The following is a 56549-nucleotide window of genomic DNA, read 5'->3' as shown; positions in this document are numbered from 1 at the left end:
CTTCCTCGCCGAATGTTCTGTCGCGAGTATAGTGGATCGTGCCCGTGCTAACAGTCAGGCATTCGGATAGCACGCGATCGCTCAAGACGATCAGCAGCCGCTGCTGACTCAAACTGTCAATCGGCCTGCAAGATTTGCGCGCCAGTTCACAGTGATCGATCGTGTGGGCGCGATCCGCACATCCATCGCGCTCCCGTTGCTGCTTAAGCGGTGAATCTGGATGGTTCGCTCCGAGGAGGGCTCCTTCCGCTGCCTGCTAGAATATGCGCTTCACGAACGATATTGCAGACGGCTTCCGCCTTCGAGGGAACACCGATCAAGTAGCCCTGAGCCTGGACGCAGCCTTCTCGTCGCAGAAATTCAAGTTGCCCGGTGGTCTCGACCCCTTCGGCGGTGACGGTAATGCCAAGCTGGGTGCCGAGTCTAATGATCGTGCTCACGATTGCCGCGGTATCATGATTATCGATGTCACTGATAAAAGACCGGTCGATCTTGATCTTGTCGACGGGGATGCGGCGGAGATAGCTGAGCGAAGAATAGCCGACCCCAAAATCATCCAACGCGATGCGGATGCCTAGCTGGCGCAACTGCCGGAGCGTCGTCAACACGACGTCACTCTCGTCCATCAACACCGTTTCGGTAATTTCCAGTTCAAGCCGATTGGCCGGCACTCCTGAAGATGCCAGCGCGGAGGTGACGGTGCTGATAAAGTTTCTTTCTCTCATCTGCACGGCTGATACATTGACTGCAATATAGACCCCGCTCCGCCAACTCGCGGCTACTGCGCATGCTTTCACCAGCGACCACTCTCCAAGCGGAATGATCAGCCCGGTCTCTTCGGCGACCGGAATGAAATCTTGTGGCAGCACCAAGCCGCGTACCGGTGAATGCCACCGTACTAAAGCTTCGGCTCCAACGATCTCACCGGACGCGATGTTCATGATTGGTTGGAAATTCAGTTCAAATTCCTGCCGTGTCAGCGCTGCCTGGAGGTCGGTTTCAAGCGCACGGCGGGTCCGTATTGTCACATCCATGCCTGGTTCGAAGAAGCGATAGGCGTTTCGCCCCCTGGTTTTTGCTCCGTAAAGTGCGGTGTCTGCGTTTTTCAAGAGCGTGTCTGCATCTCCACCGTTCTCCGGGAAAAGGGCGATCCCGAGGCTTATGCCCACGTGCATATCACGGCCCTTTTGGCGGAAGGGATTTCCAATGATTTCAATGATCCGAGCGGCCAGTTTTTCTACATCGTCCGTAGACGCTGGATCGAACTGCAATATAACGAACTCGTCGCCACCAAAACGAGCGACGATATCCGTTTCGGAAGGTAGGCACCCCTTCAACCGTTCAGCCACGCATTTCAGCAGCCAGTCACCGGCCGGGTGTCCCCAGGTGTCGTTGACGAATTTGAAGCGGTCAAGGTCGAGCGAGAATATCGCAAGTTGCTTTGCGTGGCCCAAGGCTTGGTCCAACCGTTCGCAGAACATTGAGCGATTGGGGAGGTCGGTCAGTGGGTCGTGATGCGCAAGATGAGCCATACGCTCCTCAACGCGCCTACGCTCGCTTACGTCGTCGAATGTCTCGACCCAGCCTCCACCATTCATCGGGCGCCGCGCGATTAGAAGAGTTCTGCCATCGGAAAGATGGCGGTGTGTCGACCGTGTTTCTCCGACCCGAGGCCCTGTCGCGGTCTTGGAAATTTCGTCATCTATGTCGATCCCCGTGTAGACCCCGAGATCCACGAGGCGCTCGACAAGTTTATGGTGGCCCATGCCCATCGGAAAGTCGGCCTGGGAGACGTCGTAGAGCTGTAGAAACCGTTCGTTGCGCACAATGAGCTTTCCGTCAGCGTCATACATGAGTAAGCCCTGCGACATGTTGGCCAAAGCTGCATCAAAGCGACGGTGCTGTTCCTTCAATTCTTGTTCAGCGCGGCGTTGCTCGGTAATGTCCTCATAGATAGATACCCAACCGCCGGAACCCAACGGTCGGTGCGAGATACAGATGGTGCGTCCGTCCGATAGTACTTCCTCGTAGGTCGAGGGCTTAGCTCGGTCGATATAAGGCTTTCGAATGGCGTAGAGTTCCTCGGCGCTCTGTGACGCGATCCCAATATCAACGCTGTGCTGCAATATGTCGAAAAAACGAATACTGGGCCGAACGATTTTTGGGTCAAGGCAGAAGATGCGGATATAGTTGAGATTGCAGATAATCATGCACTCATCCGAGTCAAACATGCACAGACCATGTGACATGTTCTCGACAGCTTCAGAAAAGCGCTCGCTTTGCTTGCGCAGTTCGTCTTCCGCCCGTCCAGTCAAAACCCCTCCCTCGACCCGCGGCTGAACGACGGACGAAGGCGGGTTGACACCAGCGACGGACATCAGGCGGTCCTCCAGACATTGATGGGGCAAGGCAGCGTGGCCCGTTATATCTTGATAACAGAGACACTGTACCTTCAACCTATTTATGCCTAATGATCCCTGTTTTCAGATAGAATGCAACACACCCTGAGCTGTCCTCGCAGAACGGCTGTGATCTCAAACCAAAATTAATCTAGGGCAAATCAATTCAAATCGGGCTGTAGATATTTGGTCATCGGCCTGTCGATGTCTAAATTGCTGAGAGATTTTGGACCATAGATGAAATGATCTGCCGTCTTAATATTGAACATTTCATAAAACTATTGGTTGAGCCGATGGACAAAAATATGCGGAACATCGTCGTCAAGCTTCTGGAGCGGGAAGCGTCCAGTCTGATCAGACCTGGACGGTCCAGTTTCTGAGGAGTCGATCAAACGGTCGAAAACACCAGCCGCCGCGCTCGCGAACAGCTGCCGAGGGAAATCTATCCCCTCTCGCTCGACGAGCAGCACCTTCGCCAATTGTGCCATCCCCGCAACTCGACGCCCCGCACATGCCTGGGCTTCAGAACACCCGCGGAAGTCTTCCGGCGCAAGCTTATGGTAATCCCTCACTTCCTTCACGCGGCGCCGCATTTCCAAGATATGCATGGCGGTTCTGGCGAGGCTCGAAAGCTTTTCACTTTCATCATTCGAAAAGTGGCGTGTCTTCGTGTCCACAGCGCAGATCGCGCCGAGAGCAGACCCATCCGAGGCGATTAAAGGAGCTCCCATGTAGCTGCGGATGCCTGGATCAGCCGTCACGAATGGGTTGGAAGCAAATCGCGCATCCTTGGACGCATCCTCAACAAGCATGGGAGAATCCGTCTCTATTGTGTGAGAACAGAAGTTCGTTTGGGCCGGTACGACCTCCACTTCCATACCCGCCAGCCCCATGTGATAGGTATTTTCGTCATCGACCAGCGAGACTGCAGACATCGGCCCACCGAATGTCAGCCGTACCAGATTGCAAAGAGCATCGAGACTGTGATCTCGGCCCATTTCAATCGTCTCATAGGCTCTCAGAGCGGCGAGGCGGCGTTCATCAAAGAGTTTCATGCTGGCCAGTATTCCCGTTCATCCGTGTATGTAAGAACGTTTTACACGCAGAAGCAAGTCGCGCATTATTATTACCGCCGGATACTTAATCTATTAGTAAGTATATAGGTTTAGATCTGCAAAATAAAACTAAAATTACGAACTTTCTGATGATTGTATTAAATTTTTCTACGTTCATTCACCGAATTATTTTAGATGTACTTGTTGATCGGCGAAAGGCCGCCGAGCATCGCAGGACCGAAACTATCAAAGCTTCTTCGATACCGGCCTCCAGTGTGGCACCCCGAGCACCAATTTCCCTAATGCACCCTCACTAAGGCGGACGAGGAAAGGAACTTCATCCTCGAGATACCCGACAAGGACCGCACACGCGGGAGCCGGCGGCGCCCGAGTCAGCGGGAGGCGATGGAAACCCTGCGTCTGCTTCTTCGATCGGAAGGAAATCAAGGAGTTCCGTCCGATCGATCTGTCCGTCGATTAAGTTGACAATGCTCACCCGGGCAATGTCACAGGAGTAAGCTTGGCCTCATAATTCTCCAAATAGAAATCTACGTCCACTTAACTGATGAATAGTTTGCCACGATGGATGAAGAATGATGGTATCCTGTATGATAATCCAACCTCTTCATCGATATCCCGTAGAGTTCTGATAGTTTGCTCTCTGTGCACATGCTTGCGACAGAGCCCTCCTCACCCATTCCTGAACCATGCAAAAGGATTGCCCTGTCGGCAACTTCGAGGGCGTGCGTCGGCTCATGCGTGGTCATTATGACTGTAAGTTGGCGCTCAGCCGCAAGACGACGCAGCGTCGAAAGAACGAGTGCCTGGTTGCGGAAATCAAGCGCCGAAGTAGGTTCATCGAGCAGCAGAATATCTGCTTCTGCAGCAAGAGCGCGGGCTATCAACACGAGCTGGCGTTCTCCGCCTGACAATGTCGTGACAGGTCGTTTGGCAAAGGAGGCCAAACCTATCAATTCGAGCGCTTCTTGGGTGCGCGCACGATCGCGGCTCGTCGGATTGGAGAAAACGCCCACATGTCGGGCGCGGCCCATGAGCACAACATCGAAAACCGAATAGGAAAAAGGCGGTGTGAACTGCTGCGGTACGTAACCCATCACGCCGTTGCACCGGACGCTGCCCGCCGTTGGCGTGATAAGTTTGGCCAAACACTTCAAAAGCGTCGTCTTTCCGCGCCCATTTCGCCCAAGCAGGACGAGCGTCTGCCCCGATGCAAGGCTGAAAGACAAGTTCTCGAACAGCCAGGGCAGGCCGGCGGCGTAACGGAATCCCAGGCCCTGTGCATCGATCCTCATTGCCATCCCTCGCGTTGAGTCCGACGCAGCAACACCAGGAATACAGGCGCGCCAACCAGCGCGGTGAGAACACCGAGCGGGATCTCCGCTGCGATGGCCGATCGGGCTAATGTATCGATAAATAGCATGAAGCTTGCGCCAAGAAGAGCCGAGGCTGGTAGCAACCGTCGGTGGTCGGGGCCAACGAGCGCCCGGGCAAAATGCGGAATGACCAAGCCCACCCATCCAACAATGCCGGAGTTCGCGACGCTGGCCGCGGTGATACCCGTCACGCAGCCCAATGTTAACCACCGGGTCGATTCAACCCTTAGCCCGAGAGCTTTTGCTTCTTCGTCCCCGAGCGAGAGAATGTTTATGCGAAAACCCATCAACAACAGCGGCAATGCAAATAATGTGATGACAGGCACCATGTAGAGCGCTCGCCCTGGGGTGGAGCCCGCAAAGGAGCCCATCAGCCAAAAAACGATCGCCGGCAAGGTGTCGTTCGGGTTTGCGAAATAAGTCACGAGCGAGATAAGCGCAGAAAACAAAGCGGATACGACGATGCCCGCCAAAACCAGCATCAGAATTGACGAACGGCCTGAATCGCGGCTCATGAGGATGACCAACAGCAGGGCATTCAGCCCGAAACAAAAGGCCATCGACCACACACCGACAGTACCCAGTCCAAGAAGTATTGCTCCGACTCCGCCGAATGCGGCGCCCGACGAGACACCTATCACCTGAGGATCAACCAATGGGTTGCGGAACACGCCCTGCAACGCCGCGCCCGAAAGTGCCAGGCCTCCTCCGACGAAGCCGCCGATGAGCATGCGCGGCACACGCACCAGCTCGACCACGCGCCATACGGGCTCCGGTACTCCATTATGGCCGGGGCCCAAGCTAAACCAGCCAAGGATTATAATTCTGAGCTCTCTGAGGCTGATGGCATAGCGGCCGCACGAAAGCGAGGCTGCGATGGCCACCACCAGCAGTATGACCAAACAAGCCATGACAATGCCTGCATTCGTCAGTCGTCCCCTGTCCTCCCTGTGAAACACACCTTCTTTGGGAGCCCGCACTTTCGAGGTCATCGCGAACCCTCTGTCGAGATAGGATCGCCGCTCCAGCGTCCTTCAGAGCGTTCGTGGGAGAAGGTCAGCGCGCTTAGGATGTCGTGAAACAAGTTAGGCTGATGGCGAGGGTCCGAGCAGAAATGGTCGATGTTGTCACCATTGTGCATGAACAGCTTTCCACCACTCGGCATTCGCCAGACCCAGTCGATTGGGTCCTCATCAATCGTGCCGTCGGGCGTGGGACCACCGATCATGCATAACCACTCCGCTCCTTCCCGGGGATCACTGTAGCCACGTGCATATTGCCCCAATATGCCTTCCTGCCGATGGAAGTTCTTAAACTCCATGCGCCCGCCAGGCCGCATCCACCACTTCCAATCTTCGGTCTCGCACGAAAACCAGGGGACGGCGACGGCTTTGAGCCATTCATCCATTCGATTTGGCTCGAACACGATCAGGAAGCCACCCTGCGCCAGATAATCACTAGTTTGTCCGGTATGTTTTCGAAGCAACTGTTGATATGAGAAATCCAGAATGACAAGGGCCTCAAAGCAGGTCAGGTCAGCACGATCAATCGTAGGCGGGTGAATCTGCTCGTCGAGATACGGCTCGAAGTCCTGATAACACTTAAGGTGAGCCCCATCGCCCGAGGTAATAAAGCCAATATCTTTCATGGCGGTATGATGGCTTTGTCAGTGAGATGTGCCGAAGGCCGACACGTATCCCGCGCTAGCACCGTTCCAGCTTATTTGCAGGAGCTGATCGACTTGTGTTGCTGTGAGGTCCTTGCCGTAAAGCTCGTGAAAACCTTTCGAAACCTCACTGCGGAAGTCGCTGACAAAAATGTCGGGATAGCCGATTTTGGCCAGCCAAAGGCAGGCAAGCTCGCCGCCCGCAGCGGTGGCTGGATCGATAGCCGGTGTCTTGTAGACGCGCCCGTTTTTTACGGCATCCAATCCAGCCAGAACGGGATGTTTGAAGATGTCTGCCGGTTGCAATGTGTCGTTGTAGTAGTTGACGAAAACAATATCAGGCTTCCAGCTGAGGAGAGCTTCAGCGCCAACTTTGATAGACCCGTCGGTATAACCTGCCTCGGTAGCGGCATTCACCAAACCTGCGGCGGTAAAATAGGACTCTTGGCGGCCAAACACGACAAACTCGTTGCCGATCATCCCATCGATAAACGCGATACGAGGCTTTGGCCTGTTCGCTGACCTGAGCGCTTTCGCGAGTTCCGTGACGGTTCTATCGTCCCAATCCAGAAGTGTTTGGGCACGGTCCTCCTTGCCAAGGATTTGACCAAGCATCGCGATATAGCCTCGCCTCGTCTCGCGAGAATCGGTGCTGACCGTCGCGACCTCGATTCCTGCGTTTTCCATCGGCGCGACCCGTTCACCTCCTTTAGCCTGCCATTGCAACACAATGTCGGGATTGGCTGTCAGGATCTCTTCGACGTTGGGAACGAAGTCCGGCGCCACCAGATCCGTGCGGATATTGGCGATCTCGGGGAATAGTTGCCCGATCACTCCCTTCATCAGCGCTGATTTCGCCCTTGGATTTATGGCCATCAAGCGCTGCGTGCCACCATCGATCGCGATCATCGCTTCGGGAATGGGCAAGGGAAAGATCGCAACATTTCGAACAGGACGTTGGATTTGAACGGTCTGGCCACGAGAATCGCTGATGGATATCGAGTCCGCCCGCGCGGGAGCCGCTGGATTGATAAGCAGCGAGAGAGCGAGGACGGCGGCAATCTGCAACCCCGAGAATGTCCACTTAGCCATTGCAATGAATCCTGGGGCTGGATTTGAAGATCTCAAACGGATAAATCCGCGGCCTTCGACCAAAGTCTTTCCAAGCGTTGACGGCGTGCGCTGCAGCAACCCGGTCTTGTTCTTGATAATGGCATCGTTGACCGGCCTGGCGACAGGATGTGAAAGAAGAACTCGCGAGCGCGTGTCGCGTCGATCCCAGCAATTCGTGAGCCGCAGTCCAGATCATTATCGGTTCCTCCTGTGCAATGCCGTCGCTTGAGGTTCCGACAGGCCGATCTCAATACCTGTAGTCTGCTCGCATTGGAGAGGGTCTGGCGGATAGTTTTGGCATAGGCAGATTGCGGCTAGGCTTTAGTCCAGAGTCATTTCTTCCCCAATCTCAATAATTTAGATAGATCCTAAGGAGCGGGAGTATACCCTTTCCTTCGCGGCAGCCGGCGCCTAGGGCACCGTCCGGTTCTGTCGCAACCGTGGAGTAGCGGCGCGAAAGGGCCAAGGAACCGATGTATATGCGGCCAGGATATTAAACTGCTCGGCCAAAGACAGTGCTGGATTGTAGGCGTACCTCGCTTGTCGTTTGCGCATCATATGGACCATCTCGATGCCGGACAGGATCGACTCTGCGCAGGCGAGTGATTTGAACCCGAGCATGGGTCGGATCCGGCGTTTGATGTGCCGATGCTCCTGCTCGATCCGGTTGCTCAGATATTGGCTCTGCCGGATGCGGATTGGTTTCAGATGGCGGTGGGATCGGTCCAGCAATCGACTCTCGCTGTCACAGGCAATGATGGCCTCCCGGTTTGTCTGGCTGCTGCGGCGCCGACAGCCGCGCCCGACGGGTCGCTGGCACCTGGACGAGATGGTCGTGAGGATCGCGGGCAAGCGGTTCCGGCTCTGGCGTGCGGTTGACGGCGAAGGCGAGGTTCTGGACTTGCTGGTGCAATCAAGAAGAAACTCGGCCGCAGCCATCCGCCTCATGCGCAAATTGCTCAGAAAACAAGGCTTCAGGCCGGAAGGGATCATCGCCGACCAGCTTCGGTCCTATGGTGCCGCCGTGCGAGAGCTTGGGCTTTCAGTCCGGCACAAGCAAGGCCAGCGCCAGAATAATCGGGCCGGGAATTCGCATCGGCCGACCCGACGACGCGAGCACAAAATGCAGCGGTTCAAATCCCCGGGATCAGCGCAACGATTTCCGTCCGCTCCTGCTGCCGTCCACAATACTTTCAACGTCGAACGGCACCTCATCTCTCAGAGATATCTGAAGCAATTACGAGCCGCAGCTCTGCAGCAGCTGCGTCGCTCGACTGCGATCTCGGCGTGAAATCGGCCGCTGGCCTGCCCGTGCCGCGGCTCCGACGAGTTGCCGTGACCATGCCCGTCAGCTTGCTCCCGCGTTCGCACGTGCGACCTCGGCGATGGCTTCAAGAAGGCCTTTGCGCGCGATCTGGCCTGCAAGTCCACTTACGGAATGCAATCCATCAAAAGCCGCGAGCAGGCGCCAAATCTCGTTGCCGACTTTGGTGCGATAGGGATCGGGAATCGGCGGAGTCTTGTGGATCTTGCCGTCGTCCAGAGACCACGTCTCACCAGTGATGGGGTTGGCATGGACGATATTCACAGTGGCCGAAGCGGTCTCGAGTGGCGGAAGCGTGATGGGCTTCACGTTTTGGGAGAAGGCGATGAGCCCGGGGATGACGTCGAGCATCGTCTGGTCCAACACAGCCGGATCGGCCGTCACCAAGAACGGATCGGTCGCAGGATTGGTCAAGCTTCCGTCAGTCGCAAAATTGAATTCGATCGTAAAGCCGAAGATCTTGCTGTGGCCGGGCTGTACGAGATGCCGGGAGTAGGCATAATCGTCGCTCGAGCCGGCCGTCGGATAGAGGCCCACCGCCTGTTTGGCTAAATAGGGGCGCCCACGTACGCCGTTCATCGCCTTGCGAATGCTGTCGGCAATCGTGCTTGCCAACCGCTGATCGCTCGGTTGGATGAATTCGGCATAGCCCGTTCCAATTTGGCCGCGCTGCCCGTCATACACGGAATTGGCAAAGTTCATGCCAGGGTCGCTGCTCTGGTTGTCGTCGTCCCCCCAATTGTAAAGGACGTCACCGGTATACGAGTGAAGGTCGAGGAACATCGTCAAATTGGCATAAGAATCTATCAGCCACTTGACGTTCTGGGTCTCCGGTTCCGAAAACGGTGCGGTGCCGTGGAAGGTCTCGGTGGAGGCATCGTCGGATGCCAAGCTGGAATCCCATGCTGATGGACTGAAGTACTTCTTGTAGTTCCATAGAAAGTCATAATTGCGATTGATGTCGACGCCTATTTTTGCCGGATCGCCGCCTGAAGAGGCAGGGTTCCGGTTCTTGCGCCAGAGCGCGACATCGTTGTGGCTGAATTCGACGCCGTCGGGATTGACGCAGGGAAAAACGACGATCGTCGACTGATCCAGAATACGCTTGATGTCCACCGCGGCAAATTTGCTACTGCCATATTCCAGTCCGCTCCCGCTGGTGTAGGCGCGCAGCAAGTCGCCGGCAAAATTGATAACGATGTCGGGGCCGCCCCATTCGCGGGCATGAACGCCGCCGATGATCAGCCCAGCCGAGCTGCTGGAAGAATTGGGTTGGCCCATATGCAAGGCGTGACAAGTACGGTTTTCAATTGTCTTGTTTGGGAGCTCGATGCGCCGGCATAGGGTAGGATATGTATTCTGATAGTAAATCAGCGCCGATTCTATTTCGGCTGTCGACATGATCTGTGCCATGGACTTGCCTCGTGTTCGCCTTCAGGTTCGATCACCTAAATCAGCTTGCCGATGCCCTCGGGCCCCTTTTGTCCGCCGTCGAAACGATCCGCTTTGGAGATAAGCGTCTGCATGCGCCGCCCCTCCTCGATCGCGTCTGCGAGAACCTCGACCCGCCGGCCCGCCGCCCGCAAGGCTGCTACCGTTTCGCCGCGCGCATAGGCGTGGAGCCTGCGCTGGCCGCCTTGCGTGTCCCGTTCCTGCGGCATGCAGCAGAAGTCCAGGCGAAACGCGCCGAGATTGCGGACCGTCTCGTGAGGGCTCATGTCCACCCTCACACGATAAATGGTCTTGTCGGCCACCGGAGCATTCTCGCCGACTGAGGTCGCTTTAAATCGGGACTTCCTGGGCATGAGTGTCCTCCTGGACTGTTCTGCCTACCTTTATCGACTAGTCGATGCTCAGAATATTCTGGGCGTACATCACTTTCGGCCCCGGCCGTCGGGAACTTCTGTAGTTGCTTCAGGAGCACGCTTATATCGAAGCCCTATGCTCGGCCCGATCGGCAATTGCCACGGCGACGAACTTTGCTCGCCGTTTTTGAGTTCGTCAGCTTACTGCTTCCGACCATCGAAAGAAGAATGGGTCAATTGACGGTTGCACAGTTGTTATGCGGTCGGTGGCGAGAAGCACATTTCTGTTCCAATCAGCGAAACGCTGATAGGTTACACCGTTCGGAAAATTTGCCATGTTAGGGGTGTTGTTGCCACAAAATACGCCGAAAAACTCTTCGCCTACACTAATCATTCTAACGTAGTCACCCAGATACGGTAGGAACGTGCTGGGAGGATTTGCAGATGAGGCAGTGTGTAAAACTAGAGGCGCTACGGGGATGGACCAGCCGTCGCTGGTAAGTTCCAGCTTCGTATCCCATGTAGTTCCGGTGAATTGTTGATAGAGTAGACCGACACGTCGATTTGACCCAATTGCAAGCGATGGATTCTTGGCATTTGTAATCGTACGCAGATCTGCTGACCAAGTCTGACCGCGATCGGTTGATCGCGAAACATGAATGGTCCAATCCGTCCCAGCGGCGCCGCCGACGCGGTCGCACCACGCTATGTAGACGGTGCCTGAGGCGGTCGGATCGACTGCGATAGTGAGATCTGCGCCGAGCCGTTCTTGGCCCATAAGCGCATTAAAACGAATGAAGCGGTTGGTTGCGACGGGTTGACCGACGACACCACCTGGATCTTTCAGGTCAGTGAACGGTGTCGCGCCACCACCCCAGTTATCGTCCCGCGTGACAATAACGTCCATGAGTTGGTTGGGAGGCACACCGCCTAGCCAACGCTGAAACGCGGCATATACGGTGCCATCGGAATGCAAGGCAATCCGGACGGGAGGACCGTCCTGGGGATTGGTCGGGCGGTGTTCAAGCTGAACAGGGCTGAATCCTGCGGGCGCTGGTGCAGTCGCCGCGTTCTGCGACACGTCGACTGTCGCGGTCTGCCCTAGAGCCTGATTGAAGTTGTTGTTGCCGACAAATACGCGGTCTTTGGAAATGCCATTCGCGATGACACTACCGGCCACTACCCAAGGCTGATCTTCGTTCGGACGGTCAATGAGAGAGGTCATTACCGCGTTAGAAGCAAAGTTAGGGGTTCGCAAGATTTGCAGGCGGCCAGTAGTGCCGTTCAGAATACCAGCATACAGCATCCCACCAGTAGTCGCGAAACCGACCGTAATATCACCAGTACCCACATTGGCGTTATTTCCGGGCACAATTGTCCGTAAGCTCCAAGTGGTGCCACCGTCGGTCGAGACAAAAATTGGCGCATTCGGGCCGCCCATTGGTGCCGGCAGGAAAGCCGTCGCTACCATATCTTGAGTATTTTGAGGGTTAACAGCAATATTTGGCTCGCTGTCCTGATGCGTCTCACCGCTCATCGACGCTGGAATAATATTGACAATGTTAAGCATTGGCTCAGCTTTCGGTGCTGCGGAGCATGTCTAGCTTCTGGGTTGGCTGAAAGTCCTTGGGATCCAGGATTTGGAATGGTGCAAGTCTTCGAAGGCCGCGACCGGTCCTGTGAAGAATCCAAAGGCCACCCTGGGATGGCTTTGGCTTAGGAGCCTTTTGCCAACGGATGTCCCGACTATTTGCAAAGAGTACCCGTACCCTTCCCCCGCTGACGTCGCCCTTCTCCACATGAAACACATTGATCGTTGCCCGCCACCAATCCGGGTCGTGTTCAGAAAAGGTTATTGGCCCGGCCTTTTCGACCGCGACAACGCGGCCAATGACGACCGCATCAGCTGCCTTGGCGTGGTCTCGAATCTTGTCGTCTGCAATTTCGTCGAGCAGAGCGTTAAAGGCACCCGCCGGTGCGCCGGCCGCAACAGCCATCGATGCGTGCGGTTCGACGTCCGCGACCGGGAGCCTCCCAATCTCGACAATTTCCAGACTTTCGCCAAATGATCGGCCGTTTCCAAAAAATGCAAACGACTGTCCCACCGAGAGCGGTTCGGCGCTGTGTGACAATTGAATAGTCAGGTTATGGTCTTCTAGATGAGTGAACGCCTCGGGGGCATGCAACACGCGGTCGACGTGGACAATTGCGGTATGGTCGTCGACTGCAATATCGCTCATTGTTGCTGCATTCAGGCCTGACACCGTTCCGACGAAACTGAAGGTTGTCTGAGCAATGAGATCTTTGAGTGTGTCAGGCATTGTCCGCCTCCTCACGAAGCCTCTGCGCTCGGCGTAATTCCGTACGCGCCAGGATCGAGCAGCCGAGCGCGATCACTCCAGTCAGGGCAGCGATAGTCCACTCAATATCGCCGCTACCTTGATCAGGATCCGCCCCAAAGACGAGTTCAATCCAGTCCGGCCAAATGACTGTCACGAAAAATACCAACGCAAACACTGCAGCAAGAGTTATCTCTACGAATAGCCTAGCCCGGTGTCGCATCCGCGCCTCCATTTTAAAATTAACGGATACAAAGTGGTCCGATATTTTAAGTCCTGAGAATAAGAGAACGTTCAGGCACTTAGTTTCTAAAATGAGTTTGCTATCTAATTGATTCGGTCGTTGACCTTTATGTTGGATAGTGATTCTGACATTATTGGACTAATTTCTGCTTATATCGTCTGGCAGATATATTTTTTCTTGCGTAAAACTAAAAGACATCGCGTGCTTAGGTAATCAGGACAACAATGGAGGCTAAAATACACTTGTGAGAAATAACTTGCGCAAATGTGGGTCGTTGACGAGATGAACGAGTGCGCCGACAAAAAAATGCTATCGGAAACGGTCAACATCGCTAAGTAATGCTTTAAAGCTCTACTTTATAATCGAAGCGAATATTGAACAAAAAAGTGCAATGCCCAGTCTGGCTAGAGCAACCGAAAGATTTCTGAACTTCGTTCACGCGAATGAAAGTACCTTACGATGATAATCGCAAGCATTATTTTGACTTGGCTCAGTTTGAGTCACGTTGGAGTCACGCACGCAACATGTCTCACTCGTAAAAGTTGTTGCAGCAGGCTGGGCGTAGCCTTGCAAGATCGAAGTTGACCATTGACCGGCGTCTTGGCGCGCTTCACGGCGTGCCTTGGGTGCCGAATTTGAACGGGATCTTTTAATTGAACAAGTGCAAGCCGGGCTCAAGCGAGCACGCACATGACCCGCTTTGTCATTCAGCGGCGATAGGAGTTCCTGTCGCTTGGCACTCAATTGCAAGAATGCGCCGACTAGGTTCGAGTTTGGCATTCAATTGGGGTCTTCGTCACTTTTGGTGCCCATTGTAATTCATGTGGGAGCATGCGCGCTTGCAAGAACTCGAGGCCAGAGCGGCCATACACGGATCGCTTGAATGTATTGAGCCCATTGATCTGGCTCCCTGCCTGGCGGTTGCTCCAAGGCCCCTTTAAGGTGTGCTTCACTGCTCGATGTCGCGGGTTTAGGTTCTTGCGAACTGCTGCATCAGCCGGTTCACGAGCGCGCCCCTTTCCTTCGGCGAACACTGCTCAAAGATTCCCGCGGAACACCATGTCAGGCACGACGATTTCAGATCCAAAGCCCATTTTACGGTGTTCGTCATTCCTCCAGATATGCCAAGCCCTCCATCCGAGTGAAGCAGGCACCAAAAGTGACGAAGGCCCTCCTGAACTGCAAATCGGCACCCTGACAGAGACACTCGACAGTTCCCTGCGCTCGACTTTCCAGCAACGGTATGCGGGTATGGCGAGTGACAATCTTGCGCAAGTCAAAACGACACGCGCCGCCTGACCGCCCCACAATTCCTCATGCCCCTTTCGTTTCGGACAAACCTCCCCCGGCAGAATTGGCAGGGGCTAGTGATCATTCGGGCTGCCCCGCAGCCATCGCAGGAAGTCACGTCAGGGTCACGGCGCAAAGGCAATCTATCCCCATGCATTGCCTGGCCTTATCTCGTCAGGAACCACCCCATTCTACGGAACTTGCAATTTATCCGCCAAACAGTCGCGGGGGCTGCCACCCCCGCGACTGTTTGGCGACTTTCAGCCGTGGAAGAAGGGGAAAAGCCCATGAATAACAGCATAGTTGCGCCAGCCGATGTACGCGCCAAGATCGAAGATGATATTCAAAAGCGCACGCTGACTCATCAGGCCAACATTGCCAGGTTGGCCGCCGCAAAAGAATTCGCCCAAACACTAGATGCGGCTTCCCGCCATCAACCCAAGGTGTTTCTAGCACAAGGGGACTCGTGGTTTGACTACCCCCTGATTGGCAATGGACCGGCGCTGGGACAGACCGACATCATTGCCCAGCTTCGGCATATGGGCGACACGCCGCCGATCATTCTCAATCTGGCCCATCATGGCGACGCGGCTACGAGCCAAATGTCGCTGCCAAAGCAAGAGCGCATGATTAATGCGTTGCGTGACCCCGCGAACTGGTTGAATGGAAAGCCTGATGCAATCCTGTTTTCTGCGGGGGGTGACGATATTGCCGGTGACCAGTTCTGCATATTTCTGGATTTCAACGCCAACAAGGCGACGGGTCTCAATGACGATCGTTTCACCAAGGCCCTGGGCATGGTCGAGGCGTGCTATCTTGAATTGTTTGCCCTGCGCGACCGCGTGGCGACCGGTGTGCCGATCATAGGGCATGGCTATGATTTCCCCATCCCAAATGGCAGGCATCCCATTTGCGCCGGTCCCTGGCTTAAGCCCTCCCTGGACTTCTGCAATTGGTCCGTCGCTCAAGGGACCGGTATAGCTCGGCAGGCTCTCACGAAGTTCCACGACATGCTGACCAAGCTAGCATCCGTGAAGAGCAACAACTTTATTCTGGTGGAAACCCAAGGGGTTTTGACGCCGGCCGAATGGGCGAACGAGCTTCATCCGACCCCGAGTGGTTTCGGTAAAATGGCCGATAAGTTCTTTGACGCGATCAGCAAGAATTTCACCGGGTAGAGGCACGACCTGTTAGTCGGGGGAGCATCCCAGCCTCCCCGGGAGCGAAGTGCTCCCTTCTAGCAGCGGCCGTTATATTTGACCGATGCTAGCCCAATGGCGCCGTCCGAGCGATGCAATGAGGTATGGGAGGTCGGTGAGCTTGTGCCAGCCCTCCCAGGCGGCATCGATGATGTCGTCATAGGTCTCGAAGACACGATTCCAGATCCAGTTGGCTCTCAGATATAGCCAGATGCTCTCGATCCCCAAGTGTGAGCTAGGCGCCATCGCTTCACGAAAGTCGGATTGAGCTCTGGGGAGTGTGAAGGCAACAGGATCAGGGTGATATTGCTGGGAGGATCTTGATCTACTCGGTGGTGTGCTATCCATCGCGGTCGAGCAGCAGGACGAAGTAGCGTAGTATTTTGGACATATGTGACAATAAAATTCTCTATATTGAGTATATCTTGAAATTTTTGTTCAAGTATATCTCGTATATTCATTCTTTTATTGTACTTTTGTTATAGATGTTGGGTCTAAAGTGAGTAAACTACGAGATAGTTTCCAGCCTCTGGGGAGATGAACATGGATTTGCAGTTCGAACACGTCGTAGTGCTGATGCTTGAAAATCGCTCTTTCGACCACCTTTTCGGGTATCTGGGAAAGGGGGAAGGCGTTCCACCACAAGGCTTCGTCAATACGTTGAGATCAGGCGGAACCGAAACGCCGTTCACGACACGGAAGGCGGGCGATTTCATCGCGGTGGGTCAAGGGCCGTCTCATAGCCTCAAACAGACAAACGAACAGCTTTTCGGCGTGACAAAACCGACGCCCGAACAGTCTGCTCAGGTGCCGCCGATGACAGGCTTTGTGCAATCCTTCTACACCTCCCTATCATATGACCTGAGACGCCATCCGACCGATCACGAACTCCAGCAGGTCATGAACTGCTTCGATCCAGTTCAAATCCCGGTACTTTCAGAACTTGCTCGCAGCTTTGTGCTTTGCGATCACTGGTTTTCGGACGTCCCTGGACCGACGATGCCCAATCGCGCCTTCGTGCATGCTGCGACCTCGCAAGGCTACACCTACAACGCTGACTGGAAACCCAAATTCACATGCAAGACAATATACGACCGGATTAACGCCGATCCGGCTCTGAGCTGGCGAGTATATTCCCATGATGAAGACGACGTTCACGAACTGTATCCCGACCTCGACAAGAATGCGGCCAACCACGTCCCCTTCGAGGTCAATTTCACGGCGGATGTCGCGGATGATCGACTAGCCACCTATTCCTTCATCACGCCGGCGTTCATCGGCTCTCCTCAGCATCCGGTCAACAGCATGCACGCGCCCGCGGATATTCGCCCTGCGGAGAAACTTGTCGCGGATATCTATCAGGCATTGAAGTCCGCACCGGAGGTTTGGAAAAAGACACTCTTCATCATTGTGTTCGATGAATGTGGCGGCTATTTCGATCATGTTCCTCCCCCGGCTTGTGTTTCTCCCGACGGTATTCCGGGACGAACGGACGAGAGCTTCCTGGTACCGTTCGACTTCCAGCGGTTGGGGCTGCGGGTGCCTACCATCCTCGTGTCACCTTGGTTGCAACCTGGCCTCGACAGCACGGTCTACAGCCATTCGACCATTCCAGGCTCAATCATTGAGGCGTTCCAGCTGCCAGGCGGATTCCTGACCAAGCGCGACGAAATGGCCGCAAAACTCACTGCAAAATACCTGGTGCGGGACGCCGCGCGAGTATGGCGCGAAGATGTGCCAGACTTGGTAATTCCCGTTCAGCCTACATCGCTTGACGATATGCAGCGCGAACTACTGAATGGATCAGTAAACCTCGATCCGCATCCCGAGCAGCGAAATACCCTGCGGACTCAAGATATTCAGGACCCTGCGCAGGCCAAAGCATTCATAAGAACGCAATATGCCAAGCACATGGAGCATTTCCTCGCGCGCAGAAAGATTGACGACGGCGCCGCGCCGGGCTCCTTGACAACGGATCGGGCGCTTCCATCGACAATGATCAGTCCCGCACGTGTAGCCGAGCTCGTCAGTCAGGAACCCAAACGCGGCCTCCGACCTTAGCGAAGCTCCAAGCTCGCCACTGATGATGGCGCCGACGCCTTAACCCTTAGAGGAGCGTTTGCCGCGCTCCTTCTTATCTCCGAAACGCTGCCACCGCTGGGTGTCGCACTGCAGCTAATAGGGGCCTTCCTACACCCGCTTCAACTGGCAGCGGCGTCAGCTTTACCGGCGATTTTCCTATATCGACGAGGCTACTCGCGAAGTCCGTTGATAACGAGCGCCACCCGCTCTTCATGGGCGTTGCGCCTGATACGGCCCGAGTGCTCTAGGGCCTGTTGAGATTCATCGCGAGTTTATGACGGCAGCGGCGATGTGGATCATAGCGGAGAAATTTCGATCGGTTTTCTCGCACCGCGTTACGGCGGAAGTACCCTTAGGAACGCACTCTAAGAGCTCGCTCTGTCTTGTCGGCAACTTGCGTGACGATGTAGGCGATCACCATGTAAACGATAACAGCGATTACAAATGCTTCGAGGTAGTAATAATTCAAGGCGGCAGTTAACTGCGCCTGCGCAAAGATATCGACAACCTCAATTGCGAACGCAAGAGAGAGCGCTTTCATGATAACCATGAATGAATTAGCTAGATCCGGAATTGCAGCGACAACCACTTGAGGAAATAGAATCCGTCTGAGGCAGTGATCTGCTAAATCCAGCCGGGAGAATGGAGAGCGCGGCACCTGGATTCAGTGACATCGTTGGCGCGAACACGGCCACTTGTTGGTCTGACAGTTGCCGTGGCGACTTCGCGGTCGAACTGGCGTCTAAAGATGCGCCTTTCGATGAGCCCAATTGGGGAGCGAGGTCATGGCCCGTTTGACGAAGCCGCTTCTCCACGCCGTCGCGCCGGCCCCCGATGCCGCACTGGCTGGCGACGGGTTCGGTGGCGGCGATTTCGACGGCCAGAACGAGCGGGACTTCATTCGCGCCTGTGAATGGGGAATTTAAAGGACAAAGAAAATTAAGCGGTCGGCCAGCATTTTGCTTCTCTTGGTGCTCACCTTTGAGCCTGCAGTGTGATGCGGAGGTCCTTCGGCCACAGCTCAACTAGGACCTCATAGGCCGCAATCGCCGAACTGATCGTCATCATGGCCTCGAGGGTCTGCAGGATCCGATTGTCCGGCTCGATCCGCTGGATGCGAAATGACAATTCCTCGGGATTGATCGGCGACGGAGAGATGAGGCAGGTCATTCTTGCTGTGGACGGGAAGACGGGGGAATTGCCCATCGCCCTACCAAGATCGGTACCGGAGGTGGGCCTTCCGACTCTATCGTGGCGTTAGCCTGTAACCCTGCGAGCGAATTTGGCCTCAGTCATCCCCATCGTCACCACCCCAACGGCGATGATCTTCCCCATGATGCTTATACCATCCACGATGCCTGCCGTTGTCGTGACGTGGATAGTCTTCATAATAATAAGCGGGCCGACGCGGGACATATCCATAGCCATCATCAGGGACACAGCGCCCCCAGTAGTTGGGGTGCCAACCGTATCCGCAACCATAGCGCACATTTTCAACAAGTGGCTGAGCACCTTGGGTGACGGGAACCGGGCTCAGGGCAGAAGCTGTTTCCGCAGTGGTAGTCAAGCCAGCAACTGCGAGCAAGGTTGCGATTGCGATCCTCATTGCACATTCCTTATCGGTTATGGGGCCAATCACCAGATAGGCCACGCGAGTTGAACCCCAAATGAACACCGCTTCATAAAATGGCTGCGGCGAAACTCGTCATTCCAGAAATTCGGTCCTTGGTCGCAAACCGGATCGGCGCTAACTCGGTCAGACCTCAATAGGCGTTGCTGTTCTGCCAGCCCAGATCACCGCCCTACGGCTGGTTCGGATCGCAGTGGCAGGGGCCATCATGCTCCGAATGGCATTCCTCCGGCCTTCACAGCTTCTTCAAGCAAGGAGGCGGTCGCCACGGCGCAGCCGACGAATGTTATCCTCAATCATGAGGATAATCGCGACGACTTTATTCATGAACCAGCCGGTCGCGAAGGTCCATTACTGGTCCGAGGAAAGTCGCTTTCACCGCTAGCCTGCCTCGTAAATTCTAAACATTTAAGCGGCAGCTGAGGAACTCTTTGGGGTCCATCCAATCGCACCGCTGACGCGCTACGAGCATGTGGGACTCGTCTGGATCCTGCAGGACCGTACGGTCGATGATTTGACAAATGAGTTTGCGCTGCTCGGAGCAACGCGATTCTTCAGGAAGAGGTCTTAAAACGCAAAAAAGCCCGCCGTCCCAAAGAGCAGCGGGCTTCCGCATTATTGTGGTTAAAAGGGAGATCAGAATTTGTAGCTGATGCCGACGGTTGCCGTGGTCTCATTGAAGTCGACGCGCACCTTGCCGAAGGAGGTGCTGTAGCTCTCCTTGTTGAAGTCGCTGTAGCGCACCTCGACGCGGCCGATCCAGTTTGGCGTGAAGGCATATTCGACGCCACCGCCGGCGGTCCAGCCGACATGGTTATTATCATCGCTTGGACCATTGACCTTCACTTGGGCGCCCGCGAAGGCAGCGCCGCCCGTCACGTAAAGCAGCAGATTGTCGATGGCATAGCCGGCGCGCAGGCGGGCCGAGGCTTGCCAGTCGGTGTTGAACTTCATCTTGCCGCCGGGCGCCGGCGTGGTGAAGCGATGCGAGCCATTGAGGTCGGAATAGTCGATGTCGCCCTCGACACCGATCACAAACTGGCTGGGGAACTCGTAGTTGTAGCCCGCGTGTGCGCCGCCGATGAAACCGTTTGCGTCGAAATGGTCGGCCAACGTTGGAGGGATAACCGGAGGTACCGTCCCGCCCAGGGTGCTGAGATTGTCATGCTCGCGGCCCCAGCCGTAACCAGCATGCACACCGACATACGGCCCGGTCCAGTCAAACGGTACGACTACGGCAGCCGGCTCCGAGGGCTTCATCGCCAGATCGGCCGCCAAAGCCGATTGGCTGCTTCCGACCGTCAGAAGGGCGGCAGATCCGAGCGCCAGCGCCGAGCCCACAAGAAGAAGCTTGTTCATGGAGATCTCCGTCATTCCGGCAAGCAGGCAACGAATGCCCTGCTTCTTCGCTAAACCGCTTGATTATCGAATCACGTATATTAATCCCGAGTGGTTTTGCAGTGTCAAAGTACTTGCTGTGGGAGCAAACGCTTTTCACGACAGTAGTTGCAAATTAACCACAAAGATTTTCAACTTTGGCGGACAGCAGCGGGCGCAGTGCAGTCTCTATTTGTGGAATATCGATTTACTACAAAAATGCGAAAATCGCTCCTGACCCGGAAAGGACCGTGAGCGTGAGCCTACCCGCGATGTCAACGACAACTCTGCGAATCAGCAACCAAACGCCTCGGGCTGGACCAAGGACAAGATCCGGCGGCATGCTTCGTTCAAGGGGGTGAGGCAGAGTGCCGACGAAGCAAACGCCTCGACCTCGAGAAGGGCGGTTGTAGGAATCAGCGAGGCCGCGATAGGCATCGATATGGCCTATGATGAAGCACTCCAGAAGCTGCGCAACTTGAATCCGACCCATGACCCCGGGCGTTGGAAGCAGGCGAAGAATGACGCATCGCTTCGTCGAGAAGTGGGGCGAGCGGGCGGCCGAATTCGGCTGGACCGAGGAGGAACTCTTCGGGCTGCATCCGAACGCCCCATTCGCGCATCGTGACGTTATGGGACTGGTCTGGATTATTCAGGGCAAGGAACTTGTCAACCTGACCACAGATTGAGCCGATTTCGGCGCGAGGAAGTGGCGGCGGCTTTCGGGCGGCTCAAAGCCTAGTAGGTCGTGATTTATCGGCAATCGATGGAGGTCACCATGAAGCTAATCACAGTGCTCGGCATCGCCATCTTCTTGGCTGGCTGTGCGAACTTTCAGAAGGCGACGCCGGACCATCTATCGCCACCACCTGGCATCGGGGCTCCGGCCGCAGCCCAATAGCCGCATTCCAAACACGTCGAAAGTGCCCCTCCAGCCCGAAGGCCCAAATGCGTTTCGAGGAACCGGATAGACGGCTGCAGAACTTCGGGGCCGGTATCGAGGCCAACCTCACAATATGGCGGGCAGCTTGGGCACCGTCGCTGCAGTCTGGGCTGGCATGGCGGACTCGGTGTCCGCAGCATCAACGAGAAAAACCTCGATATTTCATGATGTTGGCTGATGTACCCCTTTGGCACCCCAACAGTTACACCAGCAGCGCGCTGGAGTGGATTGCTTGTGCGCTCTTCCTGTCTTCGCCGAGAAGCAAATTCCCAACGCCTCTCAAGCTATTCCAATGCCAACCCAATGCCGCCTCGATCAGTTAGCCGTCACCTTCGGGTGACGGCTCTTATCTGCATTGGCCGCCGTCGCTCACGCAGCCGTTCACTTCCCGCCTTCGACCTCAATGTAAATTTCAATGGGATCGATGACGGTGTCCTCTGCCTTCGCCGCAGCCGCCTCAGGTGTACTGAGTAGCGCCTGCATTTTGGCAAGGTCGACGCCCTCAGCGACGATAGAAACGCCCTTTCCGCCGGCATGCTTGAAGATGCGATAGCTTGAACAGAAATTAGGAAACAGCCGCTCGCGATTGTTGCCTTTGAGCCACTGTTCGATATCGCCCACTGCGTGGGTCACCACTACAGTCGTCATCGTGTCCTCCCGTTTACCTATGTTGGCCATAGGCTAGAACAGCCTCAGGCAGGTCACAGTAACACGGCCGTGCAGATCGAGCGCCGTATTCCTTGCTCGGCAATACTTTCCGCCTTGCACCGCGTGGTCGAGGTGCTGCCGATAGGCGCCATGCACGCGAGCATGCTCCAGCGCAGCACCCGCAGCCTGCCCCTGACGGAAGACGGAGAGCGTTTTCTGGCCTCGGTCACCGACGGCGTTGAGGCTATCCAGTCGGCCATTGCCGACGTGACCAGGCAATCCGGAAAGCCCGCCGGTGTGCTGAAGCTGAGCATGACGCTGACCTTCGGCCTGGATTATGTATTGCCGTTGCTGCCGGCCTTCATGCAGCGCTATCCTGCCGTGGTGCCCGACCTGAGTTTCGAGAATCGCCAGGTCGACTTGATCGGCGAGGGGTTCGATGCAGCCATCGGCGGCGGCATGGAACTGACGCAAGGCGTAGTGGCCCGACAACTGGCGCCGCTGCATGTCATCGCGGTAGCCTCGCCGGGATATTTGCACGAACGCCAACCGCCGCAGCGCCCCGACGACCTGGCTGCGTTGGACAACATTGCTATGCGCTCGGCTCACAGCGGTCGCGTGCGCGTCTGAAGGATGCGCAACAGTGAAGGTGTTGAAGCGATGCTGGAACAGAAAACGCGCATCGTGGCCGACTATCCCGAAGCCCTCTGCCGCTTCGCATTGATGGGTCTGGCGTCGCGTTGATTGCCGTGCCCTATGTACTGCGGCATTTGGAAAGTGGCGCGCTGCAACGAGCATTGCCGGATTGGCATGTCGACCTGGGGCGATCTCGCTCTACTTCGCTAGCCAGAAACTGCTGCCCGCCAAGACCCGCGCCTTCGTCGACCATGTCACCAGCGCGTTTCGCGAACAGAACCTGGCGCGGCAGCTTTCAGCGGAAGGATGACCTCACGGGGCCAGGAACAGTTGCAACCGGTGTTGGAGCGGGACGGCAGCCCCCTGCAAGAGTGCGCCTACAACATGTCGGAGGAGGTGAGAGGCAGGTCCGTGGCTGTCTCCCAAGACTTTGTGCTGATGCAGGGCAAAATTGACTCTGCCGATAGAACGCGTTGTGAGGCCGACCGCAGGGGACCGGCCATAAAAGGCGCTATGCGAATCCGCCTGCCTGGCTGTTCGTAGTCGAACACTGCATGGAACGAACGTCTGGCTCCGACCCAAGTCGGCGGTTCGGACGTTAATCGGAGCGTTTCGAAAGCGGAGATTCGGTGCGTTCAGCGCAGTTGCGCTGTCAACGATCATCTTGTCATTAGCCGTGCGTCACGCTCGGGGTTTCGATGCTCGTTATACCCGGCTAAAGCGGTAGGGAACGATGGGGAGGTCGCTGTGCCAAGGCGACATTAGCGATGGCGACACCATGAGAGTAACGACCAGATAAACGAGCGCCTGCTCGGGATCGCCGAAAGCTTAGCGTTAGCGACCCACCTGCGTCGTCCAAACGAATGGGAACGCCGTAGTCAAGCGATGTTTGGGCGCAATCTTCCTCCTGCCAAGAACGACCTCCGGTAAAGCCCTTAGGGAGAGGCCCCTAGGGTATCGACCGAAATTTCGCGACGTCGCGATTGCGCCTAGCACCTGGTCATCCGCCGCACCCAGGAGATGGCAATGTTTTCGCAAGCAGCCCTTGTTTCGGACCTCGGAACATCACCCCACCTCCCCTCCCCCAGGATCGACAACGACGGAGCTTTTACCGTCCACTCCTTCTTCGCGTCCTGCCCCGGCCTTTTGGGCACGGCATTCTCCTATGCCAAGGATGAGGAAATTTACGGCGACGACGAGCCCGCGGAGTATGTCTACGAGGTGATGAGCGGGGCGGTTCGCACTTGCAAGCTCCTCGACGACGGCCGCCGCCAGATCGGTGCCTTTCTTCTGCCGGGTAATATCTTTGGCCTGGAAGCGGGTCCGAACCATCGTCTGACTGCCGACGCGGTCATCGATACGACCGTCCGGATCGTACGGCGGCGCAGCCTGGAGACTGCGGCTCAGAACGACATCCGAGTTGCCAACGCGCTTTGGGCGATGACGGCTCGCGATCTTCGCCATGCTGAGGATCACATGCTGCTTTTAGGCCGCAAAACCGCGTCCGAACGAGTCGCAACTTTCCTGCTCGAAATGGATCGACGCCTGACCGTTGCCGGGCTGATCGATCTTCCCATGTGCCGGCGCGATATCGCCGACTATCTTGGGCTCACGCTTGAGACGGTATCTCGCGTCCTGTCGCAGTTCCGGACCGAGGGCATGCTGGGTCTCTCAGGTGCACGCCACATCACCCTGCGCAATCGCCAGCGTCTGCGCAGCATGAATATCTGATCGAACGCCTGATACATCGTGGGCGCAGATTGTGCCCTGTCCGCCTCTCCGCGACATTTGGACAACAATCGATGGCCGCAAGTCAGACGTTGGACCACACCGAACTTGACCTGATCGAGCGCTACTGGCGCGCCGCCAACTATCTGTCGGTCGGCCAGATTTATCTCTATGACAATCCACTGCTGAAACGCCCGCTCGCCGCTCTGGCGCGGGCGCTGGCTCTGGACCCGAAATCCTGTTCCTGGACGAGCCGACCTCCGGTCTCGACCCCATAGGCGCCGGCGATTTCGATATCCTCGTCGCTTCCCTGCAAAAGAGCCTGAAGCTGACGGTCTTCATGGTCACCCATGATCTCGACAGCCTGCGCACGATATGCAGTCGCATTGTGGCGATCGACAAGGGGCGAGTGGTCGCCGACGGCACGCTCGACACGATGCTGACATCGGAGGCCTCGTGGGTGAAGGCCTATTTCGGAGGAGCACGCGGTAGGATTGCCTTTGGGACCTGACTCGCCGGCGATTCAGCCGCAGTCCTGCCCTTACGCAGGATGAGGTCTCCCGGCATCGCCTCGTCAGGGTACGAGCACCGCCGCGCCCCGGAAGCGCCCTGCCCTCAGATCCGTGAGTGCCTCGCTGGCCCGTTCGAGCGCATAGACCGTCGTGGTCGTCCGGATCCCCGCCCTGGGCGCCAGCGCCAGAAACTCCATTGGTGGTATCCATGTCGACGTCCTCGGGGACAAGATCATCCTCGACGGCAAGATTAAGGCCTGGCACGAGCGCAACGTTGCCGAGCAGGCAGCCTAGTCCGCTCCCGGTGTTGCCAGCGTCGAGGATAATCTACATGTTGACTGACGCTGCCGCAGGGACCTGACAGCAAATTCCGGCGCTGGTCCCCCCAGGATCCGACGCCGCTGCTGTGTCGAGGGACCTTGAGGTTTAAGGCTACTCAGCAATGGCAAAGCCCGGCGCAGGTGCAGGCCCGCTCGGTCGTCAGTGGTTCTCAATTGCTCAGGAGCAGGCAGACCGGACTTTTCTTCAGCATCGTATGGGTAGCGCTGCCGAAGGTCCACTCATGAAGACGGGCGTGCGACTGGCCGCCCATGACAATCAGGCCGGCCTGCTTCTGACTGGCAACGGCCAGTAACCCCTCGATGAGGGGACCGTCATCGTCGGGCTCGATCATCGCCTGAGCCTTGATGCCATGACGGCCGAGAAAAGCAGTGACGTCGCTGACCTGGGATCGCACTGTCTCGCGAAGCGTTTCGGGCACGACGTCGACCACCCAGACCACCTTGGACATGGCGAGCAGGGGCAGCGCGTCGAGCACGGCACGCCGGGCCTCCCGGCTATCCTTCCAGGCTACCACGGCATTCGTGCCTACCGGCGAGATCGTAGTTGAGGGCGGAACCATGAGGATCGGCCGGCCCACCTCACGCAGGATCTCAGCGGGATCGGCTCGGTGTTGCGGCGAGAGGTCCCACATCTTCTGTCCAACGACGATTAGGTCGGCGGCACGGGCCTCGTGAACCAGGAAATGGCCAGGATTGTCGAGTGAACTCCGCCATTCCCACCGACAGCCACGCTGCGAAACGACCTGGCGAAAGCAGCGCTCCGCACAGCGCAGGTCGGCCTCGGCCCCCTCCTCTTGCGCGAGGTTTGTCGCCCCCGCCAACGGGCCGAAGCGAGAGGGAGCAGCCACCGGCATCAGCGGCACGCTGGCGGATACTCCGATGACAGTCGCGCTATGCTCCGCCGCGATATCACATGCCAGCCCGACGCGCGCGGCGGCGTGGCTGCTGGTGTCCACATAGACCATAATGGCTGCGTAGGGCATTTCGGCCTCTCCTGGCGTGGCTGGTCGTCCGCTTCCATCATCGTACAACCAGGCGCATCTGCCTTGATGGCGATCAAGCTTCGGAAGAAAGTGACACTCATGGGCCGCGTTAATCGACAGATTGATCCAGATCAAAGTGCGATCAGACGAAGGACGTAGGGATAGGAGCTCGCGACCGATTACGAAGAGCGTTTTCATCGCAACGACAATTTGTGCCGGGCGGGTATCGCGGCCACTTCTGTAAAAGCACGTTATTTCAAAAGGTAGTGCTAATTGATCCAGGGTGCGAACAAGGACAAGACGTCAAGCGGACTGCTGATGCAATGCCTGGTTTCAGCTGAACAGGGTGCCGACTTCCCGACCGTCTGGGAAACAATCCTGCGCCGTCATCCGCTGATCACAGGCGTGCCCTTGCAAACCTATCGCAACAGTCGCCCCCTCTTGGAAATACATCTCATTACTCACCAGAACCTGATCTACGACTCGCACGCGCAAGAGTACACGCTCGTGTAGCTAACTCTTTGCTCATAACCCTGGCCGAACGTCGCTCCGCTTCCTTCCCGCTTCAGAACGGTGGCCTGTTGAGGCAGATCAAGGCGCCAGGTCCTTCTGGAGCAGAATACTGCAAAGAATGGAGCCATTCAGCCGCCTGGCGCGGTCCGGCTCTCGATCAAAGTCACAACGGAGCTTGCTATGAGTGACCAGAACAAGGAACGGCAATGTTGGTGGGCCCACTTAACATTCCGCAACGTGCCCTATGATGCCTTTTCCGTCTCTCCCGCAGAGGCGTTGAAGACCCTCCGAAACGGCATCCTGCACGACCAATCTGTGTCCTATGACCCGATCTGGTTCGAATTGGTCATCAGCGATGTCACGCCGATCAGGCTGGTGCCCGAGACATTCTTCAAGAATGGCGAGACCAACAGGCAAGTTGAGAATGCTCTGGAATGGGTCCCCAGCGTCGTTGCGACGGCGTGACGACCGTCAAGCCAGGGTTAGAAGACACAAGCTCGCATCGGGCGGTTCAGTGCCGGCCGCGGAGGAATAGCTGCACTGTGCATTTGCGTCCCTCTACTCCCTCAAAGCTCGCCTTCCATGGCCAGGATCAGCAGGGCTTCTTCCACGAGCCGCTCCTTGCGGACATCCGCATCCAGCCGATGCCATGAAACGCGGCCGAGATCATAGCCGGTCTGTGCGAGCACCACGGCGGGATCTGCATCGGAGGCGTCGCCCCGGCGGTTGGCCACCCTCTCCACCATCACGGGTGTCGCTGCCTCGAGCCACAATCCGGTGAAATGGGCCCCCGCCCTCCGAGCAATAATCTCCGCATTGTCGCGTTCGAACGGCCTGGCGTGGACGGCGTCCAGCACCGCACTGCTGCCAGCGCCGAGCGCGAGGCGGGCTTTGCGGTTCAGTGCGTCGTAGACTGCAGCACTGCGGACTGACGTATAGGCGCATGCTGGCAAGCGTTCGGTCTCCGGAACTCCGGCGAGGTGTTTGCGCTCGATGTCGCTGCGCAGGACGATTGCACCGGGCGCGCGGCCGATCGAGGGCGCGATGGCAGTGGCAAGCGTGGTCTTGCCAGTTCCTGACAAGCCGCCGATCGCCACCAACTCGGGCTCGACCGGCTCGAGGAACAGTCGTGCGAGATCGAAGTAGCGCTTGGCCTCCTTCTCCATGGTTGCCACTTTGTCGATTGGCTGCATCGGGGCCGCGGAAGCCGATATCTTAGCGCGCAAAGCCGCCCGAATGCTCAGGAAGAGCGGCAGCGCCTTCAAGCCAGTCAGATGGGCTTCCTCGTCAGCATCCCAAAGATAGCGATTGAGAACTGCATTCGCCGCCTCTTCCATCTTGCGTTCCCACAGGTCCATCAGCAGGAACGCAAGGTCGTAGAGAACATCGCAGGTAGCGATCGCCTCATCGAATTCGACCGCGTCGAACAATGTCGGGCGCCCCTCGATGATCGCGATATTGCGCAGGTGAAGGTCGCCGTGGCAACGCCGCACGAAACCTGCCTTGCCCCGCTGTATGAGGAGATCGTGGCTAGCCTCGAAGGCCAGTTCGCTGGCCTTGGTCAACTCGGAAACCGCTTCTGGCGCGAACAGATGGGGGCTCTCCCGCAATGCTTCGTCATTCTGCTGGATGTAACGCCTGAGGCTTCGGGTGGCTTCGAGCCCTTGACGCCGCGGGGCGCTTCGATGAGACGCCAGAACAGCTTGCGTCGTGGTAACCAACAGGCTGGCGTGAAGTTCTCCCGCTTCCGCCACACGATCCAAGGTTCGGTTCTCGTCGAAACGGCGCATGCGCACGACCCAGTCGATGGCCGCGCCCTCCCCGTCGAGCTCCAGCCGCGAGCCAGATCGTGTGATGGGGACGGCATCGAGATAGATCTGGGGCGCGAAAGCCTTGTTGATCGCAATCTCCTTCTTGCAGGCCTCTCGCCGCTTGGCGACAGTGGAGAGGTCCATGAAGGGGAAGCGCACGGCGCGCTTGAGCTTGAAGGCGTGTTCACCGGCAAGGAAAATGATGGCGCCATGCGTATCGATGCGCTGCACCGGCCCCGGAGTGGCGTATGTCGCCGGATCGGACAGGAAAGCGATGGCCTCATCCTGCTCTTCGACTACATGCGATACGGCCTGGGCTTTCGGTGTCACACTGAGATTGCGGTCAAGCATAGGATTCCCGCTCCGTTGCAAAAAGCTTTGCTGTCATAAGGAGCGAATGCGGGCGGCTGCGTATTGATCCAACGCAACTCTGACTTAATATCGGAGTTGGAGGCTTCTACCCGAACGAGGCAGCCGCAGGACACCGATGGTCCGTACGCATCCCCCATCTTCATGATTGGTAACGGCCGTTTTCCACCCATTCGAACGACGATCGAAAGAACAATCTTGAGCGAATCGCAGTCCCCGATGCCGAGCCAGAGGCTGAATGGCGAAGCCATTAAGTCTGGCCTCGAACGTACAGGCATCGGGATGTGGGATTTCGATTTCCTGACCCGCACCCTTACCGTGTCCCAGACGGCAAGGGTGCTTTTCGGCCTGCCCTCGAATGGCGTACTCGACTACAACAAGTTCCTGTCTCTGCTGGATCCTCAAGACAGCGCTGCGACGCTGGCTGCCCTGCAACGTTCCATCGAGACCGGAATGGAACTCGACGTGCAGTGTCGGATCAGCACACCATCCAATGCCAATCATTGGCTGCGCTTGCGTGCCGGCGTCATTCGTGACTCCGTCGGGGATAACCTTCGTCTCAGTGGCATCGTTCTCGATATCGATGAGGAAAAACGCCTCGAGGACGCCCTGCGTACACGCGAAGAGCACCTCAGATCGATCCTTGAGACAGTCCCGGACGCGATGATCGTCATCGACGAAGCCGGCATCATTCAGCTCTTCAGCCGCGCGGCCGAACGTCTATTCGGTTACCCGGAATCTGCGGCAATCGGCATGAACGTGAACATGCTGATGCCCGAGCCCGATCGTTCCCGCCACGATGGTTACCTCGCTCGCTATCAACAGACCGGTAGCCGCCACATCATTGGTATTGGCCGCATCGTGACTGGTAAGCGCCAGGATGGCTCGACCTTTCCCATGCATCTGTCCGTCGGCGAAATGCGCTCCGGCGGGCGACGCTATTTCACCGGCTTCGTGCGCGACCTCACCGAGCAGCAACAGACACAGACGCGCCTAATGGAACTGCAGTCCGAGCTCGTACACATGTCGCGTCTGAGCGCCATGGGCGAGATGGCGTCGGCTCTCGCGCACGAACTGAACCAACCGCTGGCCGCCATCAGCAATTATCTGAAAGGCGTGCGGCGCATGATGGACGCCAGCGCGGATCCAAGGGTCGACAAAATCGAGACGGCGCTGGATCGCGCCGCGGAACAAGCAATCCGAGCGGGCCAGATCATCCGGCGACTGCGCAGCTTCGTCTCACGGGGCGAAACAGAGAAGCGTGTCGAAAGCATCTCCAAATTGGTTGAAGAGGCCGGCGCCCTCGGTCTCGTCGGCGCCCGTGAGCAAGGGGTTATTCTGCGCTTCGATCTCGACCCTGATTGCGATCTCGTTCTCGCCGATCGGGTCCAGATCCAGCAGGTCTTGGTCAACCTGTTCCGCAACGCCCTCGAGGCCATGCAGGGGGCTGCCCGCCGGGAGCTCACGATATCGAATACCCCGATCGCCGACGGTATGGTTCTCATTATCGTAACAGATACAGGACATGGCTTCGCCGAAGGCGTGAAGTCCGGCCTATTCCAGCCCTTCTTTACAACCAAGCAATCAGGTATGGGGGTTGGTCTTTCGATCAGCCGAACCATCATCGAAGGCCATGGCGGCCAGATGTGGGCTGAAGCGAACGAAGCAGGCGGGGCGACTTTCAAGTTTTCACTCTCATCCGGTTCCGCTGTCGAGCCGGTGAGACTCCAGGAGAATGCCCCCGATGCCTCATAATGCACGGGTCTTCATCATCGACGACGACGCCGCCATGCGTGACTCGCTGGAGTTTCTTCTCGGTGCGGCTCACTTCGCTGTGACAGCATTCGAATCCGTTGCCGAATTTCTCGATGCGCTGCCTCACCTCGGCTTTGGCTGCGTCGTGACCGACATTCGCATGCCCGGTATCGACGGCATCGAATTGCTCAAGCGCCTGAAAGCCAAATCCACCAAACTGCCTGTCGTGGTCATGACCGGCCACGGCGATGTGCCTCTGGCAGTCGAGGCCATGAAGCTTGGCGCCATCGAATTTCTGGAGAAACCTTTCGAAGACGATCGCCTGGTCAGCGCGCTCCGCATGGCTTTTGAGCAAAGTATCAAGAATGCCAAGGTCAGCGGCGACACCGCTGACCTTTCGATGCGTCTTGCCTCGCTCAGTCCTCGCGAAAGGCAGGTCATGGAAGGGCTGATCGCGGGCCTTTCGAATAAGATGATCGCGAAGGACCACGATATCAGCCCCCGAACGGTTGAGGTCTACCGCGCCAACGTCATGACCAAGATGCAGGCGGCCAATATTTCTGAACTGGTGAAACTAGCAATTCGTTCTGGCGTGATCGAACAATAAGAGATCCGGCTCCGCGATTGCCCATGTTCGCGGGACTGGCTTGGTTCATGCAATTGTGAGTTCGTTTCGTACATCCGTCACGCCAGGCGCCGACCAGGCCGTGGCGGCAGCGGTTGCCCGCTCCTCTGGCGATTGGACGGTACCGGTCAGACGTACATTTCCGCCTTCCGCGGTTACGTTGATCGTCTGGGGATCGAAGAACCAGGACCGATGCAAGGCGTGGGTGATGTCGTCGCTGATATTCGAAATATCCACCATCGGCTTGAGCGTGATCAGATTGGTGATGCCAACAATGCCAGGCAAGCGACTGACACACTGTTCCGCAGACTTCCTCTGATAGTCCCAGGTGACTTCTCCATCCAATGTGATCCAGCGCTCCTCGACCGTCACCTTGACGCTGCCATAAGGCACGTAGACGTCGGCGGCGACACGATCGGCGGCGGCCCTTGCGATTTCGTCGTCAGTAATCCTGACGTCGCCCACCAACCTGACCTTGATCTCTTCCACCACGCCCTTCACACCCTTCACCCGCCGGGCGGCGGCTTCGGCCGCGGATTTTTCCGCAAAGGTTCCCACATGGCCCATGAGAGTGACGATACCGTCCTCGGTTGAGACACCGACATGTCCGGCCGAAATGCTCGGCTCCCAGGCCAGTTCGTCAAGTACGGCCTTCTGCAGCCTGCTATCCTGAGACATTGATAATCCTCCAAGGTGTTATCGGAACTTGCGCCAGACCTTAGGAATTTACGGGTGAAACGCCTTGATACGGATCAAACGAGGCTCCGATATCCGGCCGCGGTGACGCCCCCTTCGTTTGAGGCACATCAACAAGGCCAATCAAAAATCGCGGTAGTCTCCTCTTTGCAAGGTTCCCATTTGCAACACCCTGCTCAGGCTCTGACATGGCGTTCTCATCTACTCAGGCACTCGTTGATATCGTCGATGACGATCGAGACGTCCTTGGTTCGCTGCGTTTCCTTCTGGAGGCAGAGGGGTTCGAAGTCCGAAGCTTCAGCAGCGGCGCCGATTGCCTTGCGTGCCCCCTGGACAAATCGCCGGACTGCTTTGTTATCGACTACAAGTTGGAGGGAATGAACGGCCTAGAGCTCGTTCGCTGCCTGCGGCTGGCCGGGCAATGCGCGCCGATCGTTTTGATCACGGGGTATCCGGACGAGACCATCCCAGCGAAGGCCTTGCTCGACGGCGTTCGCCACGTCGTCTTGAAACCACATGTGGAGGAAAGCCTGATAGCTCATGTGCGCTCGGCCATCGTTGAAGGGGCTCTCAAACGGCCGTAAGCCTTCAAGGGCCGAGGAGAAGCGGTCTCAGACGAGTGGCAGGAAGGATAGGTTCGCTGTCCGCTCTGCGCGGAGGGCCGGAGCACACAACAGCCTGGCGCCAATTTGCGCGCAGGTGGCAGTTTCATTGGTTCCATGCTGGTATCGTCCCACGGGAGAAAAAAGTCGCGGAGTTCTAATGATTTGTGACTGATTGATCCTCGCCTACAAGATCCATGCCGTGACCGCCGCGACCTCGTCCGGTGATTGCGCTTACAAAATGATCAGCAGCGGGCCCTGGCTAGGCCTGCAAGAGCACCGAAACGGCCTCGTCGGCGATCACCTGTTCCTCGTCGGTGGCAATGATAAGGGCTGCAATCTTGCTCTGGGGCGAAGAGATCGTCGCTGCGTTCCCACCGTTGGCGGAGCCGTCGACTTTGACACCCAGCCAAGCGAGTCGACCGCAGATCGCCGCCCGGATTTCAGGCTGATGTTCGCCAATGCCGGCGGTGAAGACCAATGCATCGAGGCCGCCGAGCGTCGCAGCCAGGCGGGCAATCTCTCCGCCAACGCGAAGGGCAAAGAGACCGAGTGCTTCGCTGGCTTCGGCGCGGTCGCTTTCAAGAAGCACGCGGCTGTCACCACTGATTCCCGAGACCCCCAGCAGACCGGATTGGTGGTAGAGCATGTCTTGGACCGCGGCGACATTCTGCTTCTCCTGGCCCAATAGATGCAGCAGAACCCCCGGGTCGAGCGTCCCACACCGCGTGGCCATGGGGATGCCGTCAAGGGTCGAGAAACTCATGCTTGTATCGCGACTGATGCCATCCTGCAGGGCACACAGGCTGGCACCGCTTCCCAGATGAGCGACGATCACGCGTCCCTTGGCAATACCGGAAAAGTTGCGCTCCAGTTCGCCCGCGATGAATTTGTAAGACAGGCCGTGGAAGCCGTAGCGCTTAATGCCGCGGTCGTGCAGGGCGCGTGGCAAGGCAAATCGCCTCACAAGATCCTCCTGTGTCACATGAAAGGCCGTGTCGAAGGATGCGGTCTGCATCAACCCCGGGCGCAAATGGCGCAGAGCCTGGATGAGACGCACACTCTGCGGCTGGTGTAGCGGTGCAAGCGGGATTAGATCGCTGATGGCCTTGAAACTGTCGTCATCGATATGAACCGGCGCCGTGAAACGCTCGCCTCCATGCACCACCCGGTGTCCGGCCGCAGCAAGGCCGTCCAGCGAAAAATGACGGGCGAGCCAGCCGAGCGTTTCCTCCAGCACATCGTGGAGGTCGCCGGCGGTGGAGGCCTGAAGCGGTATTTCCGTTCTGTCGACTCCTTCGGTGAGACAAAAGATCAGTGGTTGCTTCTGGAAATCTATGATGCCCTTGCCGATGCGGCGCGCGCTGCCGCCCACAACCTGGAACAAGCCGATCTTGATCGAGGAGGAGCCGGGATTGAATGTGAGCAGGAGATGATCGCGCATAGAGCCACCGATTCAGCTTTCTTGATTAAAGCTTTCTTGATTAAAGATTGTGTGCACGCTTAATTGGTCGCTCCCTGTATTCGACATCGGCACGTGAGCGATGAATGGATGGCAATCGAGGTCATCGAGGCGAGCCCGGTAACTTCGGGATCACCTTCGCTGGCGACAGCGTATTGCAATGACGTCCGCCCGATTTCGAACCGTTGTAACACGACGCTCCTAGTCGCCGGTTGCTGGAGCGGCGCCTGAATACGAGCCAGTGGCTCTTATCCTCCCACCATAACCAGCACACCGACCGCAAACAGCAACCCGGCAAGCCCCGGGTGGAACAGACCCCGCACCAACCGGCTCCTTGGGCTGAAGCCGAGGCCGAACATGAACAGCCCGGCCGCGCCGAACATCATGACCGGCAAGCCTGTGTGAACGCGCCAGCCGGGAATGCCGCTCAGGACATAAGGGTAGACAAGCAGCAGAAGGCTGACGCTGCCAGCAGAAGCCAGGGACAAACCCCTGGCCCAGCCCCGCCAGAGCGGGGTAGCCTTACCGTGCGCGGTCTTCACCGCGGACCTCGCTCAGCTCGGTCTCGTGAAGTTCGAGCCACATGGCGTTGAGGATCGAGAAGGCGCCGGCGAATCCGACCCCGAGAACCCAGGCGAAATACCACATCGTCTTGCTCCTGTTTCAATAGTGGTGTGCGGAAGTGTCTGCGATCTCGTCGAGTGTGACCCGCCCGCGCAGGACCCGATAGACCCAGGCGGTATAGACGAGGATGATGGGCAGGAAGATAGCGGTCGCGAAGAGCATGATGCCCAGCGTCAGGCGGCTCGATGAAGCGTCCCACACCGTGAGGCTTGCGTTCGGATCGAGCGCCGACGGCAGCAAGAAAGGGAAGACGCCGAGCCCGGCCGTGGCGATTGTCCCGGCGACGCTGAGTGCGCTCGCCATGAAGGCGAGGATGTGTTGGCGAGCCCCAAGCAGCAGCACGGCCCCAAAGGCGCCGGCCACGGCTAGCAGCGGCGCAGCCATCGTCCAGGGCATGGCGCTGTAATTTGCCAGCCAGCCTCCGGACACGCGCGTAACCGTCTTCAGCAATGGGTTCGACGGGCCGTCATGCGGGATCACGCCAACCAGCTGGTAGCCATCGATGCCTTTGGCGACCCAGACGCCCGCCGCCAAGAACAGCACGACCATGGCGAGCGCCGCATAGCGCGCTAAGGATATCGCCCGGCCTGCCACGGGCTGGCCGGCCTTGAGGGCCAGATAGGTGCCGCCATGCATGACGAGCATGGCGACACTTACCAACCCGCACAAAAGGGCGAACGGATTGAGGAGCCCGAGCAGCGATCCGGCATAGGTCACGCGCAGGGTCTCATCGAAGCTGAAGGGCACGCCCAAGATGACGTTACCAAAGGCGACTCCGAAGACCAGCGAAGGCACAAGACCGGCCACAAACAGCACCCAGTCCCAGATGCTGCGCCAGGTCGGGTTGGCGAGTTTGGAGCGGAACTTGAAGGCGACCGGACGCAGGATCAGCGCGCACAGGATCAGGAACATCGCGAGATAGAAGCCTGAAAAGGCTACGGCGTAGAGCGGTGGCCAAGCCGCGAAGATCGCCCCTCCCCCGAGGATGAACCAAACCTGGTTGCCCTCCCAGACCGGGCCGACGGTGTTGATGACGACACGCCGCTCCTCGTCCGTCTTGCCAACGAAGGGGAGCAAGATGGCGGCGCCGAGATCGAACCCGTCCATGATCGCAAAGCCGATCAGGAGGATGCCGAGGAGCGCCCACCAGATCAGGCGCAGGGTTTCATAGTCCAACATGGTGCGATCCTTTCAAGGACTATTCTGCGGGGGCCGAAAGCGGTGCCGTCACCGGTGGCTGTGGCTGGCGTGGTTCGGCAACCGACGGACCGAGACGGATCGCCTTGACCATCAGGTAGACGTCGACGACGAGCAGGGTCGAATAGAACACGATGAAGCCGACGAGCGTCGTGAGGACATTGCCGGCTGACAGGCTCGATACCGCCAGGAAAGTTGGCAGCACGCCCTCGATCACCCAAGGTTGGCGACCGACCTCGGCAACGAACCAGCCGAGCTCGGCAGCGATCCAGGGCAGCGGCAGCGATAGCAGGGCCACCCACAAGAACGCCCTTGCCGAGACGAGCCGCCGCGTCGATGCCAGGTAGAAGCCGACAGCGAAAAGCAGGATGAAGAAGAAGCCCAGCCCGACCATCAGCCGGAAGCTCCAGAACAGCGGTGAGACTTGCGGCACCGTGCTCCAGGCGGCCGTTTGGACGTCGGCGTCGGTGGCGTTGAGGATATCCGGCCGCCCCTTCTTCAACAGCAGCGCATAGCCCAGATCATCCGCGTGGGCTTCCAGCATGGTCCTGGCGTCCGCATTACTCCGGTCGGCGTGGAGCTTTTCGAGAGCCCCGTAGGCGATCAGGCCCGACCGGATGCGCGTCTGAGCGTGGGCAACGAGATCGTTGATGCCGGGAACCTCAGTGCTGATCGAGCGGGTAGCGATGAGACCGAGCATCCAGGGTACCTTGACCTCGTAATCGGTTCGGTGCGTCTCCTGGTTGGGCAGGCCGAACAGCGTGAAGGAAGCGGGCGCCGGCTCGGTGTTCCACATGGATTCGATGGCGGCGATCTTCATCTTCTGGTTCTCGCCGGCGGTGTAGCCGCTCTCATCCCCCAGTACGACGACGGACAGCGCCGCCGCCAGGCCGAAGCTCGCCGCTACGGTTATCGAGCGCTTGGCAAGCTCCGTATGACGGCCAAGCAGCAGATAGAGCGCGCTGATCGCCAGCACGAACACGGCGCCGGTAACATAGCCGGCGCTGACCGTGTGGACGAACTTTGCCTGCGCCACCGGATTGAAGATCACCTGCGAGAAATCGGTGACCTCCATGCGCATGGTGTCGGGGTTGAAGCGGGCGCCGACGGGATGCTGCATCCAGCCATTGGCGATGAGGATCCACAGAGCCGACAGGTTGGAGCCGAGCGCCACGAGCCAGGTCACGGCCAGATGGGCGACTTTGGACAACCGATCCCAGCCGAAGAAGAACAACCCGATGAAAGTAGCTTCCAGGAAGAAGGCCATCAACCCTTCGATCGCCAGCGGCGCCCCGAAGACGTCGCCGACATAGTGGCTGTAATAGGCCCAGTTCATGCCGAACTGGAATTCCATTGTGATGCCAGTGGCGACTCCCATGGCGAAGTTGATGCCGAACAGCACGCCCCAGAACTTCGTCATCTGCCGCCAGATCTCACGGCCGGTCATGACGTAGACACTCTCCATGATGCCAAGCAGCACGGCAAGACCGAGCGTCAAGGGGACGAACAGGAAATGATACATGGCCGTCAGGCCGAATTGCAGCCGCGAGAGCTGCACGACATCCATGGCGAAAGTCACGGCTCCAGATTCCTTGAATGAGGGCTGCCGGCATCTGTGCCGATCAACCTTGTTGCAATGGCGCCTGCATCCAGCTTTGGGCGCTGCGAGGGTCCGAATACGAAAACGGTAGCCGCAATCACTATCGCCAGTTTGACAGCGATCACGATGGTGACGTCCCGAGTGAGCGAATGCTTCGGCATGACGCGCTTATGCGATGGGCTGGGAAGAGCCGCCTTGATCTGGATCATGTCGAAATCGGCCCGGTCCGAACTGCGGCGCTTGAGCCAGGTCAATATTCCGCGCCCGCAATTGTGCTCTCTGGCAGTCAGATGGCCTACCGGGGCAATATTCGGCGGCCGATCGGCACAAAGCGATGGAGGCTTCGATGCGCGTTAAGGATGTGATGACACGCAAGGTGATCAGCGTGCTGCCAGAAGCGACGCTGTCTCAAACGATCGACGTCATGATGCGCTCGAATGTGAGCGGTCTGCCGGTTGTCAGCGAGGCTGGCTCCCTGGTCGGAATCATCACCGAGGGCGACCTATTGCGACGCCCCGAAATCGGCACGGAGAAACCGCAGGCCAGTTGGCTCGAAAGCTTGTTCCGCCCTGGTCACGCCGCTGAGGCCTATGCCCATAGCCACGGGCGGCGCGTCGACGAGATCATGACCACCCATGTCGTCACTGCCCGTGAAGACGAGCGGCTGGAGGACGCCGCCCGACGGATGGAGAAGCACGACATCAAGCGGCTTCCAGTCGTTCGCGACGACAAAGTCATCGGCATTGTTTCTCGCGCGGATTTTGTGCGCGCGCTCGCCGGCTTCGTTCGCCCGTCCTATGAGGATCAGCCAGTCCGCGACCAGGCCATCAAGGCGGCGATTGAAGCGGAACTCAAAGCCGAGCCATGGGCTCCTGTCGAAACCATCAGCGTTGAGGTGAAAGACGGTGTCGTTGAGCTGAACGGCGTCCTCACCGATGAAAAACAGCGCAACGCCGTCAGGATCATTGCGGAAAATGCAGACGGCGTAACGGCCGTGCACGACAATCTGAGTTGGGTCGAACCAATCACCGGTTTCGTCGCCCCTCCCCCGGAACGCAACGGCGAAGGTCCGGTTGCCCAATGAGTCGAAGTCCGGGATTCTCCTAATAACCATGCGCGATGTGTGAAGAATAAGCTGGGATGTAGGACCATGCCGCTCGCCGAAGACCGCATCGCGACGTCCCAATCCTTGAACAGACTTCAGGCACTATGGGTGCGTCTGAAAGAGCACCCATTGGCCCGTGTTGGTCCCGGCCTCATCACCGGCGTGGCTGATGATGATCCTAGCGGCATAGCCACATACTCGCAGGCCGGGGCGCAATTTGGCCTCAACATGCTTTGGACCATGCCGGTGGCCTTCCCCCTGATGGCCGCCATGCAATCCATGTGCGGACGCATCGGCCGGGTCACCGGAAAGGGACTTGCCGCCAACATCAAGATGGCCTTTCCGCCGATTGTTCTGCAGAGCGTTGTGCTGCTGCTGGTAATCGCCAATGTTCTCAATATCGCCGCCGATGTCGCGGCCATGGGTGAGGTTGCAGAGCTCGTCAGTGGCGTCAACCGTCACTTGATGACGACCTTCTTCGTATTTGCGACCCTATTGCTTCAGATTTTCATCCCATATCACCGCTATGTGTATTTCCTGAAGTGGCTGACGCTCTCCTTGCTGGCCTATGCAGCAGTGCTGTTCACGGTGCATGTCCCTTGGGCCGAGGTGGCGCGGCGGACGGTCTGGCCGAGCTTTTCCCTGAATTCGAATGCGGCGGCTATGATTGTTGGGATCTTTGGCACCACCATCAGCCCCTACCTCTTCTTCTGGCAAGCCTCGGAAGAGGTGGAGGAGATGCATGTACGACGGAACGAGGCGCCTCTTGTGAACGATGCATCGGCGGCTCCGAGCGAGCTTCGCCGGATTCGCTGGGATACCTGGAGCGGCATGCTCTATTCGGACGTTACGTCATTCTTTATCATCCTGGCGACGGCCGTGACCCTCAATGTCGCGGGAATGACCGATATCGGGACGGCCGCACAAGCCGCTAGCGCGCTCAAGCCACTGGCTGGTAATTTTGCCTACATCCTCTTTGCTATGGGAATTTTGGGTGTCGGGCTGATTGGTGTCCCCGTGTTGGCTGGTTCCGGAGCCTATGCGCTTTCCGAAGCACTAGGATGGAAATCAGGCCTTGAGTTGAAAGCCGTCGACGCCCGCGGATTTTATGGCGTGATCGCTGTCAGCGTGCTGTTAGGTCTTATCATCCAGTACTCACCGATCAGCCCAATGAAGGCGCTATTCTGGAGCGCTGTCATCAATGGCGTTGTGGCGGTGCCCCTGATGGTGGTGATCATCCTGCTGGCCTCGAAGAAAACGGTGATGGGCGCCTATACGGCCGGTTGGCCACTCATCGGGTTGGGCTGGGTTGCGACAATCGTTATGGGCGTGGCGGCCGCCGTGATGTTTCTGCCAGGCTGAACGGATTTCCGCCGTTTGCGCGACCGACGCCAGCACCAATCGGCAATGGTGATCTGCAATAGCCATCGCGGCGGCCATTTGCTGCCGATGCCGGCTTCAACTCATGGTTTCGGCTTACAATCAAGGGCCTGGTGGCGGCGTTGGGGGAGCTAGCCGGAGGTACTTGGTCATTCACAGAGCCGACCGATAACCTTTGCCCGGAACGACAACACCAAAGTTTCCGGAATAGACTGAACGGTCCGCGTACACCGCGCCGCCGCATACACTGAGGCCGATGAAGCCCCCGATCACGATGGCGCCCGGGGGGCTGGCTTGCGGTGCCAAGCGCTCAACTCTCGCCTTTGCCTTCGTCGCCCCACTCACTTAGACGTACCCGCAAACGGCTATATAGAAGTCCCATCGCCGCTACACAGGCGCCCAGATAGCACGCAGCGGAAAGGCTTGATCTGCCGCCTTCGGAAAGGTTGCCGATGCCAGATAACAGCAGCATGGCTAATAGCATCATAGCGGACAGGCGGTTGTCTCGACCACAGAGTGTCCGGGTAAAATCGAGAACTGTCCTGCGCACAGGCCTAACCGCCATCCAATGTTTTAGGGGCCGCGCCGCGGCGCTCGAGCCTAAATCGGTAAATACCCCAGGATTGATGCTGGATTGTTACGGGCGAGCCGATGAACCAGATTGAGCGATTGGCATTTTCGTTTCTGAGATATCGATGGCGCGGGCAGCTCCGACACGGAAAAATCAAGGAATTACGAGAATCCGCAGGGGCGAAAAGTTCCGCTCGAGAACTTTGCGCCGCGATCGTGCAGTGGCCCCTCAGATGGCGCCAAAACGAGAAGGTCATCTTGTGGCTTCAACGGCTATGATGCTGCGTTGATAATTGCTCACGGAGCCCCGCCAATGAGACTCCTGCTGATCGAGGATAGTTCTCGCCTGCGCGACCTTTTGACAGAACGAGTGCATGGCGTGGGATGGCGGGTGGATTCGGTCGGAAGTGCATCAGAGGCAAGATCCTCGGCAGCAGCGATCTCTTATGATCTGATTTTGCTGGATCTTGGCCTGCCTGACTATGACGGCCTCACCTTGTTAATGCAGCTGCGGCAAGACGGCCTCACTGCGCCTGTGCTGGTGATTACGGCCAGAAGCGGCATCGACGACCGTGTGAACGCACTCGACAAAGGCGCGGATGACCTTCTCATCAAGCCGTTCAACCATCTAGAGCTTCTGGCCCGCTGCAGGGCCTTACTCCGACGAACCGCCTCGCATCAACTCGATGTCATTGAGGTCGGCGACCTCACGTTCGAACCCTCGTCAGGCGCTGCCCGCATCGCAGGCGAGGTCATGCCTCTCTCACCGCGCGAGCGCTCTGTCCTTGAAGTTCTCGTCCGCCATGCGGGACAGGTAGTGCCCAAGGAGATGCTGGAGACGAAACTGTCAGAGGTCGGCGACGAGATCTCGACCAATGCAGTAGAGTTGGCTATCTCCCGGCTCCGCCGACGCCTTCAGGCTTTTGAGACTGGTGTAGCGCTGGAGACGGTCCGCGGCATCGGTTATCTCCTGCGGGAAGTCACGGCCGATGCCTAAAGCCAGAACACTCGTTCACATCGTTGCACTGAGGATCGGGCTCTTCGCGGCCCTGGCTATCGCGGTACAGGCCGTTGTCATTTTCGCTGATTATTTTTTCGACACCCCCCAACTCGCCAATCTCATGGTCGAGCACGAGACCGAAAGGTTGGCGAGAGGCATTCATCATATTGACGCTAGCGTTCATTATGCCTTGCCAGAAGGGCTCAAGCGCTATCGTCTCCCCGACCCCTTCTATCTGGCACGCATCAGGACCTCGACAGGCGAGGTGCTTTACACCAATTGCCGAGCCGAGTGTGACGAGCATCTCTTGGCGGCTGAGATTCATCCTCCGGATTTTTGGTACCGCATGCTCTCCACGAGCAAACCAATCACTGTCGCTGGCGGAAGAGCCTTCGGGACGGGTGACCGCAAGATCATCGTGGAAGTTGCGATCCTCGACGATCAGCAGCAGGTGATGTGGGATGTGTTGGGCCGCGAGTTTGCCGATCATCTCGCCGTGCCAATGTCGATCTTACTCCTGTTCATTCTTGGCGGGACGCTCGTATCGATTGCCCTTGCCCTGCAACCTGTCCGGAGGGCAGCCAGACAGGCCGAAAGCATCGATCCACTCGATCCTATGCACCGGGTCGACACCAGCGGCATGCCGCGCGAGATCGCGGAGTTCGGTCAGGCCATCAACCGGACGTTATCGCGTATCCACGGCCTGATGACGGCGCAGCGCGTCTTCACCGCAGCAGTCGCCCATGAGATCCGCACGCCGCTGGCCATGCTTAGGCTTGAACTCGGCAATATCGATCACCCTCGTGCGCAGAAGATGGAGGCGGATGTTGACGGCCTCGCCCACTTCGTCGAGCAGATCACGGCACTGGGCCGCCTAGATGGTGCCGACCGGGCCGTGCTGCAGGCGATCGATCTCGTCGCTATCGCGCGCAAAGCCGTCGCCGATATCGCGCCATTCGTCTATGCGCGCGGGGCGACGATCGCTTTTGTTGATCATGGCGCCGACCAGGTCGAGGCCTATCTGCCGTTCGTCGACGATGCGATCCGCAATCTGGTGGAGAACGCCGTCAAGCATACGCCGCGCGGCACAATGATCGACGTCATAGCAGGTCCCGGACCTTGTCTTGCGGTCGTCGACAATGCCGGGCTCCTCCAGGAAGGTTCCCGCGATCATGAGCGGCCAGACGCGACGGGAATCGGCCTCGAAATCGTGCGTCGCATCATGGCCTTTCATCGCGGGCGGCTCGACATCGATGTCGAGCACGGCAAGCTTACGGCGATGCGACTTGTCTTCAAAGCCAAGATAGCGGATGGGCGTATGGTTCGGCACTAAGGGGAGGAGCCAGATGCGGAAGACGATTAGGCTTCGGCGAAGAAGGCACCACCGACCAGTGTTACCCCAAAATAGACGATTGCGCCTGCTGCGATCAGGCAGAGGCCAGCGACCAACAGCGAGCCTTGCTGGATGTCAGTCTGAGCGGCTGATCTTTCCACCAACTTCGTGCCGGTGATCATGGCGCCGATCAGGTTCTCCCCTCTGATGAACTGGTAATAGAGGTTGACGGCTACATGCACGACGGCGAGAGCCAGGATGACATAGAACCAGAGGCTGTGAATGGCGGTTGCCCAGCCTGAAAACTGGTCGCCGACCATGTCGGCCAGGGGCCCGGATGCGGTGACGCCGTCACTTGCGAACAAGCCGAGCAAAGGCTGAATGGCGCACGCCAGGATGAGAGCGAGCACCATGGCACCTCCGGCCGGGTTGTGTCCAAGATAGGTTTTCACTTTGCGATGATGCAAGGAGCGCAGATAAACCACGATCTCCCTTGGAGAGTGGACGAAATTGGAGAATCGGGCTGTTGTGCCGCCGAAGATCCCCCATAGAAGGCGGTAGACTGCCAAAACGAGAACTCCATAGCCGGCGGCCTTGTGAACGGCCATGTTAGGATCGCTGAACCCGCTTGAGACCCAGGCCGTGATCACGAAGCTAACGAGCAGCCATTTAAACAGGCGGGTCGGCAGGTCCCAGACCTTGATCGGAATAGGATGGCTGTTTTCCAGACCATTGGAGCCAAGCGTCCTCGTACGGTCGGCCATTGGCGACACCCGTGCAGATCGATCTGTCATGGCCCTGTCCCTATTTGTAAGCGGAGTGGCAGGAGCGGCATTGCGTGGCAATAGCGCTGAAGGCAATGCGGAAACCAGCGGCATCCTTAGCCTTGGCATTGTTGGCCGTGGCGGCCAGTGTCGCAAAGCGCTTCTGCAAGTCGGCCGCCTTGGCATCGCCGCTGCCGAAAAGTTTGCCCGCAGCCATGGCCTGCATTGCATATTGGTGCAGCAGAGCGTCTGCCCGCGCCTGGTCGAAATTCGACAGAACGCCTTTGGCTTCGGTGGTAGTTTGCTTCATCTCGCTCATGATGCCCTTCAGCGTGGCGGCCAAGGCAGGCACCGAGAGACCGGCGAGTAGGGACAACCCCAGACAAAGCCTAAATGGTAAAGTGGAATAGGCTCTGCTTGGCGTAGAGGTTGCCGAAATCGGCTTTGTCTTGTTCCCAACATTCATGCGAAATTCCCTGGTTCTTCCGGCTTGCAGGAGTGGCCTGCTTCGGGGGGACTTGGCATGGCAATTGCGGCATGGGTGGAGATGAGACCGTGGCTGCATCTGTTCTTTTGAGGCGGTTGACAGCAAATTGACAGGAACGGGCGCATATAAGCGCGTTCTCACCGAGACGTCTGCGGCATGGAGAGACATGAGCGGGATGGTCGCGAGGCAGGCTTCGATCGAGCGGACAAGCATATGACGGTGCCAGATCAGTTGGCCCGCACCTATCGCTTCCGCGTCGCGTAGGTAGGGCGTTTCGGGCTCGAACGCCCACGCTCTGAGGTACGTGCCGTGTCTCAGAGACCTAAATGGCGTGATGCAAATTCTACGGGGAGAGCGACTGCCGATATCTCAATTCGGTGATCATTGCGGTGGCCGCTGTCAAACGAACTCCAGGCTGTCCCCGCCAGGTGCACGAAGGCCCATCTGAACCTTGGTTAGCCCGCGACGCCCCGCCACTCGGCCAGGCGACCGAGCGTCTCTGTTTGTAGATTTCCCGGCTGACGAGGTGGCGCTCTGAATTAAAGTGGTTGTGGATCTGACTGTGGACGGCGACGAATTTCTGAAGCGTCGTCGTCCTGCGGAATTGGAGCATCGCCGCCTCTCGTCGTCGAAAGGGTTGGTGGGAATTCTCGACCCGATTGTTCCCCCAGCGACCGATTTCGCGGCGTTCGAGGTTGCCGATCTCCCGCATGGCCGCACCATAGGAGCGCAACCCGTCGGTGACGATGATCTCGGGACGGCCGTAGCGCTTCATGGCTTTCTTGAGGAATTTCAAAGCGGCGGCCTTATCCCGCGTCTTGCTGACGCAGAACGCCAACACCTCGCCCTCGTGATCGACGGCCCGCCAGAGGTAGTGGGTCTTACCGTTGACCTTCACGAAAACCTCATCGACGCGCCAGCGGCTGAAATTTCCAGCCCTCACCCGCCTTTTGCGGATTTCGCCAGCGAACAACGGGCCAAAGCGGTTCCACCAAAATCTCACGGTGTCATGGCAGATGTCGATGCCCCGTTCATGCAGCAGGTCCTCCACATTCCTCCATGACAACGGGTAGCGCATGCACATCATTACCGCGAGGCGGATCACGTCTGGCGACGAATTGAAATAGCGAAAGGGATTGAGTTTGGGGCGCGCCATCCTCGCTCCCTACCCTTCCACGCCTCCTTCTGCAATTTGCTCTGACAGAGCCAGCGAAAGCAGCACGATGATTTCAATCCTTTGCGTGTTCGGAGGCCCGCTTAGAACTCGCAATATACGTTGAGTTATAGCGCTACAGGTTCTGGTTTCTCGCGAGAATCACCATGTCGCTTCAGCTCGTAAGCGTCGGTGCCACATTGTACTTTAGGCCAATATACGAGTGGCCTTACTCGTCGTTTTTGATAGATCTTGCGTCGTGCGATGTTCAAGCCCTTTTTCACTACAAAGAGACAGGGGGGACTGTGCAAACACTCGTGCATATGATCGATGATGATGCGGCATTTTGGACCGCGCTGGGGCGTCTCCTGCACACCATCGGTTTTGACGTCGAAGGCTACCGATCAACTGCGCCTTCTGCAATACGCTGCCCAGAGCCAATTCGCGGCCTCGCCACATGTTCGGCACATTATCTTGACGTGCTGTATTGGCTCGACTCAACCAATCTCGTGATGTGAGTAGTGGATATGGGACCGCAGCTCGGCGCGATCATACTGGGCACGAGCTTGGTACAGCTTGCGCTCGGTTTCTTCGCCACGTTCACGTCCCTTCGCATCAGGGTGGCGGGGTTCGACGACATTAGTGCCGGGCTAGTCCTTAGCAGCTATTTTGCGGGGTTCGCGATTGGCGCGGTGTGGTGCGGAGGTATCATCGAGCGAATTGGCTACATTCGAACATATGCCGGTCTCGCAGGCTGCGTCGCGGCGTCAATCGCAATAATGCCGCTTTGGGTTGCCGCCATCCCCTGGATTGTTCTGCGTGGTATTATCGGCTTCGGATGCGCCGGTCTGTTCGTTGCAACCGAAAGCTGGCTGAATGCGAAGGCACCCCCGGCGCTCCGAGGGCAGATATTCTCGATCTACATGGTCGGGACCTTCGTCGCGCTCGCCTTGGGTCAGCTTCTCATTATCCGAGCCGACGTCGCGGCGACAGGACCATTTAACGTCCTTACGGCCCTATTCGCATTTGCCGTTGTCATAGTGAGCATGACACGAGCGGAGGCACCGCTCATGACAAGCGAGCGCGCCTTGGCATATGGCGAGCTATTGCGCGCCGCACCCCTCGCTGTGGCCGCCGCGGTTGTCGCTGGCATCGTCGCGAGCGCATTCTACTCCCTTGTTCCCCTCTGGATGCAAGAAGTCGAAATATCTCAGGCGAACATTGGCATCATTATGCTAGCGGCGGTGTTGGGCGGATTGGCCTTCCAGATCCCGATCGGATGGCTCTCGGACGTCCTCGATCGTCGCCTAGCTCTGGCGCTAGTAGCTTTTGGCCTGGCGCTGGCAGCTTCGATGACGGTGCTTGTCCCGCGAACGCTAGCGACCGTCTTGCCCGTGTCCTTCATCTTAGGCGGGTTCATGTCGACGGTGTATCCGGTCGGGGTTGCGCATGCTCACGATCGAATGTCAGGAGATCGGGTCGTATCCGTCAGCAGCCGCCTCATCTTGCTGAACGGTATTGGCGCCATCTTCGGCCCGCTCGTGGGTACAGTCATGATGCGGCGGTACGCGGTCGACGGCGTCTTCTATCTCATAGGTCTGTCCGCTGCGTTCCTCGCCGCGGTTGCTTTCATTGGCCGGTTACGCTCGTCGGCAGACCGACATAAGGACCGACCGTTTTTCATCGTGGACCCACAGGCCGCTCCCCTTGGCGTTGATCCGAAGCCATCGACTGCCCCTGCCTTGTCTGTGCGACGGCAGGCAGTCAGGACCAAGTCGTGATCGTCCGGTCGCCCGAAATTTCGCGTGAGCTTGCAACGTTTATGGTCACTTTGCGTGCCTATACACTGTGGTCAGTAGAAGCATCCGTCAGCTTCAAATGAGCGACGAAGTGACGCCGGATACCGGCCCGTCGTGGCGGGCTGGTCCGCGAACCTTCGCTTCGATCCTAAGTGATCGGGACGCGATGTCCGCTTTGCAGAACTATACATGGGGATGGCGAATGCCTGAGATGGTGAAGCTGTAAATCGGCGCTAAAGGTTGACCCCTAACGGCGCGGCCATAGTCGGCTGAAAAAGCATGAAAATTTGGAATTTGAGGGGATCACGATCGGCACCGATCCTGTCCCCATCCATCATAGAATTTTAGGCATAATATCAATAGGTTAGCGTTAGAGAGACGGGGTTAATCTTTGAAGCCGATTTACAGAATGCGCACTGGCTCCTGATGGTTGCAAATGCCGCCAAAAAAATGGAAGATTGGGCAAATACTATAACGAGTCGGGCCGCATGGTACGATCGGCCATAACACCTGATCTCGTTGCAGAACTCCGGTGGCGCTGCCAGCCCGCCACGATGAGACAGGCCGGAAACTGTTCCGTCGGGCGGTAGAACATCGCTGCCTAACCTATACGTGGTTGTGGGAGCACTGATTGGGTAGCGCATGAGCTTCCTGACTGAGCACTTCATCAGAAATGCGCGAGATATCCTTGCAGTCGGCTGCATTCCCTTGGACTCGAGTGTTCTTCAGGCTGAGTTTCTGTCCGATCATCGGTTGAAGGGCAGGCAATTCCTTTGTGATCTGCTTCCTAAAGGGGCCGTCGGCGCTGAGCTTGGCGTTTTCACTGGATTGTTCTCGACTATTCTGCTTGACCGGGCCAAACCTAAATCCGCCTATTTCGTTGACCCCTGGTGGTTGATCTTCGGAAAATATTATCCGGACTGGGGCGTCTACACTGCGAATGGCCGGTTATCGACGAGCCGCGCCCACAATGTGGCCTCGCAACGTATCAAAAAGTATGCGCATGGCGCAGAAGTGTCCGTGCATGTTGACTATTCTGTGTCTTTCCTTGATCGGCTTCCCGACGACCATCTCGACTGGGTCTATGTGGACTCTTCCCACTCCTACGACGGCACGGTCGAGGAACTGAAAGTATTGAAGCGTAAGGTAAAATCAGGCGGCATCATCGCCGGCGATGATTGGCACGATGCTCACGACCATCCCCATAGTGGTGTAGCAGTCGCGGTTGGCGAAGCAGTCGGCACAGGCGCGTTCGAGATGATCGGCACATATCCCGCGCTGCAATGGGCGATCCGTCGGCTCTAAGCTGGGCTGAAGATTTACCGGTTTGGATACATTATTTACGCAACGAGGCGTCAGGGCATGGGGTCAAGGCGAAGGTGCGCGACGACCGAGTTTCACCTGACCGGCCGCAGCACTGTCGCAAACTTTCCATCAATGCCGGCCGTGACATAAATCTCCTCTGTTTCAGTGGAGAGTTTCGATGTTCGAGGGCCGCCAATTCGACCGGTCAGTGATCCTGCTGTGCGTACGCAGGTAGGGAATGCCATGACCGGCACAATGCGATCGGCCAGCGTTTTTGTGAGCGTCGCCCCTGGGATTTTCGGCCTTTCACTAAAGGACTTCAGCAAGAAACCTCTTGAGCCGTGGGCTTTCCGGATTATCGAAGATCTTGGAAGGCGGGCCCATCTCGACGATCCGGCCCTCATCCATAAACACAACCTGATCAGAGACGCGCCGTGCAAATCCCATCTCGTGCGTGACGACGACCATCGTGATGCCGCGCTTTGCCAGGTCCGCCATGAGATTGAGGACACCTTTCACCAGTTCCGGATCGAGGGCACTTGTAACTTCATCGAACAGGATCACTTCCGGTTCCATGGCAAGCGCCCTAGCGATGGCCACGCGCTGCTGTTGCCCCCCTGACAGCCGGCTCGGGCGATAGTTTGCCTTCTGAGCCAGGCCGACCTCCGCGAGTCGAGCCTCTGCGATGGCTTTTCCTTCTTTAGGGGAAATGCCTTTGATCTTGACCGGCGCAAGGGACACGTTCTGCAGAGCCGTGTGATCCGGAAACAGGTTGAAATGCTGGAAAACCATGCCTACCCGGCGGCGCAATGCCTCGGGCTTCATCGATCGACTTTCCTCGCCATCGATCTTGATCGACCCAGCCTGAGGCTCGACGAGGCGGTTCACGGCGCGAAGTAAAGTCGACTTTCCTGATCCGGAAGGTCCAATGATGCAAGTGACCGTTCCTGACTCGATCCGAAGCTCTACCTCATGCAAGACCTTATGTTCACCGAATGCGACTGAAAGGTCTTTGACGTCCACGCGGCTGCCCTTCAATGGGCGCAGCTTCTGCGTCGGCTGTGCTTGGGTGACCAGTTCGCGGACCTCCTGCAGCCCGCTCGTAACGCCGACGGATTTGCCGCCCGTACGAAGTCGGTTGTCGATGAAGTTGACAAAATGGGTCAACGGGATGGTTATGCAAAGATAGAATATGCCTGCTAGAAGCAAAGGTGATAGATTCCCGGTAGAGACAGCCTGATCTTGGCCGACTCTGAATAATTCTCGCTCACTTGAAAGCAAGCCTAGGAAATATACGAGACTCGAATCCTTAACATTGCTTATAAGTTGATTGACCAAAGCAGGCAGCACACGCCGAATTCCCTGCGGAATGACAATCAGGCGCATGCCCTGGTTGTAATTCATGCTTAGGGCACGACATGCTTCCGACTGCCCGCGATCGACGCTTTGTATGCCGGCGCGGAATATCTCTCCGATATAAGCGCCAGCAATCAAGCTAAGTGCCAAAATCCCGAGCGGATAGGGCGAAGCTCCAAAAAGCTGGCGCCCAAGGCTAGCGAAACCTTGGCCGACCAGCAGGATTGTCACAATCGCTGGCAGTCCGCGAAATATGTCGGTGTAGACGCGTGCAAACCATCGTGGGAACCGCGATTCTGCGATCCCCATGACAGCGATGATGATGCCGATCAGAATGCCTAGCGACGTGGAGGCAAGAGCAAGAAAGATTGTGTTCTTCAGGCCCACGGCCAACATGGTCGGCAATACCGCCGCCATGGCGTCCCAGTCTAAGAAGCTTCTTTTGAAAACCTCAAGCCAATCCATCGATCTCTCGTTTTCACATTATTGAGACGGCCCTTTGACCTGTCCTGATGCGCGGCTTGAGTTTACTTCTTAGGCTGAAAGCGATCTGGGAGAGGAGCATCGGGGAACCACTTGGCGAAGATGGCCTTGTAGGTTCCGTCGTCTATTGCCTCGTGCAATGCCTTGTTAATGGCTTCCTGCAGACGAACATTTCCCTTTCGGACCACGAACCCTGCTGGCGTGTCCAATTGAGGAATATCAACTCTGATCTTGAGATCGGAATAGCGTTTCGAATAATCGATCGCGGGGTCGTGATCCAAAAAATGGGCGGCGATTGTTCCGTTATTCAGCGCGGCGATTGCTGTATTATTGTCTGGAAACCGGACAATATCGGCGTCGGTGAAATTCTTTGTTGCATAGATGTCGGTGAGGGCGCCCTGCACGACGCCCACTCGCTTGCCTTTCAGATCGCCGGCATCTTTTATCGATGTGTCGGGGCTCAATACCGACAGATAAAACAGAAGGTAGCCGTCCGAGAAATCAACGTTCTTCTTTCGTGCCTCGGTGGTTCCGATCGCTGCGATGGCGACATCAAAGCGCTGATTGACAACGGATGGCATCAGTGCGGAGAAATCCTGAGAGGTAATTGTGACCTTGTTTTTGGGATATCCTATCCGCTCTGCGAGGTTCATGAACAGGTCGATGTCAAAGCCCGTATAAGTGCCGTCGGGTTGGACGAACGTGTTTGGCTTCGAGTCTGCCATCGTGCCAATACTGATGGTTGCGGGATCAAGCAGACCATAAGGATTGGCCTCGTCAGCTGTTGCCACAACAGGATATAATAGTGCGATCGCGAGCGCGACTCGCTTGAAAAATCCCAATATCATTGATGTACAAACCTCTCTTTTGAGTCGTGTTGCTTGTTAAATTAGGCGATGAGCGTGGTCGGCAATCCTCAATACCGCGGTGCGGGTGCTCCAACCGTTGAATTCCCACACTCGCTTGAGAAGCGTGCCTCTTTTCAAATTCGGCCTGGGGGGCTCCCAAATTCGCTCCATTCCGCATCCCGCCGCCATTCCGATGCGAAGAACGGGCACGCAGTAGCAACGATGGCCGAGATCCCCTGGTGAGAACCCTAGGAGTTGTTGAAAATGAAATAAACATAACAATTTCTGATTTATATTTTAGTTTTTCTATTAAACACGACGACCTCTTCTGGATCTCCGGCAAGGAGGAACCTCGGCCTCCCTGGCCAGGTAGACATGTCGAGCGGCTCGTCGAGCACCCGTTTTCGGTAGAGCTCGCGTCTCGAAAACTCAGGTTGCGCAATATCTTTAGAAATTATGCGAACAACTTCAAAAAACATCATATTTCATTCGTTTTTAGCGAGCCCTAAACTCAGTTGGAGTTTCCCGCGGTCTTGATGTCGCCCTCCCCTCCTCCGTGCTGAAGCTCTCTGGACCTGAGCATCGGCCGACGCCGTAGGCGGAGCATGCATCGGGCGCCTACAATTCGGCCGGCCCGAACGGCTTTGTGAGGGATCGCGAGGGAATTTGGGCGGTCCTCCCTCCAAAGGATCGAAAGAAGATATGGATCGCTTCAATCTCGGAACCTATCGGCGCGCTATTTCAACCGCCTCGGCAGAAACGCAACGATGGTTCAACATCGGCCATAACTGGTGCCATTCCTTCAACCATGAGGAAGCCATCAAGTGTTTTGAGAGAGCGCTTGAGACCATTCCGGTTGCGCGAAGGCGCACTGGGGCATCGCCTGTGCCACCGGTCCTTTCTACAATCTCACCCGCTGTGCCCAGCATCCTGGTAATGTTTGGGCTTTGCATCGGCTCGTCGAGTGCCTGAGATCAAGGGGTGAAAAACATAAGCTACCTGCACTCCAAACGCAGCTTACGGCTGCTCTGGCAAAGACCGACGTCCCGACTACCTCGTCTTGTCCATGTAGGACGAAGGCCTCATCACCTCATAGCTGCTGCCATTAGATGGTGAGCGTCTATGACCGCTTGCTGACGATAAAGCCTGGCCTCGATAGCTAACGAGGGCTGCTCGGCGCTCCAGGCCTATCCTCATTGCGCAAGTGTGAGCTTTGATGACGAACTCGTGCTTGCTCTCAAGCTGATCGCAATGTGCGAGTTCGAATTCCGGCCAGTCAACATACCACCCCAAAGAGCCTTCTATCCCGCATGATGGACGACCTCGGTTTCGGGCGGGAGCGCGGAGCCCCGATTTCGTGCGACGAGATCTTGAATCGCACGCTGCTGTTCGCGTCCGCGCGCGATGATCCAACGATGAAAATCCTGACATTGCGGCTTATAAAGCACATTGTCGTGCCAGCTAACGAAGTAAGGTGAAGCCAGTTCCATTGCATGGTGGAATGGCACCGCCAGCTTGCCTGCCTTCACGTCGGAAACAATCATCGAATATTGGGCAAGGACGACACCTTGGCCGTCAATCGCGGCCTGAACAGCTACGCTGGAGGACGAACAGCGAAGCGATATGGCGATGGGCCCGTCTATTCGGCAGCCGCAATCTTCAAACCAGTCTGGCCACGATGGAGGCTCGTCAAACTTCGGCTTGGATTCGATGGCGATCAAGGGGTAGTCCAAGAGGCCTTCTGGCTTGACCACTGTGGATGCCCCCTGGATGAAACCCGGGGGACACGCCGGGACGATACAATCGCGAAACAAGTCCGCGCGATTTTCAAGAGGGCCACCTCCCTCACCGTAGCTGATACGAAAATCGACGCCTTCCCTCTCAGGCGAGTCATCCAGATTGGTATCCCAATAGATATCGACACCACCGCGGCTCTTATTCCAGTCATACATCAGCGGCGCCAGCCACTTCGCCAAAATGGATGGCAGTGAACTGACATAAAGAGTCGTGGACGCTTTTGTTCTTTCGACCTCCGCGGTGGCAGCTCGCAATTCTTCAAATGCAGTCTGGCAGCGCACGTGAAGCCGTTCACCGATTGTATTCAGACGTATCCTCTGCCCGTCCTTGACCGTCAATGTGGCGTCCAGGGCATTCTCGAGGAGCTTCATGTGTTGGCTGACGGCGCCAACGGAAATACCCAAATGCTGCGCCGCGCGAGAAATGCTCCCGTAATGTCCAACCGTCTCGAACACCTGAAGTGCGCGTAAGGGAGGCAACGCAGCCATATGAACCTCTCTTTCTATTTTAGAAAAACTAACAAAAATTTCAAATAATACAAGATTTTGTTCCAAGATCGAAAGCATTATCCTCGCTCGCCTTCGCGATCTCATGAACGTGCCCAACCCAAAGGCACTTGGAGCAAACTATGTCCGCCCTTTCGACACCTCATCCCCAAACGATCCACCAAGTTATGCTCGGCGACAAGGATCCGACGATCGAAGAATTCGTGGCCGTCGCGCGGTACTCTGCCAAGGTGAGCTTTTCCGATGCCTTCAAGGCGCGGGTTCGCAAGTCTCGTCGTCTAGTCGAGCGGTTTCTTGCTGAAAACCGCCTTGTGTATGGCGTCACGACCGGCTTTGGCGACAACGTCCGCCACGTGATTTCGCCTGAAGACGCAAGCCGGCTGCAAGTGAACATCGTGCGCTCCCATGCAGTTTCCGTGGGCGAACCGCTCAATCGCGAGCAGGTCCGCGCCATTCAGCTGATGATACTCATCAGCCTCGGCAAGGGCTATTCGGGCGTTCGGCTTGAGCTTCTGGAACTGATCGCGGGTCTTCTCAACAATGAGGTCGTGCCATTTGCTCCGGGAGAAGGTTCGGTCGGCTATCTCGCGGTGGAGGGGCATTTGGCGCTTGTCCTGCTAGGGGAAGGCCGGGCGCGGGTCAATGGCGGCGAACTGGTAGACGGGGCAACGGCGCTCAAACAGGTCGGCCTGGAACCGATTGACCTGCAGTGCAAGGAGGGTCTCGCCATGCTCAACGGCACGACCTCCGTCACGGCGATTTCGGTTCTCGCGCTCTACAATGCCTTGCAGTCGGTGGATGTAGCCGATCTGGCGGCGGCGATGTCGCTGGAAGCGCTGAAGGGTACTATCCGCGCCTATGATCCACGCTATCACACGGTCAAGGCGCATAAGGGACAGGCCGAGAGCGCTGCCCGCATCCGCGCTATTCTGCGCGACAGCCGGCTGATCGCGGAGAACATCGACTATCGCCTCCAGGATGCCTACAGCCTGCGCGCCGTGCCACAGGTGCATGGCGCATCGCGGGCGTTCGTCGGCTACGCCCGCCAAAGCATCGAAGACGAAATCAGCTCGTCCGGTGACAATCCCGTCATCTATCCGCTCCACGACGATGATGGCATTGCAATTTCCGGCGCCAATTTCGATGGCTCTTATATCGGGCTATCAGCCGATACCATGTGCAACGCCCTAACCAATCTCGCCAAGATTTCAGAGCGCCGCACGGATCGCATGGTGAACTCGCATTTCAGCGAACTGCCGGCATTTCTCGTACGCAATCCTGGCCTCAATAGCGGCTACATGATCATTCAATATACTGCCGCCGGCTTGCTTGGTGAGATGAAAGTGCTCTCGTTCCCGTCCTCCGTCGACAGCGTCTCGACGTGTGGCAATCAGGAAGACCCGGTGAGCTTCGCGTATAATGCTGCTGTCAAGGCCTACAAGGTTTCGCAAAAGCTTGAGTCAGTTCTGGCCATCGAGCTGCTCGTTGCCTGTCAGGCGCTGGATTTCTTTGACGTCACCAAGGCCTCGTCCATCACGAAAGCGGTCTATGACATCGTGCGCAGTCGCGTTCCCGTCGCCGACCAGGACCGCGCATTTTACCCTGATATCGCCAGCGTGACCGAGCAGGTGCGCAGTGGCGAGGTCCTCGCCATTGTCGCGAGTCAGCTCAGTAAAGCAAGGTAGCCTGTGCTGGTGGCCGGCGCCGGCGCGGATGCCGCCGCCCAGGCCGCCGCCAGGCTCGCGGGCGTCGACAAGGTCCTGGTGGCCGATGCCTCCTACGAGCACCGCCTGGCCGAGCCGACCGCCGGGCGGTGTCAAACGAACTCCAGGCTGTCCCCGCCAGGTGCACGAAGGCCCATCTGAACCTTGGTTAGGCCGCGACGCCCCGCCACTCGGCCAAGGCGACCGAGCGTCTCCGCTTGTAGATTTCCCGGCTGACGAGGTGGCGCTCTGAATTAAAGTGGTTGTGGATCTGACTGTGGACGGCGACGAATTTCTGAAGCGTCTTCGTCCGCCGGAATTTGAGCATCGCCGCCTCTCGTCGTCGAAAGGGTTGGTGGGAATTCTCGACCCGATTGTTCCCCCAGCGACCGATTTCGCGGCGTTCGAGGTTGCCGATCTCCCGCATGGCCGCACCATAGGAGTGCAACCCGTCGGTGACGATGATCTCGAGGCGGCCGTAGCGCTTCATGGCTTTCTTGAGGAATTTCAAAGCGACGGCCTTGTCCCGCGTCTTGCTGACGCAGAACTCCAAGACCTCGCCCTCGTGATCGACGGCCCGCCAGAGATAGTGGGGCTTACCGTTGACCTTCACGAAAACCTCATCGACGTGCCAGCGCCAGCGGCTGAAATTTCCAGCCCTCACCCGCCTTTTGCGGATTTCGCCAGCGAACAACGGACCAAAGCGGTTCCACCAAAATCTCACGGTGTCATGGCAGATGTCGATGCCCCGTTCATGCAGCAGGTCCTCCACATTCCTCAATGACAAGGGATAACGCACATACATCATCACAGCGAGGCGGATCACGTCTGGCGACGAATTGAAATAGCGAAACGGATTGAGTTTGGGGCGCGCCATCCTCGCTCCCTACCCTTCCACGCCTCCTTCTGCAATTTGCTCTGACAGAGCCTCCTCGTGCTTCGTAAGCGGTGTTGTCAGGCCACAGGGTGGCTCGCGACAAGAGGTTGATGATCCCAGG

General features: G+C 57.4%; 50 protein-coding genes and 7 pseudogenes. 25 read left to right on the top strand and 32 right to left on the bottom strand.

From position 1 onward, the window contains the following. Positions 1–203: 203 nt before the first annotated feature. Entirely contained in the window at positions 204–2378 is a 2175-nt protein-coding gene (locus QQL24_RS07930; RefSeq protein ID WP_284311423.1) for a putative bifunctional diguanylate cyclase/phosphodiesterase, read from the bottom strand. A 413-nt stretch (positions 2379–2791) separates the two neighbouring features. On the opposite strand from QQL24_RS07930, the pseudogene QQL24_RS36565 reads away from it, so the two are divergent. Next, positions 2792–2959: pseudogene (locus tag QQL24_RS36565) on the top strand (IS30 family transposase); the annotation flags it as partial. Positions 2960–3004: 45 nt separating this feature from the next. On the opposite strand, the pseudogene QQL24_RS36560 reads toward QQL24_RS36565, so the two are convergent. From QQL24_RS36560 to QQL24_RS07900, 6 genes and pseudogenes are all read right to left on the bottom strand, one after another. Next, positions 3005–3397: pseudogene (locus tag QQL24_RS36560) on the bottom strand (GAF domain-containing protein); the annotation flags it as partial. A gap of 605 nt (positions 3398–4002) precedes the next feature. Next, positions 4003–4767 carry an ABC transporter ATP-binding protein gene (locus tag QQL24_RS07920; RefSeq protein ID WP_284311420.1) on the bottom strand — a complete coding sequence of 255 codons (765 nt, stop codon included), beginning with the start codon at positions 4765–4767 and terminating at the stop codon, positions 4003–4005. Continuing rightward, on the bottom strand, positions 4764–5840 hold the full coding sequence (locus QQL24_RS07915) for a FecCD family ABC transporter permease (protein WP_284311419.1): 1077 nt from the start codon (positions 5838–5840) through the stop codon (positions 4764–4766). The genes QQL24_RS07920 and QQL24_RS07915 overlap by 4 nt, the downstream gene beginning before the upstream one ends. Beyond that, positions 5837–6496: a hypothetical protein gene (locus QQL24_RS07910; RefSeq protein WP_284311417.1), complete on the bottom strand. Its 660-nt coding sequence runs from the start codon at positions 6494–6496 to the stop codon at positions 5837–5839. The genes QQL24_RS07915 and QQL24_RS07910 overlap by 4 nt, the downstream gene beginning before the upstream one ends. A gap of 18 nt (positions 6497–6514) precedes the next feature. After that, a complete protein-coding gene (locus QQL24_RS07905) occupies positions 6515–7606 on the bottom strand; it encodes an ABC transporter substrate-binding protein (RefSeq protein WP_284311416.1) in 1092 nt (363 codons plus the stop codon). 501 nt (positions 7607–8107) lie between these two features. Next, positions 8108–8407: pseudogene (locus QQL24_RS07900) on the bottom strand (DDE-type integrase/transposase/recombinase); the annotation flags it as partial. Position 8408: 1 nt separating this feature from the next. On the opposite strand from QQL24_RS07900, the pseudogene QQL24_RS07895 reads away from it, so the two are divergent. Then, a pseudogene (locus tag QQL24_RS07895) lies at positions 8409–8918 on the top strand (IS6 family transposase); the annotation flags it as partial. A gap of 57 nt (positions 8919–8975) precedes the next feature. Here QQL24_RS07895 and QQL24_RS07890 read toward each other — a convergent pair. The 4 genes from QQL24_RS07890 to QQL24_RS07875 form a co-directional block, all read right to left on the bottom strand. Then, complete coding sequence (locus QQL24_RS07890) at positions 8976–10364, bottom strand: M14 family zinc carboxypeptidase (RefSeq protein ID WP_284311415.1); 1389 nt, start codon at positions 10362–10364, stop codon at positions 8976–8978. A 35-nt stretch (positions 10365–10399) separates the two neighbouring features. Then, the gene (locus tag QQL24_RS07885; protein ID WP_284311414.1) at positions 10400–10756 is read right to left on the bottom strand and encodes a hypothetical protein; all 357 of its coding nucleotides are present in this window, start codon (positions 10754–10756) and stop codon (positions 10400–10402) included. Between the two features lie 196 nt (positions 10757–10952). After that, positions 10953–12326 carry a sialidase family protein gene (locus QQL24_RS07880; protein ID WP_284311412.1) on the bottom strand — a complete coding sequence of 458 codons (1374 nt, stop codon included), beginning with the start codon at positions 12324–12326 and terminating at the stop codon, positions 10953–10955. Positions 12327–12330: 4 nt separating this feature from the next. Beyond that, positions 12331–13077 (bottom strand): hypothetical protein, encoded by a 747-nt coding sequence (locus QQL24_RS07875; protein ID WP_284311411.1) that lies wholly within the window; start codon positions 13075–13077, stop codon positions 12331–12333. Between the two features lie 1839 nt (positions 13078–14916). On the opposite strand from QQL24_RS07875, the gene QQL24_RS07870 reads away from it, so the two are divergent. Then, positions 14917–15807, top strand: coding sequence for an SGNH/GDSL hydrolase family protein (locus tag QQL24_RS07870; protein WP_284311410.1), 891 nt, complete (start codon positions 14917–14919; stop codon positions 15805–15807). Positions 15808–16371: 564 nt separating this feature from the next. Further along, the gene (locus QQL24_RS07865) at positions 16372–17889 is read left to right on the top strand and encodes an alkaline phosphatase family protein (protein ID WP_284311409.1); all 1518 of its coding nucleotides are present in this window, start codon (positions 16372–16374) and stop codon (positions 17887–17889) included. 373 nt (positions 17890–18262) lie between these two features. On the opposite strand, the pseudogene QQL24_RS07860 reads toward QQL24_RS07865, so the two are convergent. Beyond that, a pseudogene (locus QQL24_RS07860) lies at positions 18263–18520 on the bottom strand (amino acid ABC transporter permease); the annotation flags it as partial. Positions 18521–18695: 175 nt separating this feature from the next. On the opposite strand from QQL24_RS07860, the gene QQL24_RS07855 reads away from it, so the two are divergent. Beyond that, positions 18696–18836 carry a hypothetical protein gene (locus tag QQL24_RS07855; RefSeq protein WP_284311408.1) on the top strand — a complete coding sequence of 47 codons (141 nt, stop codon included), beginning with the start codon at positions 18696–18698 and terminating at the stop codon, positions 18834–18836. Between the two features lie 49 nt (positions 18837–18885). Here the strand turns inward: QQL24_RS07855 and QQL24_RS07850 are convergent, their stop codons facing one another. The 3 genes from QQL24_RS07850 to QQL24_RS07845 form a co-directional block, all read right to left on the bottom strand. Then, positions 18886–19116: a hypothetical protein gene (locus QQL24_RS07850; protein ID WP_284311407.1), complete on the bottom strand. Its 231-nt coding sequence runs from the start codon at positions 19114–19116 to the stop codon at positions 18886–18888. A gap of 82 nt (positions 19117–19198) precedes the next feature. Further along, positions 19199–19516 (bottom strand): GCG_CRPN prefix-to-repeats domain-containing protein, encoded by a 318-nt coding sequence (locus QQL24_RS36555; protein WP_431310657.1) that lies wholly within the window; start codon positions 19514–19516, stop codon positions 19199–19201. Positions 19517–20176: 660 nt separating this feature from the next. After that, positions 20177–20899: an outer membrane protein gene (locus QQL24_RS07845; protein WP_284311406.1), complete on the bottom strand. Its 723-nt coding sequence runs from the start codon at positions 20897–20899 to the stop codon at positions 20177–20179. A 539-nt stretch (positions 20900–21438) separates the two neighbouring features. On the opposite strand from QQL24_RS07845, the gene QQL24_RS07840 reads away from it, so the two are divergent. Both QQL24_RS07840 and QQL24_RS07835 read left to right on the top strand, forming a co-directional pair. Continuing rightward, positions 21439–21606, top strand: coding sequence for a hypothetical protein (locus QQL24_RS07840; RefSeq protein ID WP_284311404.1), 168 nt, complete (start codon positions 21439–21441; stop codon positions 21604–21606). Between the two features lie 89 nt (positions 21607–21695). After that, positions 21696–21818: a hypothetical protein gene (locus tag QQL24_RS07835; protein WP_284311403.1), complete on the top strand. Its 123-nt coding sequence runs from the start codon at positions 21696–21698 to the stop codon at positions 21816–21818. Positions 21819–22241: 423 nt separating this feature from the next. Here QQL24_RS07835 and QQL24_RS07830 read toward each other — a convergent pair whose 3' ends face one another. Beyond that, on the bottom strand, positions 22242–22508 hold the full coding sequence (locus QQL24_RS07830; protein WP_284311401.1) for a hypothetical protein: 267 nt from the start codon (positions 22506–22508) through the stop codon (positions 22242–22244). 69 nt (positions 22509–22577) lie between these two features. On the opposite strand from QQL24_RS07830, the gene QQL24_RS07825 reads away from it, so the two are divergent. The 5 genes and pseudogenes from QQL24_RS07825 (at position 22578) to QQL24_RS07800 (ending at position 25678) form a co-directional block, all read left to right on the top strand. Further along, on the top strand, positions 22578–23138 hold the full coding sequence (locus QQL24_RS07825) for a LysR substrate-binding domain-containing protein (protein ID WP_284311399.1): 561 nt from the start codon (positions 22578–22580) through the stop codon (positions 23136–23138). A gap of 1032 nt (positions 23139–24170) precedes the next feature. Further along, complete coding sequence (locus QQL24_RS07820; protein WP_284311397.1) at positions 24171–24875, top strand: helix-turn-helix domain-containing protein; 705 nt, start codon at positions 24171–24173, stop codon at positions 24873–24875. A 71-nt stretch (positions 24876–24946) separates the two neighbouring features. Further along, positions 24947–25078, top strand: a pseudogene (locus tag QQL24_RS07815) (phosphoketolase family protein); the annotation flags it as partial. Continuing rightward, positions 25073–25383, top strand: a pseudogene (locus tag QQL24_RS07810) (ABC transporter ATP-binding protein); the annotation flags it as partial. The pseudogenes QQL24_RS07815 and QQL24_RS07810, both read left to right, overlap by 6 nt. 151 nt (positions 25384–25534) lie before the next feature. Next, the gene (locus QQL24_RS07800; protein WP_284311529.1) at positions 25535–25678 is read left to right on the top strand and encodes a hypothetical protein; all 144 of its coding nucleotides are present in this window, start codon (positions 25535–25537) and stop codon (positions 25676–25678) included. A gap of 196 nt (positions 25679–25874) precedes the next feature. On the opposite strand, the gene QQL24_RS07795 is transcribed toward QQL24_RS07800, so the two are convergent. Continuing rightward, positions 25875–26708: a universal stress protein gene (locus QQL24_RS07795; protein ID WP_284311396.1), complete on the bottom strand. Its 834-nt coding sequence runs from the start codon at positions 26706–26708 to the stop codon at positions 25875–25877. A 273-nt stretch (positions 26709–26981) separates the two neighbouring features. On the opposite strand from QQL24_RS07795, the gene QQL24_RS07790 reads away from it, so the two are divergent. Then, positions 26982–27221 (top strand): hypothetical protein, encoded by a 240-nt coding sequence (locus tag QQL24_RS07790; protein WP_284311395.1) that lies wholly within the window; start codon positions 26982–26984, stop codon positions 27219–27221. Between the two features lie 180 nt (positions 27222–27401). Next, the gene (locus QQL24_RS07785) at positions 27402–27686 is read left to right on the top strand and encodes a hypothetical protein (RefSeq protein WP_284311393.1); all 285 of its coding nucleotides are present in this window, start codon (positions 27402–27404) and stop codon (positions 27684–27686) included. 101 nt (positions 27687–27787) lie between these two features. Here QQL24_RS07785 and QQL24_RS07780 read toward each other — a convergent pair whose 3' ends face one another. After that, positions 27788–29263, bottom strand: a complete 1476-nt coding sequence (locus tag QQL24_RS07780; protein ID WP_284311391.1) for a bifunctional aminoglycoside phosphotransferase/ATP-binding protein — start codon at positions 29261–29263, stop codon at positions 27788–27790. A 336-nt stretch (positions 29264–29599) separates the two neighbouring features. On the opposite strand from QQL24_RS07780, the gene fixL reads away from it, so the two are divergent. Together fixL and fixJ are read left to right on the top strand one after the other, a co-directional pair. After that, positions 29600–31156 carry a sensor protein FixL gene (gene fixL, locus QQL24_RS07775; protein WP_431310654.1) on the top strand — a complete coding sequence of 519 codons (1557 nt, stop codon included), beginning with the start codon at positions 29600–29602 and terminating at the stop codon, positions 31154–31156. Further along, positions 31146–31763 carry a response regulator FixJ gene (gene fixJ / locus QQL24_RS07770; protein WP_284311389.1) on the top strand — a complete coding sequence of 206 codons (618 nt, stop codon included), beginning with the start codon at positions 31146–31148 and terminating at the stop codon, positions 31761–31763. Before fixL ends, fixJ begins: the two co-directional genes overlap by 11 nt. A gap of 45 nt (positions 31764–31808) precedes the next feature. On the opposite strand, the gene QQL24_RS07765 is transcribed toward fixJ, so the two are convergent. After that, entirely contained in the window at positions 31809–32459 is a 651-nt protein-coding gene (locus QQL24_RS07765) for a BON domain-containing protein (RefSeq protein ID WP_284311388.1), read from the bottom strand. Between the two features lie 206 nt (positions 32460–32665). Here QQL24_RS07765 and QQL24_RS07760 point away from each other — a divergent pair, with 206 nt between their 5' ends. Beyond that, complete coding sequence (locus tag QQL24_RS07760; RefSeq protein WP_284311386.1) at positions 32666–33061, top strand: response regulator; 396 nt, start codon at positions 32666–32668, stop codon at positions 33059–33061. Between the two features lie 280 nt (positions 33062–33341). On the opposite strand, the gene QQL24_RS07755 is transcribed toward QQL24_RS07760, so the two are convergent. The 6 genes from QQL24_RS07755 to QQL24_RS07730 all read right to left on the bottom strand — a co-directional run bounded on the left by QQL24_RS07755 (position 33342) and on the right by QQL24_RS07730 (position 38216). Next, the gene (locus QQL24_RS07755) at positions 33342–34523 is read right to left on the bottom strand and encodes an acetate/propionate family kinase (protein ID WP_284311385.1); all 1182 of its coding nucleotides are present in this window, start codon (positions 34521–34523) and stop codon (positions 33342–33344) included. Positions 34524–34789: 266 nt separating this feature from the next. Continuing rightward, positions 34790–35083, bottom strand: a complete 294-nt coding sequence (locus QQL24_RS07750) for a cyd operon YbgE family protein (RefSeq protein WP_284311384.1) — start codon at positions 35081–35083, stop codon at positions 34790–34792. After that, positions 35064–35189, bottom strand: a complete 126-nt coding sequence (cydX, locus tag QQL24_RS07745) for a cytochrome bd-I oxidase subunit CydX (RefSeq protein ID WP_284311383.1) — start codon at positions 35187–35189, stop codon at positions 35064–35066. The genes QQL24_RS07750 and cydX overlap by 20 nt, the downstream gene beginning before the upstream one ends. A 15-nt stretch (positions 35190–35204) precedes the next feature. Further along, positions 35205–36344: a cytochrome d ubiquinol oxidase subunit II gene (cydB, locus tag QQL24_RS07740; RefSeq protein ID WP_284311382.1), complete on the bottom strand. Its 1140-nt coding sequence runs from the start codon at positions 36342–36344 to the stop codon at positions 35205–35207. A gap of 19 nt (positions 36345–36363) precedes the next feature. Beyond that, positions 36364–37929 (bottom strand): cytochrome ubiquinol oxidase subunit I, encoded by a 1566-nt coding sequence (locus QQL24_RS07735; protein ID WP_284311521.1) that lies wholly within the window; start codon positions 37927–37929, stop codon positions 36364–36366. 8 nt (positions 37930–37937) lie between these two features. Continuing rightward, positions 37938–38216 carry a hypothetical protein gene (locus tag QQL24_RS07730; RefSeq protein WP_284311381.1) on the bottom strand — a complete coding sequence of 93 codons (279 nt, stop codon included), beginning with the start codon at positions 38214–38216 and terminating at the stop codon, positions 37938–37940. 92 nt (positions 38217–38308) lie between these two features. On the opposite strand from QQL24_RS07730, the gene QQL24_RS07725 reads away from it, so the two are divergent. From QQL24_RS07725 to QQL24_RS07710, 4 genes are all read left to right on the top strand, one after another. Continuing rightward, on the top strand, positions 38309–39046 hold the full coding sequence (locus QQL24_RS07725; RefSeq protein ID WP_284311380.1) for a CBS domain-containing protein: 738 nt from the start codon (positions 38309–38311) through the stop codon (positions 39044–39046). A gap of 66 nt (positions 39047–39112) precedes the next feature. After that, the gene (locus QQL24_RS07720; protein ID WP_284311379.1) at positions 39113–40429 is read left to right on the top strand and encodes an NRAMP family divalent metal transporter; all 1317 of its coding nucleotides are present in this window, start codon (positions 39113–39115) and stop codon (positions 40427–40429) included. A 901-nt stretch (positions 40430–41330) separates the two neighbouring features. Then, a complete protein-coding gene (locus QQL24_RS07715) occupies positions 41331–42014 on the top strand; it encodes a response regulator (RefSeq protein ID WP_284311377.1) in 684 nt (227 codons plus the stop codon). A 124-nt stretch (positions 42015–42138) separates the two neighbouring features. Beyond that, positions 42139–43350 carry a sensor histidine kinase gene (locus QQL24_RS07710; protein WP_284311375.1) on the top strand — a complete coding sequence of 404 codons (1212 nt, stop codon included), beginning with the start codon at positions 42139–42141 and terminating at the stop codon, positions 43348–43350. Between the two features lie 26 nt (positions 43351–43376). On the opposite strand, the gene QQL24_RS07705 is transcribed toward QQL24_RS07710, so the two are convergent. From QQL24_RS07705 to QQL24_RS07695, 3 genes are all read right to left on the bottom strand, one after another. After that, the gene (locus QQL24_RS07705; protein ID WP_284311373.1) at positions 43377–44114 is read right to left on the bottom strand and encodes a cytochrome b/b6 domain-containing protein; all 738 of its coding nucleotides are present in this window, start codon (positions 44112–44114) and stop codon (positions 43377–43379) included. A gap of 40 nt (positions 44115–44154) precedes the next feature. Continuing rightward, the gene (locus QQL24_RS07700; RefSeq protein WP_284311371.1) at positions 44155–44457 is read right to left on the bottom strand and encodes a cytochrome c; all 303 of its coding nucleotides are present in this window, start codon (positions 44455–44457) and stop codon (positions 44155–44157) included. 487 nt (positions 44458–44944) lie between these two features. Beyond that, the gene (locus tag QQL24_RS07695) at positions 44945–45757 is read right to left on the bottom strand and encodes an IS6 family transposase (RefSeq protein WP_284311370.1); all 813 of its coding nucleotides are present in this window, start codon (positions 45755–45757) and stop codon (positions 44945–44947) included. 320 nt (positions 45758–46077) lie between these two features. Between QQL24_RS07695 and QQL24_RS07690 the strand changes: the two genes are divergently transcribed. The 3 genes from QQL24_RS07690 to QQL24_RS07680 all read left to right on the top strand — a co-directional run bounded on the left by QQL24_RS07690 (position 46078) and on the right by QQL24_RS07680 (position 48858). Beyond that, complete coding sequence (locus QQL24_RS07690) at positions 46078–46272, top strand: hypothetical protein (protein WP_284311369.1); 195 nt, start codon at positions 46078–46080, stop codon at positions 46270–46272. A gap of 9 nt (positions 46273–46281) precedes the next feature. Continuing rightward, positions 46282–47535 (top strand): MFS transporter, encoded by a 1254-nt coding sequence (locus QQL24_RS07685; RefSeq protein ID WP_284311366.1) that lies wholly within the window; start codon positions 46282–46284, stop codon positions 47533–47535. Between the two features lie 660 nt (positions 47536–48195). Beyond that, the gene (locus QQL24_RS07680) at positions 48196–48858 is read left to right on the top strand and encodes a class I SAM-dependent methyltransferase (RefSeq protein WP_284311365.1); all 663 of its coding nucleotides are present in this window, start codon (positions 48196–48198) and stop codon (positions 48856–48858) included. Between the two features lie 309 nt (positions 48859–49167). Here the strand turns inward: QQL24_RS07680 and QQL24_RS07675 are convergent, their stop codons facing one another. The 3 genes from QQL24_RS07675 to QQL24_RS07660 all read right to left on the bottom strand — a co-directional run bounded on the left by QQL24_RS07675 (position 49168) and on the right by QQL24_RS07660 (position 53908). Further along, positions 49168–50679, bottom strand: coding sequence for an amino acid ABC transporter permease/ATP-binding protein (locus QQL24_RS07675; RefSeq protein WP_284311363.1), 1512 nt, complete (start codon positions 50677–50679; stop codon positions 49168–49170). A 62-nt stretch (positions 50680–50741) separates the two neighbouring features. Further along, positions 50742–51545: an ABC transporter substrate-binding protein gene (locus QQL24_RS07670; RefSeq protein WP_284311361.1), complete on the bottom strand. Its 804-nt coding sequence runs from the start codon at positions 51543–51545 to the stop codon at positions 50742–50744. 1301 nt (positions 51546–52846) lie between these two features. After that, a complete protein-coding gene (locus tag QQL24_RS07660) occupies positions 52847–53908 on the bottom strand; it encodes a LysR substrate-binding domain-containing protein (RefSeq protein ID WP_284311360.1) in 1062 nt (353 codons plus the stop codon). Positions 53909–53970: 62 nt separating this feature from the next. Here QQL24_RS07660 and QQL24_RS07655 point away from each other — a divergent pair, with 62 nt between their 5' ends. After that, entirely contained in the window at positions 53971–55533 is a 1563-nt protein-coding gene (locus QQL24_RS07655) for an HAL/PAL/TAL family ammonia-lyase (RefSeq protein WP_284311359.1), read from the top strand. 187 nt (positions 55534–55720) lie between these two features. On the opposite strand, the gene QQL24_RS07650 is transcribed toward QQL24_RS07655, so the two are convergent. Then, a complete protein-coding gene (locus QQL24_RS07650) occupies positions 55721–56428 on the bottom strand; it encodes an IS6 family transposase (RefSeq protein WP_284311357.1) in 708 nt (235 codons plus the stop codon). Positions 56429–56549: the final 121 nt, after the last annotated feature.

Origin of the sequence: Labrys miyagiensis (genome assembly GCF_030160835.1) — a bacterium.
In the GTDB taxonomy this organism is placed as follows: Bacteria; Pseudomonadota; Alphaproteobacteria; order Rhizobiales; family Labraceae; genus Labrys; species Labrys miyagiensis.
This window is presented reverse-complemented; position numbering and strand designations above follow the sequence as displayed.

Excerpts from the sequence above, each read along its gene's own strand:
- QQL24_RS07695 (WP_284311370.1), bottom strand. The coding sequence starts at position 45,757 with ATGGCGCGCCCCAAACTCAATCCCTTTCGCTATTTCAATTCGTCGCCA.
- QQL24_RS36555 (WP_431310657.1), bottom strand. The coding sequence starts at position 19,516 with ATGAGGATCGCAATCGCAACCTTGCTCGCAGTTGCTGGCTTGACTACC.
- QQL24_RS07725 (WP_284311380.1), top strand. The coding sequence starts at position 38,309 with ATGCGCGTTAAGGATGTGATGACACGCAAGGTGATCAGCGTGCTGCCA.
- QQL24_RS07660 (WP_284311360.1), bottom strand. The coding sequence starts at position 53,908 with ATGCTTTCGATCTTGGAACAAAATCTTGTATTATTTGAAATTTTTGTT.
- QQL24_RS07765 (WP_284311388.1), bottom strand. The coding sequence starts at position 32,459 with ATGTCTCAGGATAGCAGGCTGCAGAAGGCCGTACTTGACGAACTGGCC.
- QQL24_RS07830 (WP_284311401.1), bottom strand. The coding sequence starts at position 22,508 with ATGACGACTGTAGTGGTGACCCACGCAGTGGGCGATATCGAACAGTGG.
- QQL24_RS07865 (WP_284311409.1), top strand. The coding sequence starts at position 16,372 with ATGGATTTGCAGTTCGAACACGTCGTAGTGCTGATGCTTGAAAATCGC.
- QQL24_RS07870 (WP_284311410.1), top strand. The coding sequence starts at position 14,917 with ATGAATAACAGCATAGTTGCGCCAGCCGATGTACGCGCCAAGATCGAA.
- QQL24_RS07905 (WP_284311416.1), bottom strand. The coding sequence starts at position 7,606 with ATGGCTAAGTGGACATTCTCGGGGTTGCAGATTGCCGCCGTCCTCGCT.
- QQL24_RS07680 (WP_284311365.1), top strand. The coding sequence starts at position 48,196 with ATGAGCTTCCTGACTGAGCACTTCATCAGAAATGCGCGAGATATCCTT.
- QQL24_RS07735 (WP_284311521.1), bottom strand. The coding sequence starts at position 37,929 with ATGGATGTCGTGCAGCTCTCGCGGCTGCAATTCGGCCTGACGGCCATG.
- QQL24_RS07880 (WP_284311412.1), bottom strand. The coding sequence starts at position 12,326 with ATGCTTAACATTGTCAATATTATTCCAGCGTCGATGAGCGGTGAGACG.
- QQL24_RS07705 (WP_284311373.1), bottom strand. The coding sequence starts at position 44,114 with ATGGCCGACCGTACGAGGACGCTTGGCTCCAATGGTCTGGAAAACAGC.
- QQL24_RS07755 (WP_284311385.1), bottom strand. The coding sequence starts at position 34,523 with ATGCGCGATCATCTCCTGCTCACATTCAATCCCGGCTCCTCCTCGATC.
- QQL24_RS07685 (WP_284311366.1), top strand. The coding sequence starts at position 46,282 with ATGGGACCGCAGCTCGGCGCGATCATACTGGGCACGAGCTTGGTACAG.
- cydX (WP_284311383.1), bottom strand. The coding sequence starts at position 35,189 with ATGTGGTATTTCGCCTGGGTTCTCGGGGTCGGATTCGCCGGCGCCTTC.
- QQL24_RS07835 (WP_284311403.1), top strand. The coding sequence starts at position 21,696 with ATGAAGCTAATCACAGTGCTCGGCATCGCCATCTTCTTGGCTGGCTGT.
- QQL24_RS07795 (WP_284311396.1), bottom strand. The coding sequence starts at position 26,708 with ATGCCCTACGCAGCCATTATGGTCTATGTGGACACCAGCAGCCACGCC.
- QQL24_RS07875 (WP_284311411.1), bottom strand. The coding sequence starts at position 13,077 with ATGCCTGACACACTCAAAGATCTCATTGCTCAGACAACCTTCAGTTTC.
- QQL24_RS07930 (WP_284311423.1), bottom strand. The coding sequence starts at position 2,378 with ATGTCCGTCGCTGGTGTCAACCCGCCTTCGTCCGTCGTTCAGCCGCGG.
- QQL24_RS07690 (WP_284311369.1), top strand. The coding sequence starts at position 46,078 with ATGATCGATGATGATGCGGCATTTTGGACCGCGCTGGGGCGTCTCCTG.
- QQL24_RS07650 (WP_284311357.1), bottom strand. The coding sequence starts at position 56,428 with ATGGCGCGCCCCAAACTCAATCCGTTTCGCTATTTCAATTCGTCGCCA.
- QQL24_RS07670 (WP_284311361.1), bottom strand. The coding sequence starts at position 51,545 with ATGATATTGGGATTTTTCAAGCGAGTCGCGCTCGCGATCGCACTATTA.
- QQL24_RS07885 (WP_284311414.1), bottom strand. The coding sequence starts at position 10,756 with ATGCCCAGGAAGTCCCGATTTAAAGCGACCTCAGTCGGCGAGAATGCT.
- QQL24_RS07655 (WP_284311359.1), top strand. The coding sequence starts at position 53,971 with ATGTCCGCCCTTTCGACACCTCATCCCCAAACGATCCACCAAGTTATG.
- QQL24_RS07785 (WP_284311393.1), top strand. The coding sequence starts at position 27,402 with ATGAGTGACCAGAACAAGGAACGGCAATGTTGGTGGGCCCACTTAACA.
- QQL24_RS07850 (WP_284311407.1), bottom strand. The coding sequence starts at position 19,116 with ATGGGCAATTCCCCCGTCTTCCCGTCCACAGCAAGAATGACCTGCCTC.
- cydB (WP_284311382.1), bottom strand. The coding sequence starts at position 36,344 with ATGTTGGACTATGAAACCCTGCGCCTGATCTGGTGGGCGCTCCTCGGC.
- QQL24_RS07840 (WP_284311404.1), top strand. The coding sequence starts at position 21,439 with ATGACGCATCGCTTCGTCGAGAAGTGGGGCGAGCGGGCGGCCGAATTC.
- fixJ (WP_284311389.1), top strand. The coding sequence starts at position 31,146 with ATGCCTCATAATGCACGGGTCTTCATCATCGACGACGACGCCGCCATG.
- QQL24_RS07820 (WP_284311397.1), top strand. The coding sequence starts at position 24,171 with ATGTTTTCGCAAGCAGCCCTTGTTTCGGACCTCGGAACATCACCCCAC.
- QQL24_RS07910 (WP_284311417.1), bottom strand. The coding sequence starts at position 6,496 with ATGAAAGATATTGGCTTTATTACCTCGGGCGATGGGGCTCACCTTAAG.
- QQL24_RS07710 (WP_284311375.1), top strand. The coding sequence starts at position 42,139 with ATGGTCGAGCACGAGACCGAAAGGTTGGCGAGAGGCATTCATCATATT.
- QQL24_RS07915 (WP_284311419.1), bottom strand. The coding sequence starts at position 5,840 with ATGACCTCGAAAGTGCGGGCTCCCAAAGAAGGTGTGTTTCACAGGGAG.
- QQL24_RS07855 (WP_284311408.1), top strand. The coding sequence starts at position 18,696 with ATGGCCCGTTTGACGAAGCCGCTTCTCCACGCCGTCGCGCCGGCCCCC.
- QQL24_RS07890 (WP_284311415.1), bottom strand. The coding sequence starts at position 10,364 with ATGGCACAGATCATGTCGACAGCCGAAATAGAATCGGCGCTGATTTAC.
- QQL24_RS07920 (WP_284311420.1), bottom strand. The coding sequence starts at position 4,767 with ATGAGGATCGATGCACAGGGCCTGGGATTCCGTTACGCCGCCGGCCTG.
- QQL24_RS07675 (WP_284311363.1), bottom strand. The coding sequence starts at position 50,679 with ATGGATTGGCTTGAGGTTTTCAAAAGAAGCTTCTTAGACTGGGACGCC.
- QQL24_RS07720 (WP_284311379.1), top strand. The coding sequence starts at position 39,113 with ATGCCGCTCGCCGAAGACCGCATCGCGACGTCCCAATCCTTGAACAGA.
- QQL24_RS07715 (WP_284311377.1), top strand. The coding sequence starts at position 41,331 with ATGAGACTCCTGCTGATCGAGGATAGTTCTCGCCTGCGCGACCTTTTG.
- QQL24_RS07845 (WP_284311406.1), bottom strand. The coding sequence starts at position 20,899 with ATGAACAAGCTTCTTCTTGTGGGCTCGGCGCTGGCGCTCGGATCTGCC.
- QQL24_RS07760 (WP_284311386.1), top strand. The coding sequence starts at position 32,666 with ATGGCGTTCTCATCTACTCAGGCACTCGTTGATATCGTCGATGACGAT.